Here is a 52903-nt window from a genome sequence, read left to right on the forward strand (position 1 = left end):
GAGCCGATGCGCTCGACCCACAGGCGGGTGCCGCCCGCGTTGGCGGGCGCTCGCGAGGGGATCGGCGCAGGCACGGGAGCGGCCGCGTCGGGGCTCGTCGTCTGGCTCGGCGTCTGGCTCGTCATGGGCCGATCCTCGCACGGGGCGCGGCTGCGCGCGGGGGGTGCGGGGGCGGTGCGATTGCGCAACGACTACGGATGGCCCGCGGTCGCGCGCTCGTCAGGCTCGCGACGGTTCGTCCGGTTCGGGTGGGCCGTGAGGGGGTCGCGGGTGGTCGTCGGGGTGCGCGTCGGGGCGCGGGGCGCAGCGGTGCTGCGGTGCGCGGCCGCCGCCGGGCTGGTCGTCGCGGTGTGCGCGGGGTGCTCGTTGTTCGACCGTGAGGAGGAGGTCGACCAGGGGCGCAGCCCCGCGCGCGAGGGGGCCGCACGTGGGGCGTGGCAGGCTGGTGCCGTGAAGCTCTGGGGCCGCAAGGAACGCGTGACGCTCGAGGTCGACGACGGCTTCCACGTGGCCGAGGCGCCCGCGCTGCAGCGCGCGATCGTGCAGGTCCTCGGCGCGGACAAGACCGGCGGCGTGCCGGTCCCCGCGGAGCTCCAGCTCGAGCCGGGACGCGGCGACGCGCTCGTCGTGGTGTGGCGCAACATGATCGTCGGCTTCGTGCCGCCGGAGCGCGCCGGCGGTCTCGCCGCCCGGCTCCCCCGCGGGCGCGCCGTGGGCGTGGTGCCCGGCTGCGTGCACCCCGAGGTGCACGACGTCCCGCGCGACGGCGACGACCGCCACGGCGTCCTGTGGCGCATCTGGGCCGGACCGGTCCCGGAGGTGTTCCCCGAGGTCCCCGAGGGCCTGGACCGCCTCGCGGTCCCGGAACGCACGATCCTCGGCATCCCGCTCAGCCGGATCCACACCCCACCCCCTCACTGACCCCACCCCCGCCACCCACCACCCGCCCCCAAACCGCCCGCACCACCCGCACCGCCCACCCACCGACGCCGAGTGCGCACGTCGCGGTTCGAGTGCGCACGTCGGGCGTGCGCGCTCGCGCAGGAACGTGCGCACTCGGCCGGGGGATGGGGTCGGGTGGGGGGTCGGGTGGGTGGGGTGAGGGTGGGGTGAGGGCGGTGGGGTGGGGTGGGTCAGGGGTGGCGGACTCCACGCACGCCGCGACCGGCGCGTCCCTGCTGCGGTCGCCTACAGCGAGCGGTACCGCTGGGGGGTCGGCGAGATCGCGACGATCGACGCGCTCATCCGCCTGTGGTCGGGGGACCTGCGCCCGCTGGCCATGGCGGAGGACCCCGAGGGCGGGGCGCCGCTGGACCGGGTCGCGGCGCAGGTCGCCCGCGGCATCACCGGCATCGCGTTCGGCGTGTGGTCGCAGGCCGCGACGGACCTGCGCGCCGCGAACGCGCGCCTGCGCGTCGACGACTCGCGCGCCCTCACCGCGTACACCACGGCGGCCGAGGCGCTCGCGGTCGCTGCGAGCGGCACCCCGCGCGCGGCCCACCATCTGCTCGACCAGCTCGGGGCCGTCCCGCTGCGCGCCGCCGCCGCGCTCGAGCCGGAGATCCGGCTCACGCGCCTGGACGCCCTGACGTGGCTGCACGACGGCGACCCCGCCGCGGAGCCCGCGGCCCTCGCGTCGTGAGCTCGCGAGCGCGGTGCGCGGCGCGTCGAGCTCGAGGCCCTGCACCGCTGCGTCCGCGCCGGCGACCCCCCGCCGGGCGTCATCGAACGCGTCGACGAGCTCGCGACCCTCGTCGAAGGCCCGCGCGCCGTCGCCGTGGCGGCGCACGTCGCCGCGCTCGTCGCGCAGGACGCGGACCTCGCGCGCATCGCCGAGCGCGAGCTCAACCGGTGCGGCCTGTGGCTGCCGCCCGTCGAGCCGCCCGTCGCCCTCAACCCGCGCGAGCGGGAGATCGCCGCGCTCGCCGCCGGCGGCATGACGAGCCGCGCGATCGCCGCCCGCCTGACCCTGTCCGTGCGGACCGTGGACTCGCACCTGGCCCGCGTGTTCACCAAGACGGGCGTGCACTCCCGCGAGGGTCTGATCGCCGTCCTGCGCTGACACAGGCAGGGGCGGGACCGCTCGTGCGGCCCCGCCCCGTGCTTTATGCGTCCGTGCGTCAGCAGAACGCGCTGGGCGTCCAGTTCACGTTGTTCGGACCCTTGTAGTAGGTCACGCCGAACGTGTTCCCCGAGCCGTTCGGGGTGAACGTGTTCCCGTTGCGGTTCGCGTTCCAGTGGTTCTGGATCGACTGGCCGTTCGACGGGTACACCGTCACCGTCCAGCTGTTCGAGCCGGAGACCGTGTAGGTGACGTTGAACCGGTCACCCCACTCCTGCGTCTTCGTCGCCGAGACGGTGCACGACCCGCCGCCGCCGGTGTTGCCACCGCCGCCGCCGCCCGTGTTGCCGCCGCCGCCCGAGCCCTCGGACACCGTGATGTTCGACGAGCCCGAGGACTGGTACCCCTCGGTCGCGAGGATCTGGTAGTTGTGCGACCCCAGGTTCATGCCCTTGGAGGCCCACGCGTTGAAGTGGTTCGCGGCCGTGATCGTGCCGCCGGTGCGCTTCTGCTGACGCACCGACCAGTACTGGTAGAACGTCGCCGTGCCCTGGATCGAGGGCTGGTTCACGCGCTGCGTGCGGTAGATGTCGTACGTCCCACCGTCGGAGTTCACCGTGCCCATGTACGTGCCCGTCGGGCGGTACGTGCCCCAGTTGTCGACGATGTAGTACTCGATCAGCGGACCCGTGGTCCACCCGTACAGCGTCAGGTACGCGTTGCCCGACGGGTTGAACTGCCCCGAGTAGGACACCGCACGGCCCGACCCCGTCTGCCAGCCCTTGCCGGCGACGAAGTTGCCCGTGTTGCGCCACGACGTCGAGTAGTTGCCGCCGGAGCCGAGCTCCATCGACACCGTGCCCTGCGAGTCCGTCCAGAACGAGTAGTAGTACCCGCCGCTGTTGCCGGTCTGGTTGGACGTCACCGCCGCCGACGCCGGCAGCGCGATCGCCAGGCCCGTCCCGACGAGACCGGCGACGGCCACGCCTGCGACGAGCTGCTTCACGGACCGGCGACGATGCTTCGGACGCCGGAGGGTTGCGAAACTTGCGGTCATTCTGCACTCCTTCGTGCGGAATCGTGGATCGGGGAGACGCGGCGGACTGTTGCCACCTGCTGAGCCGCTGACCTGCGGCTTCAGTGATCGATCCACACCGATGACCTGCCCGAGGACCTTCCCCTGCAGGGCCTTGCCTGCCGAGTGTGTGCCCGATGGTCCGGGATGGTCAAGATGCCGGACATGCACTTTCGTGCGCTGAACCGGTTATCTTTCGAAGAGTAGGCCTCCGGGGCGCGTCGGTGCTTCTCCTGCCGCGCGGCCACCAGATCGGGCATCAGGCCGCTCGCGCTCTGCCGCGGCCTTGTCGAATGCGCGGGGCCCGGTTCAGCCGCACCCCATGTCAACCAATGGTTGACATCCTTTGTCAACCATTGGTTGACTGCCCGCCATGGACATCCGGACGGCGCACCAGGCGCTCAAGGAAGCCCGTCGCAACCTCGACGCGGCGGTGCAGGCGGCACGAGCCCAGGGGCGTACCTGGGCGCAGATCGGTGAGGAGCTCGGCATGACCAGGCAGGCAGCGTTCAAGCGATTCGGCCGACCCGTCGACCCGAGCACCGGTGACGAGATCACGCCGCGCTCAGTGCGCGACGTCGTCGATCTCACCGAGCGCGTCTTCGCACTCATCGCCGCAGGCGACTACGACCAGCTCACCCCGCTCATGCACCCGCAGACGCTCCAGGAGATCCCGCCGGCACTCATCGCGGACACGTGGCGCAAGGTCCTCACCGAGGTCGGCGCGCTCGAGCGTTGCGAGGGCACGCACGTCGAGCTCCCCGGCGGCACGGCCATCGAGTCCGACGAGCAGGTCGTCGGCACCGTCGTCGGCGCCACCACGCTCGAGTGCGAAGCCGGCTCCCTGCACGGCCGCGTCGCCGTCTCCGACGACTCGCGCGTCGTCGGCATCCTGCTGGTCCCCACCGACCACGGCCCGCTCCCGTTCTGACCGCGCCGCTCCGGTAGGCTTCCTGCGTCCTTGCGGTCGCCTACCGGCGCTGCGGGGGCTCGCAAGGATCGCCACGGCAGTCACGCGGCCCGAGCCGAACGCGGCTCCGCTCGCATACTCTGCGGGATCCCGCGCCTGTAGCTCAGGGGATAGAGCACCGCTCTCCTAAAGCGGGTGTCGGCAGTTCGAATCTGCCCAGGCGCACAGAGGTGTTGTTGCAGGTCAGGGGCTGGATCGGCGCCGCGACGGCGGCCAAGTGAGTGTCCGATTTGTCGGGCACTGGTCAGCGTGTGGTCAGCGACTTGTCTCAGGACGTGGACAGCCCGGTCAAGAACGTGGACGGACGCCAGCGGACGACCGTGGACTCACAGCGACGATGTGCCCGGTCGAGTCTGCACCCGTCTGCAGAACTGGCCGCTAAGCGCCTTCGGGCGTGGTTGGCTCGTACCTCGTGACCGATGGAGACGAACGAGGGGGCGCGTTGGATCATCACGAGGCTGTTGCGGCGCTGAGGCAGATTGACGAGCGCGAGACCAGCCAGACCAACGGTAGTGGTCCCTGGACCGTGGTTTACGACAGTTGGCACCACTCCCGGGATCGAAACGGAGGTCGCTTCGCTGCCTTCGCGAGGCCGAGCTACCGCGAGCGGGCAATGCAGAGCGCCACATGGGACCTGAGAGTTGGGGGCGGCTCGCCGGGGTTCTCGCAGCATAGCGAGGACGGCGAGTGGGTGAGCACGTACCACCGTAACGTCGACGGACCGGATCTTGAACCACTGGTTCTCATTCAAGAGATGTATGGCGTAGTTCCCGATGCATACCTCATTTCTGAGGAGTTTCGGCTACTGATGCGCCTGTGGGAGGACAAGGCAACCGGAAACTTCTACACCGTCGGCGGTGACGGATCCAAGGAACTTGCGATCGAGTTCGACGGCCAACGAATCAGAGTTCGTACCCCTCTCCTGCGTCGCTATCAGGCTGCGCGTCAACTAGACCTTCTGCTCTTCTCGGACACTCGCATCTTCGTGGACACCGACGAGAGCCCTGAGGCTTTCGACGAACTGCGTGAAGAAGACCATGTCGAGAACGACTCCGTGGTATTCATGGGAATCGGCGACATTGACTTCCGTCGGGCGCAGGTATTCTCGCGATTGCTGGTCAAGCGGGTGTTGCCGCCGCCTCCGCAAGAGAAGAGCGGTATCTGGCCGTGGGATGGCGACGACGAGGAGTATCCGGAGTTCATCATTGGCGAGGACGACCATGGGCGTCCCATCAAGTTCACGTGCGAGAAGGACAAGCTTGCGAACTACTTCGGCAAGAATCCGGATGCGCCGCACTACCTGACACCCGTGTTCTTTAGGCCCGAGGTTCTAAAGCGCTACTACGACGACCCGAAGCTGTACTCGGTTACAGATGGGCGGCTGTCGTGCGGATCGCTGTGGGGTGTCCAGATTGACAACGGCAACCCATCGGCCGTGATGGTGTTCCTGGGTGACATCGGTCGTGACATTCCGAGCAGCCATCGGGATCACTGGCGCGCCTACAACATCCCGCCAGTGTCGAGGATGAGCGAGTCCACGTTCCGTCGATCGTTCCTCGCACAGTCTGCTGAGACAGAGAACGCCGAGCATCTCTTCAAGAATGCATATCTTGCGACCCAGTTGGCCTGGACCGAGAAATGGGGATGGGGACTCTACCGCGATGCTGAAGGGAGTGACGCGGAACTGATCCGACGCGTTCGTATCCCTCTCAACAACACCGACACCGAGTTCGAAGCGCAACTCCTCGGCCTCGCCAAACTGCTCGTGGATCTCCTGAATGAGGCGGAGATTGCAGCGGGGTTGCCGCCTGTCAAGAACGAGAAGGGCATCTCGAAGCTCGAGCGATTCCTGGAAGCCGCTGATTATGAGTATGTCGATCGTGACATTGCGCTTCTGCGGACCATCCAGAATCTGAGGTCGCGCATTGCTGCCCACACGTCAGGATCGAGCGGTCAGGCGTTCCTGGCCGAGGAGCTAGACGGGCTGAGCAAGCCCGAGTTCATCGAGAAGCTCATGCGGGCCGCTACCAAGATGTTCGCTGACCTTTCGGAGCTCGCACCCCAGCGACCGGAATCATGACCTCGCCACGCCGCCGCGACGAAGGACTCGTCTGACCTCGGCGAAGGTCTGAAGGGCGCCGGCCTCAGTCCGCGGTGTCGGCGGTTGAGTCACGTGGCGGCTCGATCGCCCGCGGCGCCTGCATCAGCGGGATCACCGGCAGCCGCTCCATCGCCTGCCAGGTGGCCTCGCTGAACAGGTGCCCGTACAGGTCCATCGTCATCGTCGCGGTGGAGTGTCCGAGGATCACCTGCACGGCCTTCACGTCCGCCCCCGCCGCGATGAGCAGCGATGCGGCGGTGTGCCGCAGGTCGTGGATGGTCGTCCCCTCCACCCCGGCCCGCCGCGTGGCCTCCATCCAGCCCGACCGCGCCCGGAAGTTGGTGTTGGTCCACACGCCGCCGGTCGGGCTCGGGAAGAGGTACCCGCCCGGGGCGGTGAAGGCGACCCGCGTCCGCACGTACTCGTCCAACGCCGCGGGCACGGGCACCGTCCGGGTCTGGTGCGTCTTGGTCGGCCCGAACACCGCCCCGCTGGTCCGCTTCGACTGCGTCGCCGCGCGGTGAACCCGGACCCCGAGCCCGTGCGGGGTCTGCACGACGTCGTCGACCCGCAGTGCCGCCATCTCTGAGAACCGGCACCCCGTGGTCCCGAGGAACAGCACGACTGGCTGGCACAGCGGCTGCACCGCCATGACCAGCCGGCCGAGCTGGTCGGGCCGCAGCCAGTGCGGCTCGCGCTTGGTGCCCCCGCGCGGCAGCGCCACCATCCGCGCGACGTTCACGGACAGCCGCCGGTCGCGGATCGCGTAGTCGAACACCAGCCGCATCATCGACAGCGCCCGACGCCGCGTCGCCGTCGCCAGCCCGCGCGCCGTCAGCGCCGACATGACCCGCTCGACGTCGGCCGCCGAGATCCCGGAGATCGGGTACGCCCCGATCTCCGGGATCACGTACTTGTCCAGCAGGAACCGCGTGGTCTCCTGGCTGCGCATCGCCAGGTGACCGCGCGAGGCCTGCCACTCCTCGGCCAGCGCCGCGAACGTCATCCGACCGCGCGCCGGGTCGATCCACGAGCCGGCGTCCAGCTTCGCGAGCTGGTCGGCCTCCCAGCGCTTGGCATCGACCCGGCGCCCGAACGACCGCTGCGCGATGACCCGACCCTCGAAGAACACCTTCGCGCGCCAGGTCACGCTGCCCGTCGGGTGCGCCCGCCTGGTGACGGACATCAGCGCCGCTTCACCGGCATCGTCGGCTCGCGCTCGACCCACGCCGCAGGGAGCAGGATCACCGTGCCGAGCCGCCGGAACGGGATCTGCTCGTGCTCGACCAGGTGGTACAGCGTCCGGGGCGGCACCCCGAGCACCCGCGCCGCGTCCTTCACGCGGTAGTACTGACGGGCCGGGGCGGCCGGGACGGTGTGCTGTGCGGTGGTGGTCATGACCTTCTCCTTCTGTTGGGTTGGGTGTGGCGGTGGTCAGCGACCGAGCACCGGTCCATCGGCGGACGGCGGCGGCGGCGCGGTCAAGGGATGCGGCGCGGGCTGTGGAGGCCAGGGGTTCCGCGGTTGCTGTGGATGCACGGGCGGCACGAGGGGCGCGGCGCGGCCGGGGTGGTAGGTGTCCCAGGTTTCGGTGGCGCTGGGCTCGGTGTGACTCGTGGCGAGGATCTGCTCGAGGACCTCGCGGCCCGACGACGGCGCCTGGCCGGGCAGGCAGTCCGGGTCGCCTTGGTCGACGACGACGTAGGCCCGGTTGATGTGGCGGCCGCGGCTCATCGCGACGTACAGATCCTCGCGACCCATGCCGGGGGTGGCGATGGTGTGGGTCTCGTCGACGGTGATGCCCTGGGTGCGGGCGACGGTCGTGGCGTAGCCGAGCTCGACGTGCTCGGCGACGTACTCGGCGGGCAGGCGGACCGGGGCCGCGTTGGCGTGGCCGGCGGGCCGGACGCGGAGGGACCCGTCGGGCAGGACGGCAGTGACGTCCCAGAGGGCGCCGTTGCGCACGAACCCGTCGGCGGTGGTCAGGCGTCGGTGGTTGCGGCGGGTGACGATCCGGTCGCCGAGGCCGGCCGCCAGCCCGTCGTGCAGGCTCGCCCCGGAAGGTGCGACGTGGCCGGTGGTGAGCCGGTCGGCGCGGATCCGGGCGTTGAGCTCGCGGACGGTCCGGTTGTCGACCGCCTGCAGCACCGCAACCCTGCCGTGCTCCGCCGCGGAGGTGACGGCGTCAATCGCGGCGTCGAGCATGGCGTCGTGGTCGCCGGAGGTGATGGCGCCGTGGGCCTCGTAGGCGTCGAGCGCAGTCGGGTGGGCACGGCGGAGCTCGAGGCTGGCCCGCGCCTCCCACGGGTTCGCGAACCGCCAGAGGCTGGTGAGCTCGGCGGTGGGTCCGCGGCGGGCGAGCATCCCGAACGCGCCGCCGGCGTCCACCGAGCCGCGTTGCAGGTGGTCCCCGACGAGCAGCACCTTCGCCGTCGCCGCCCGTGCCTGCTCGACGATCGCGGCTAGCGTGCGGGTATCGGCGAGGGAGGCCTCGTCGACGATGACGAGCTGGCCCGGGGAGAACCGCCACTGGTCTTGCTCGGCGCGCAGCCGCCAGTGCTCCTCGTTGGCCGCACGCTGCTCCCGGTAGTCGCGGCTGGCCTTGCGGGCGACGGCGTCGGCGTAGTGCAGGGCGCGAATGGTGGCTCCATCACCGGTGGACTCGTGCAGCCACTTCGCCGTCGTCTCGCACGGCACCCCGAGCGACTCCGCCAGCGCTCGCGCCGCGGTGGCCGACGGCGCCAGCCCGGCCACCGACCCGATGCCGTGCCGCCAGAACGAACTCAGCGCGGCGAGCGTGGTGGTCTTGCCCGACCCGGCCGGCCCGACCAGCACGTCGAGCAGCCGCCCGGAGGTGATGACGGCTTCGGCGGCCGCACGCTGGTCAGGGGCGAGGGCGCCGAGGTGGTGCTCGGTGCGCAGGGGGATGGCGCCGAGCATCTCCGCCGGCCGGTGCGGTGCGCCGGTGGTCTCCGCGGCGTCGATGAGGACCTTCTCCGCGCCGAGCAGCTCAGTCGAGGTGAACAGCGACTCCCCGACCCGCCGCGTCATCGGGTCGCGGCTGCCGTCCAGGTGCACGCACGCCGCCCCGGCCTCGGTGGTGATCGCGTTGAGCAGCGCCCGCCGCTCCGCGGGTGAAGCCATCCGCAGCAGCTTCGATGACGCGCTCGGCCGGCCCTATAGCCGGTTCGATGACGGGAAGCGTCACGCGGTCGTCGGGTTCGACCTCACGTTCACCGCGCCGAAGTCCGTCTCGGTTCTCTGGGTGCTGGCGGATGACGCGACCCGCGTCATTGTCTATGACGCGCACCGGGCGGCACTGGCGTCATCGCTGGAGTTCGTCGAGCAGCGCGTCATCCGCACCCGCATCGGCGAGGTGGGCCGTCATCAGGTCCGCACCCGCGGCATGGTCGCCGCGGCCTTCGACCACTGGGACACCCGAGCCGGTGACCCGAACCTGCACACCCACGTCGTCATCGCCAACAAGGCCCAAGGGCCCGACGGCGCCTGGCGGAGCCTGGACGGGCGGACCGTGCACGCCGCGGTCGTCACCGTGTCCGAGCTCTATGACGCGCTGCTGGCGGACGAGCTGGCGCGGCGGCTGCCGGTGGAGTGGTCGATGCGCGACCGTGGGCCGCGGCGGAACCCGGCGTTCGAGGTGGACGGGATCGGCGAGGATCTGCTCGCGCACTTCTCGACCCGCGCGGAGGCGATCCACTGCGCCGGGCAGGAGTGGCTCGCTCAGTTCGAGACCACCCACGGCCGGGCGCCGACCCGGGTGGAAACGACCCGGGCCCGCCAGCACCTCACCCGCGCGACGCGGCCGCCGAAGACGGTCCGTCCGCTGGCGGACCTGCTGGCGGACTGGGCGAACCGCGCCCGCGCGCTGACGGGGCTCCAGCCGCACGACCTCGCGGCCCGCGCCCTGGCCGGCGCCTACGGGCGGGCGTTGCACGCGCACGACGTCGGCCCGGAGGTGCGCGCGGCGATGGTCGCGCAGGTGCTCGATGACGTGTCGACGCGCCGGTCGGTGTGGACGACGTGGAACCTTGGCGCCGGGGCCGTGCGCGCGTCGCGGTGAGCGGGTCGACGCCGTCGCGGAACAGCGCCGTCATCGCCGCCTCCGTCACCACGGCGCCTGGGCGAAGTCGGCCTGACCCGTCACCCAGCCCTGCGAGGCCTTGCCCGTACCAGCGGCCGGCCGGGTTGCCCGTCTGCTCGTAGTAGGCGGTCAGTGACGCGCCAGCGTCGAGGCCGGCGTCGCCCACGGCGACGTGCCGGGTGAGGTACGCGTACCCGTCCCCAGCCGTCAGCTTGTGCATCGACATCACCGGCCCCACCTCCCCTCGCATCACCGTCGCTACCTGCAGGTGTGCGGCAGCGGGGAGAAGATGCGCACCTGCTGCCGCGGCGGCGTTCAGGAAGAGGTGTGCCAGCGGACCGACCAACCTGAGGCGGCCGGGGTAGGGCACGACCAGCGACGATTGCGGACAGCGCCATGCCAGCGGCGACTGGGCGGCGCATGGAACCATCGGGCACGTGAGCACCAGTGCGGCGCAGGCGGCGGCCTTCTACGACGAGGCGCTACGCGAGGGGTCCGTGTGGACGATCCGCGACGGCGCGGGCTACCCCGCCCCGCAGAACCCGGAGGGCGAGCGTGCTCAGCCCTTCTGGTCCCTTCGGAGCCGCGCAGAGCGAGTGGTGGCGGAGGTGCCCGCCTACGCGGGCTTCGTTGTCGAAGAACTGCCGTTGGCGCGCTTCCGGGAGCGCTGGCTTGCTGGGCTTGAGCGAGACGGGATCCGCGTCGGCCTCAACTGGTCCGGCACCCGAGCGACCGGCTACGACGTTCCCGCCGCCGACGTTGAGCGGAACCTGGCCGCCGCCTCGAACCGGCGCGCGCCCAGCTGAACTCGCTCCCTCGGACCGGCGCTGGAGCCGCGACAGAGCTCGATGACGGGCCGCGACTCCTCTTGCATCGAAGATGCATGCCGGGTTCTGACGGCCAGCCGAGCGCAACGTCGCGGTCGATCTGCCCCCTCCCGGGCCCTACCATCAAGATCCCAGTTGCCCAGAGGGCAACACTGCCGTAGAGTTCGCGGGTGGAGCGCCAGACGACAGCCGGCGAGGTCCTGCGACGCGCTCGGGAGGCCCGCCGTGAAAGCCTTCGTCAAGCGGCCGCGCAACTCGAGGTAGCGCCGTCTCACCTCTCTAGGCTTGAGCGCGGCGAGAAGAGTGCCTCGAAGGAACTGCTGTGGCGGGCCGCCCGCTACTACGACTTGAGACCGGAGGACGTCGGCGCGCAGGACGTTCCCGAGGACATCAGGGAGATTCTGCGCGCCCATCCAGAAATCGTCTGGGAGCTTAGGCAACGCTATGGGCAGTGAGGCTGACCTCTTCGTTGGGCGGACCCTGTCCGGTCGCTGGCACGTCGTCAAGGAGATAGGCGGCGGCGGGTTCGGGATGGTCTTCGCGGCCCAGGATCTAGTTGATGGGCGCGAAGTTGCAGTGAAGATGCTTCGCCTGACGTCCAGCTCTGATCCAGCTGCACGAACGGAGTTCGATGATGAGGCTCGCTTCCTGGAGCGACTGCGGGAGTGCAACTGTGTCGTCGACCTGCTGGATAAGGGTGAAGATATCCAGATCCTGAGCGCGGAGGGCCCCTCCGGCAAGGTCGACATTCCGTGGAACTTCCGCTTCATGGTGCTCGAGCTGGCGGATGGCTGCCTGACCCAACTGCTTCTCCTTGATGAGGCGACCTTCGCCTGGCGGGAGCGGCTCGGTGTCTTCCGAGACGTTGTCAAGGGGGTTCACCAAATGCACCTGAAGCAAGTCGTGGACCGAGACCTGAAGTCCGAGAACGTTCTTGTGTTCGCCACTTCGGGTTCCGCCGTGGCGGCAAAAGTCGCGGACCTTGGCCGCGCGAGGCTTATGACCGAACCGCCGCGCTTTCAGTCGGGCGAGTACCTTGTAGGCCGGGGGGACTTGCGATTCGCGGCACCAGAACTGCTTTGGCATCAAGGGCACGATTCAGACTTTGACTGGCGTGCAGTTGATCTTTATCATCTCGGGAGCGTTCTGTTTGAACTAGGAACGGGTGTAGGTATTACTTCTTCGGTGCTACCGGACAGCCTTGCCATCCTGCAGACGATGTATACTCGGCCAGACGCTGAGCGGGCTGCGTCGTTCCGCAGGAGCCTGCCAGAGCTCGCGGACCGGTACGAACTCGCTGCAGATCTCTTCGTTGCGGCAGCCCCGGCCGCAATTCGCCCGCAGTTGGCCTCGCTGCTGCGTCAACTTGTAAACCCCTCACCGCCCCAGCGCTTTCCAAAGGTCCAGGGCGTCTCCGACACGCGTCCCGGCCTTGGTTGGCTGCTTCGTCGCATCGACGTCCTCGTCCTTACCCTCGTTAACGCGGACCGCGAGGCCCGCCGGCAGTTGCTCAGGAAGGCGACGTCGTGACGCTCACTCTTGGTGCGACTACCGAGGTCAGGCGCCTCCCGGACATCGCGTTGGTCGAGCCGCAGGCCGCGGACGGCATCACGCCGATGTCAGAAGTGCTTGGGCTCCCAGAATCCGATGAGCCCCCTTTTCTCGTACAAGCCCGCATGTTGGTTGAAGACCATCCGCAGTCAGGCGTTGCGTGGGCGCGGCTCGCCCAGGCGGAGCAGGCTGTAGGTAATCATGAGCGTGCGATTGAGGGAGCGCAGCGCGGTCTCGCGCTTTCACCCAAGACCAGTGCCGCTGCACTTGCTTCGGTTAGCATCCTCGCGTCATACGGACAAGAAGGCGTTGACGAGATGCTCGCGTCGAGCAGCCACCCGATGGCTGCAATCCGATGGGCCCGTAGTGCGATAGAGGCTGGCAATGTTCCGCTCGCGTTCGAGCGCCTGGAGGGTGTGGAAACCTCGGCCGCACGAGCGCTTAGGGCGTACTGCCTCGTCGAGATGGGGGAGTGCGCTCGAGCCGTTCGAGAGTACCGTTTCCTGCTGCGACGCGGTCGGCGGACGCTCGATGTCCTAATCAACATGGGTGTTGCGCTCGCTCGCCTCGGCTCGTTGGAGAAGGCGATGAGCGTGACGCGGCAGGCCACGCTCCTAAGCCCGGCGAACACCGTCGCCAGTCACAACCTGGCTCGATACCTCCTATCGACGGGAGATCGGGGCGGGGCGGTCCGCGAGCTGGCGCGGGTGTCTAGCGCGGTACCCGGCGACTACAAGTCCGCTCTGTACAGCGCTTGGGCTCGAGCGAACTTCCTTCACGACCACCGAGGTGCGCTCGCAGCGCTTCTCGACGCTCGGGCGAGGTTCGCGAGGTCGGGAGATGATGCTGCGCGAGCGGAGATCGCTGGCTCGATCGCTTTCTTGCAGTTCCTACTGGGCGAAATCGATCGACCCAGGGCGCGCCGGTCGCTGGTCGCGGCACTCGAGCTGGCCGAGTTCGCATCGGGAGACCTGGCGCGAATGTATGCGACTTTCCTGGAGCGAACCTCTGACCTGCCTGCCCTCGACGACCTGCTGGCGCGGGCCGGCAACTCCGTCGACGATCTCGACCGCGCACTGTTGGAGACGCGTCGTGCCCTGCTCGCAAGAGACCCCGAGACCGCGACCGCCCGGGCGCTGGACGCCGCTTCGCTCGACTCGGAGGCCGGTACGGAGGCCGCGGCGACGGCCGCGTACTTGGTTGGGGAGGTAACTGGCGACTACCTGCAGGGGGCGGCTATTGCGGAGCGTGCCTTCAGGCGTAGCCCGGACGTCCCCCTCGCCAACAACTTCGCCTTCAGCCTCGCCCTGGCCGGCGAGCCACGGCGGGCGATGCGAGTGCTGGACCAGTTCGCGATCGAGGAACTCCCGTTCCACGGTGCGACGGTTGCCCTGACCCTCCTCTGCCTAGGTGCCATCGACGAGGGCATGGCCCTCTATGGTCGGGCGATTGAGATGACGCTTGCTGACGGTGATCCCACTACCGCCGGGTACATGCGCCTCCGTGCCCGCATCGCTCTCCGGCAAGTCGGGGCCGGTCACCCTGACGCATCTCCGGCGAGCATCCTCGAGGCTTGGCCGCGGGACGCCGGTGACCCTCGCTGGGAAGTGATGCGGCGCGTCGCTCAGCGCACCGGAGTCGTTGTCCCGGACGCCGGAGCCCTGAGCCGCTGAGGACCCGAGTTCGGGCTGCCGGCCGGTGACTCCGGTCTCGCCGCGTGCCCTGTGGTCAGCGTGTGGTCAGCGACTCCCCCGGAACGGGGTCACGCCACGAACTACCCGCATGTATTTCCGCAGGTCAGCGCGCTATCCGGCTCTTCGCCGTTGCGGTGGGGGTGACGGGTTCGGCGCGGTGGGTGTCGGGTAGAGGTCGAGGTCCCCGAGGATCAGAAGCGCCAACCACTGATCCGGACCTGAGGACCTCGACGTGTCAGACGCTACGGGGTGCGCCGGCGCGCGCCCAACCACCGATCCCTGCTCGCGCTGTGACCTGTTGCTTGGCCTGGACGACGTCAGTGTCGAGTCCGTCGAGCGCGGTGCGGTCGTGATGCGCGTGACGGTCTCGGCTGCGTGGCAGCTGATGGGATGCCCGGACTGCGGGGTCGTCGCGGTCAGCCGGGGCCGGCGCGTGCGGGTGCTGCGCGACGTTCCGCACGGTGACGTGCGAGTGCAGCTCGTGTGGCGGCAACGACGCTGGTGTTGCCTCGAAGCGAGATGCTCGCGCGGGACGTTCGCCGAGCAGGTCCCGGCCCTGGCCGCACCGCGCGCGGTGCTGACCCGTCGGGCGGTGACCTGGGCCGTCGGGCAGCTGTGCCGCGAGCACGCCACGATCGCCGGGCTCGCCCGCCGGCTCGGGGGTCGGGTGGGCGACGCTGTGGCGGGCGGTCAAGCCCGAGCTGCAACGACTTGCGGCCGACCCGTCCCGGTTCGCGGGCGTCACGTCGTTGGGGGTCGATGAGCACATCTGGCACCACGGTGACGTGCGCGAGCGTGGCCCCAAGGAACTGACCGGGATGGTCGACCTGACCCGTGACCAGCAAGGACGCGTCCATGCCCGGCTGCTGGACCTGGTCCCGGGCCGCTCGAAGAAGGCCTACGCCGACTGGCTCACCGAGCGAGGAGCCTCGTTCCGCGACCGGGTCAAGGTCGCGGCCCTGGACCCGTTCGGTGGCTACAAGGCGGCGATCGACGCCGAACTCGCCGACGCCACCGCGGTCCTGGACGCGTTCCACGTCGTCAAGCTCGGCACCGGCGTCGTCGACGAGGTCCGCCGCCGCGTCCAGCAGGACACCTGCGGGCACCGCGGCCGCAAGGGCGACCCCTTGTTCGGGATCCAGACCATCTTGCGCGCCGGCGCTGAGAACCTCACCGACCGCCAGCTCGCCAGACTCGAACGGGCGATCACCGCGCACGAGGCCCACCAGGAGGTCTACGTCGCCTGGCGCTGCGCCCAGGACCTGCGAGCCGCCTACCGCACCAAGAACACCAGCGAGGGCAGGCGCCGGGCCGAGAAGATCCTCGACTCGTTCCACACCTGCCCGATCCCCGAGGTCGCCCGCCTGGGCCGGACCCTGCGCCGCTGGCGCGAGGCGTTCCTGGCCTACTTCACCACCGACCGCGCCAACAACGGCGGCACCGAGGCCGTCAACGGCATCATCGAGTTACACCGACGCCTCGCCCGCGGCTACCGCAACCGCGACAACTACCGCCTCCGCATGCTCCTCGCCGCCGGCGCACTGACCACGTAGTCCCCACCGCAACGGCGAAGAGCCCCTTATGCGAACTTGTTGTGCACGTGAGCCCACGGGGAGCCCACAGGATGCGGTCGCCGGATCAGGTACTCGCCGCGGCGCGAGCCATCGACCCGGCGCACAGCCTGGGCGTGCCGGCCGACGTCATCGCGATCATGCTCCCGGCACGGGCGGCGTGGCGGGGGAGCACGCCGTGGCCTCCCGCCGAGGACCTCGCGCGGGTCGTCGCCACACCTCACGCACGGGACGTGGATGAGGTGCTGTGGCGGGCGATCAGGCGGCGTCTCAAGCCCTGACGACGTCGTCGGCGTCGAGCCACACCCACCGGATCCGTAGGCGTGGGTCGTCGACCTCGACGAGCACGTCCCGCCCAGCCCACGCCACGGCCTCCACGTCGCGGAGCTCCGTGCCGTCGTGCTCCCAGTGGAGCGTCACTCGGACGGGGACGGGCTGCGGGAGGTCGCGTTGGTGAGTGCGCTTCGGGATGGGGCGTGCGTTCGTGATGGCTTGCCAGCGGTCGCGGTGACGCCTCATCCCAGTCGAGGCGCTTGCCGATGCACTGGTGTGGTCACAGGGCCCGCAAGCCATCTGCGAGGCGCTCTGGGTCGACCCAGACACGCTCGAGGTGCGGATAGCGCACCTTCACCCCGCCGAACGCAGGTACATCACTCAACGGCTCGCCGCCCGGGAGGACGGGGCATGAAGACACCAGCACGACTCGCCGCAACTGCAGTGGCATTCATCGCGTGCGCTGCGTGCAGCAACACACCAGTGTCAGTGCATGACGCCACGCTCCGCTCCGCGCTGTCGTCCTGGGAGACGCACATCGAGAAGATCACCGGCGGGTCGGAGTTCCGCGCCACCATCGACACGGACCTCACCACGTCCGACCTTGGCCTCGGGACCGCGCTGGGGATGTGCCGGCAGATCGAGGCAACCGCCATCGAAGACCTCATGGTCGTGGTCATCAAGTCGACCGGAGGCAACGAGCTCGCGACGTGCAGCCCTGCCGAACAGTGAAGGAGTGGACGTGAGGACGCGCGTGCGACCCGCAGCATCAGCGAGCTCGACCTGCAGGTCTGGGAGGCGTGGAACGGCCAGCCCGAGGGCGACGACCGCTCCCAGTACCGGGACCTGAACGACCCGACCGTCGCGGACCGGATCTCGCGCGGTGAGTTCGACTACTGGGTCGGCAAGATCACCAACCGGGCCGAGCTCGAGAAGATCCAGGCGCAGCGGTTCGCCGAGTACTTCGCGGTCTACAAGAAGTACTCGCAGGACATCGACCGCGTGACGTTCTGGGGTCTGACCGACCAGCTAAGCTGGCGGTCGACGCACATCCCGCTGATCTTCAACAGCGACTTCTCCGAGAAGCTCGGTGCCGCGGCGGTCGCCAACCCCGAGAAGTGGCTCGGCGTGCGCAAGCCGATCACCGACACCTCGCGTCTCGAGGCGATCGTCGAGCAGGCCGAGGACCTCGACCAGCGGGCGTACACCGCCAAGAGCGCCGCCAAGGTCAAGGCCGCGCTCCACAGGCCGAGCACGTCCTGGCCAAGTCCGCGCCGCAGCGCGCGGTGAACGACGCGACCACGGCCCTCACCGCCGCGATCGCCCAGCTCCAGCGCCGCTGACAAGCCGGTCCGAGGTCCCACGGCCCAGGAGGAGTTCTGGGCCGTGGGGCCCGCCGGCCTGGCGCTGGGTGGTGCCGTCGCCCTGATCCGATACGCCTACCGGAACGTTGTCGCAATCGGCTCGATCATGAACAGACATCCGCGGTTCGCGTCGTACGTACCGACCTCGGCGACGATGTGAAGGTTGTCGCCGATCCCGACCGTGCTGGTGGGGCTGTCGTTCGTCCAGTGGAGGTCGCCCACCGTGTTGACGTCGCGGAACTGGAAGGCAGGCCCCGGTTGAGAGTTCTCGCTGAAGTCGCCCGCGGCGATGAGGATGTCGTACCGGGTGTTGTAGCTACCGTGGTTGTTCATGGCGACGATGCTGCCGTCGAACTCGATCGTCCTTCCCGCGTACTTGTCGGCGAAGTCGGCGATTCTGTCGCTGCAGTAGTCGGGATCAGCGAAGACCGCGGCCAGATCTGAGTTCGTCGCGGCGGTGAGAACGCCGGGCTCTGATGTCGTTGGATCCGGGTCCGGCGCGCTCTCGGCGGGCGGCGTAGTCTGCAAGGTCGGCTCGGCCGACCCGGGCGACTCCTCGGGATCGCCGCCGCACGTGCGATCCACGGTGAGTCGTGGCGTCGTCGTCATCTTCTCGCCGCGTGCGGGGGACTGCTCGCATACCTGCCAGTTCGACTCGACGACGACTCCGAACAGACCACCGCCCGTCACGTCGACGTCGTCCATGAACCCCGCGCTCTCGATCACCGCAAGTGCCTTGTCGAGCCGTAGACCCGTGACGTCCGGCATCTGGCCGGCGTCCTTCTCGGCTCCGCAGCCCGCGATACCGAGGATCACCGCGCACAGCGCCAATAGCCGAACCCGTTGCATTCCGATCCTCGATTCACGATGAGACTTGCTCCTCCATCGGTCGTCGCGCGCCGGTTGATGAGCGGCCGCGCCTGCCGCGGCGCCGAGAGTGTGATGCCGGCCTTGCGCCTGCGCATTCGCGGGTCGACCGTGAACTCATGACGAGGATCGAGGAGCTCGAGCGGATGATCGACGCCCTGCGGCGCCAACGGAACGACTGTGTGCCGAAGTCCAATCAGAATCCGCGGTACCTGCGGTACTCGAATGCGGTGTCGGCACTCCTGTGGCTCATCGACGACCTGCGGGCCGAGGAGTCGGTGTAGTTGACGGCGGATGCGAGCCGCGGTCTTTGAGAGGACTGCCGACCTCGACCCCGAGATCGCGTCCCGAGCTTCGCTCGTACGGCCCCGGGACTGGTCGCGCGGGCTAAGGCAGCAGGTCGAGGTACTTCCTGCGAGCGGGCATCGCGTGGATGACGAGCTCGTCGCCGCCCTCGAGAGCGAGCACCACGGTCTCGAGCAGCGTTGCTCGGGTGTCAAAACCCAGCCGCAGCTCACGGTACGGCGGACCGTCGTCATCGAGTGGCTCGACCCAGAGCGGCCACTCGGCGGCCTGGACTGCGTCCTCCGGCAACACTCCGTGCTTCAGCGCGCTGCGATGGATCCTCACGCGGCGAAGTGGGCGAGGGCGGCCCTGATCGCCTCGGAACGGGTCAGGTCGTGCTTCGCCGCCGCTGCGTCCAGGGCGGAGAGCTCCCCGGCCGTCAGGCGGACTGCGACGACCTGCATCGGTTCCGCGCCGCGACCGGGGCGACCTCGCCCGCGGCGCTTCAGTGCCTCGACGTCGTAACCCTGCTCGGCTTCGTCGGCCCAGGCCTGGATCTGCTCCTCGCTCACCATCCGCATATCGTATGACGAAAAAACTCCAATGACACCTCCCCGAGGACGGAACCTTGCGCCTCGCCGCCCCCACGCCCAACGATGGCGGGCGGGAGGGGTGATGGCGGAGGCGTACGGGGTCGTCGTGAGCGCGGGGAGCCTGCGCTCGTCGTCGGACGAGGCGTGGCGGCTGCCGCACCGGTGGACCGACGAGGGGGTCGCCGTCGAGGCGGCGTTCACGGGCGCGCACCTGCTGCACCTGGCCGCGGCGGGCTGCGTGCTCAACGACGTCTACCGTGAGGCGACGCGGCTCGGGACGGCGCTCGCGGGCGTGCGCGTCAGTGCGCAGGGCGGGTTCGACGACGAGTGGGCGTCCACGGGCGTCACGTACGTGGTCGAGGTGGACACGGGCGCGTCGTCCGACGAGGTGGCGCGGTTGCTGGCGGTCGTCGACCAGGTCGCCGAGATTCCGCGCGCCATCCGCGCGGGCGCGCCGGTGACGCGGACCGCGGAGCCCGGCGCCCAGGGGTAGCGCCACCGCGACGGGGCCAGATCGACCGGGTGAGATCGGGCTCGTCGTCGGCGGCCCGAGGGACCCGGCGGTACGATCATCCCGCCGGTGGGCGGAGCACGGCCCGGCCGTGCCGCAGATCGTCGCGGACTCGCCCCGGCACGGACACGACCACGGCGCCCGCGCACGCCCCACGCGGCGCCGACGCAGCTGCGCGATCGTGCGGCGGCGCTGATCGCAGCGCCGACGTCCCGCCCTCCCGGCGGCGCGCGGTTGGTCGGCCGGGCCCTCGTCGGGCTCGGCGACGCGCGTCCCCACGTGGACGCTGAAGGAGGAGACGTGGCAGGAGCAGGCCGAGGTCGGTCGGGTCGCGGAGGCGGTCAGGCCGGCGGCCAGCGCGGTGGTCAGACCGGCGGTCAGGCCGGTGGCCAGCGACGCCGTCCGGCGCGTCCCGACGACGAGGGCCTCATCCCGGTGCTCGCCGGGATCGCGCGTGACGTCGACAACGCGGTCAAGCGCCCGCCGACGCGCCCGGCGGTCCGCACGAAGTTCCAGGTCGTCGCGCTCCTCGTGCGGGAGGAACGCGCCCGCGTGACGGCCGACGAGACGCTCGGCCAGGCGAAGCGCACGCAGGAGCTCAAGCGCCTGGACGGCGTCGCGACGCAGCTCGCCAAGACCGCCGCGCGCGACACGTCCCTGCTGGAGCTGCTGCGCGAGGACGCGCGCGTCTCCGACGCGGCCCGGGAGTACCGGGCGTCGGTGCTGCGCGCCGGCGGCATCGAGCCGCCCGACGAGCCCGAGCCCGCACCGCAGGCCCCGCCGACGGCCGCCGAGGAGAAGCGCGTCATCCCGCAGTCGGTGATCTCGCGCCGCCTCGCCAACCCGTTCCTCGCCCCCGACTTCGAGGCGGCCGCCGAGCGCGCCGCGGCCCGCCCGCGCCGCCTCGCGGGCTGGGAGCTGCTCGAGCCGCTGTTCTGGTCGTTCGAGAAGGCCGCGACGGGCTCGCCCGCATGCATGGCACTCCCCGAGCCGACGCCCGGCTTCGTGCCGCGCGGCAAGGAGCTCATGCGCCACCAGGCGCAGGTCGTCGCGGCCGCCGCACGCGGTCACCGCACGTTCCTGCTGGCCGACGAGCCGGGACTCGGCAAGACCGCGCAGGCGCTGCTCGCGGCGCAGGCGGCCGACGCGTACCCGCTGCTCGTCGTCGTCCCGAACGTCGTCAAGACCAACTGGGCGCACGAGGTGAAGCTGTGGACCCCGCAGCGCCGCTCGACCGTGCTGCACGGCGACGGTGAGGACGTCGACGCGTTCGCCGACGTCGTGATCGTCAACTACGAGATCCTCGACCGGCACGTCGGGTGGCTCGGCGAGCTCGGGTTCCGCGGGATGGTCGTCGACGAGGCGCACTTCATCAAGAACAAGGGCTCGCAGCGCTCACGCAACGTGCTGGCGCTCTCCGAGCAGATCCAGCTGCGCACCGCGCGTCCGCTGCTCATGGCCCTCACCGGGACGCCCCTCATCAACGACATCGAGGACTTCCAGGCGATCTGGGAGTTCCTCGGGTGGATCGACGACGAGAAGCCGCTCGGTGCGCTCATGAACGCGCTGGAGGAGACCGGCCTGACCCCGGCCGACCGCGGCTTCTCCGCCGCCGCGCGCGCCGCGGTGATCGACATGGGCATCGTGCGCCGCCGCAAGATCGACGTCGTCGCGGACATCCCGGCCCGCCGCGTCGCGGACCTGCCCGTCGAGCTGGACGGTGCCGTCGGGCGCTCGATCCGCGCGTCGGAGGAGGCGCTCGCCCGCCGCCTCGTCAGCCGCTACCGCGCGGCGCTCGAGGCGCGCGGCGACACGTCGATCGGCGGGGCGGTCGACCACGACCTGGCGCGCCGCGTCGCGGCCGGCGAGCTCAAGGACTCGTCGTCCAAGAAGACCGGCGACAACGTGTTCACCATGGTCCGGCGCATCGGCCAGGCCAAGGCCGGGCTCGCCGCCGACTACGCCGCGCAGCTCGCGCGCAACGTCGGCAAGGTCGTGTTCTTCGCCAAGCACGTCGACGTCCTGGACGCCGCCGAGCAGACCTTCGCCGACCGCGGCATCCGGTCCGTGTCGATCCGCGGCGACCAGACGACGAAGGCGCGCGACAAGGCCATCGCGGCGTTCACCGACGAGCCCGACGTGCAGATCGCCGTGTGCTCGCTGCTCGCCGCGGGCGTCGGGCTGAACCTGCAGGTCGCGTCCAACCTGGTGCTCGCCGAGCTGTCGTGGACCGACGCCGAGCAGACCCAGGCGATCGACCGCATCCACCGCATCGGCCAGTCCGAGCCCGTCACCGCGTGGCGCATCATCGCGGCGCAGACCATCGACGCGAAGATCGCCGAGCTCATCGACGCGAAGTCCGGCCTCGCGGCCCGCGCGCTCGACGGCGCGGACCTCGACGACGCCGAGACCTCCACCGACGTGCAGCTCGAGGCCCTGGTCAGCCTGCTGACCGACGCCCTCGAGTCGGGAGTCCTCGCCTGACCGGCACGCTCGTCGCCCGGGTGATCCGCACGGGGTGAACGCGGGCGCGGTCGTGGGGTTGTGCGACTGCAGGTGGACGTGCCCGCGCGGCGGTCCATCCCGGGGCAGGACGACGAGCGGGCGCGCGCCGCGTGATGCTCCGGTGTGCCCTTCACGCTCTCGCATGCTGCTGCCGCCCTCCCGCTCGCGCGTGGGCCGCTGGTGCCCGCCGCGCTCGTCGTCGGGACCGTGGCGCCCGACGTGCCGTACTTCGTCAAGGTCCCGCGCTACGCGGGCGCCTGGTACGAGCCGTTCGTCAACGCGACGACGACGCACCACTGGCCCGGTGCGCTGACCGTCGCGGTGCCGACCGCGGCGGCGCTGCTCGCGGTGTGGTGGGTGGTGCGCGCGCCGCTCGCCGCGCTCGTGACGCACGGGCGCACGCCACGTCCCGACGACGGTGCGGGACGGCTCGAGCGCGCGGCGTGGGTGCTCGTGTCGCTCGTTCTCGGGGTCGCGACGCACGTGCTGTGGGACTCGTTCACGCACGGCGACGGGTTCCTGGTCGAGAGCGTCGACGCGCTGCGCCGGCCCGCGTTCGCGGGGATGGACGTGGCCCGCGTGCTGCAGCACCTGAGCACGGTCGTCGGGCTCGTGGTGCTCGCGGTGTGGCTGGGCCGGTGGGCCGCCCGGTGGCGGGGGCGCGGTGGGCGGCTCGAGGTGACCGGCACGAGCGCGGCGGTGCTCGGCGGCCTCGTCGTGCTCGGTCTCACGGCGGCGGGCGTGGCGCTCGCCGCCAGCATCGCGCAGCGCGAGCCCGTCGAGGCGACGCTCGCGCGGCTCGTCACGACCTCCGGCGCCGCCGTCGCGGCGGCCGTCGTCGCGTACGCGGCGGTGTGGTGGGCCGTCGGCCGGACGACGACCGTTCGTCGTCCCGTCCGCCTCGACGAGACCGCCTGATCGCACCCCGTCCGGGGTGTGTGAGCGGGGCGACAGTGGGTTCTCGCTGGTCATGAGGCACACTGGGGGTGGCTCTGGCGCGGTGGAAGGTTCTGCGCGGGCCCGCGTCCTGGGTGCTGTGGCTGCCTGGCGGGCGCCCCACTCGACGCCTGAAGGGCGACTCTCTCTTGACTTCTTTCTCCAGCCTCGGCGTGCCCGAGGTCCTCGCCGGTGCGCTCACGAAGGCCGGCATGACGTCCGCGTTCCCCATCCAGGAGACGACTCTCCCGGACACGCTGCGCGGGCGTGACGTGCTCGGCCGCGGCCGCACCGGCTCCGGCAAGACCCTCGCGTTCAGCCTCCCGCTCGTCGCCCGCCTCGCGGGCCTCGTGCCCGGTACGACGATGGTGCGCCACGTCCCGAGCCGCCCCACGGGTCTGGTGCTCGCGCCGACCCGTGAGCTCGCGACGCAGATCGCCGCGACGCTCGAGCCGCTCGCGAAGGCCGCGCGCCTGAGCGTCACGACGATCTTCGGGGGCGTCTCGCAGCGCCCGCAGGAGTCCGTGCTCAAGGGCGGCGTCGACATCGTCGTCGCGTGCCCCGGGCGCCTCGAGGACCTCATGAAGCAGGGTGTCATCTCGCTCGCGGACGTGCAGATCACCGTGCTCGACGAGGCCGACCACATGGCCGACCTGGGCTTCCTGCCCGGCGTGAAGCGGATCATGGCGGCGACGGACAAGCGCGGTCAGCGCATGCTGTTCTCCGCGACGCTCGACAACGGCGTGGACAAGCTCGTCGCGGCGTTCCTCAAGGACCCGCTGCGCCACTCCGTCGACACCGACCGTTCGCCCGTCTCGCAGATGACGCACCACGTGCTCACCGTCGCCGACGCGGACGCGAAGAAGCACGTCGTCCAGCACCTCGCGTCCGGCACCGGCCGGCGCGTGCTGTTCACGCGCACCAAGCACGGCGCCAAGAAGCTCGCGAAGCAGCTCACCGCGTCGGGCGTCCCCGCGGTGGACCTGCACGGCAACCTCGGTCAGGGCGCGCGGGAGCGCAACCTCGAGGCGTTCTCGACCGGTGCCGTGAAGGTGCTCGTCGCGACCGACATCGCCGCGCGCGGCATCCATGTCGACGAGGTCGAGCTCGTCGTGCACGTGGACCCGCCGGCCGAGCACAAGGCGTACCTGCACCGCTCGGGCCGCACCGCGCGTGCCGGGTCCGCGGGGGACGTCGTGACGATCGTGCTGCCCGAGCAGGTCGGCGAGGTCCGTGCGATGACCCGCCAGGCCGGCATCACCGCGAAGCCGCAGCCCGTCGCGCCGGGCGCGTCTGTCCTCGAGCAGCTCGTCGGTGAGACCGCGCCGTTCGTGCAGCCCGCGCGTCCCGCGCAGCCGCAGCCCCAGCAGCGTCGCTCGGCCGGGTCCGGGGACGCCGCGCGTCCGGCCGGTCGCTCGCGTCGTCGTGGCGGCCGTGGCGGCGAGCAGAGCGCCACCGCTCGTCCGACGAGCGGCGGTCAGGGCGGTCGTCGGCAGCAGGCCGGGGCGGCCGCGGCGCCCGCGCGTCAGCCGCGCACCTACACCACCTCGACGCCGGGGTCGACGCCGGGGTCGGCGCAGGGTTCCGCGGCACGCACGTCCGCGGCCGCGGGGACGACGAGCGGCGCCCGCCGTTCCGGTCCGCGCCGCGCGGCCCGCACCGCCGGCGCCCCGACCTCGCGCACCGACCGCTCCTGACCTCCGCGGGCCCGGTCCGTCAGCGGGTCGGGCCCGTGGAGTCGCGCACGACGAGGAGCGGCTCGAACTCGACGTGCTCGCCCGGCTCGCGCTCGTCGGCCCGCAGGAGCAGCTGTGCGGCCGCGGCACCCACCTGAACCTGGGCTACCCGACGAGCCTGCCGTGGACGCTGGACGTCGCACGGGGGGTGGCGCGCGAGACCGTCCTGTACTGCCGCCGACGGCGCTCGGGTGCCGCGTGAACGGTTCGGTGGGCGGGTCCGGGCGGAACTGCGGCCTTTGGTCCCAGGCGCGGGCCGGGCGCGGGGCGATAGGCCTTGATCCGTCACAAGGAGGTGATGCCGGTGTTCTCCATCGGGGCGAAGCCGGGCAAGGGGAAGTTCCTGGATGCCTGTGGTCACACGGTCCAGCTCGAGGACGACGAAGCGCTCCCAGCGTGCCCGCAGTGCGCGCACGAGGTGAGGTGGTGGCGGCTCGTCTGAGCGCGACGAGGCGGGGCCGCGGTCAGCCGATCGCTGCCACCGCGGCCATCGCCTCGTCGAACAGCACGTCCAGGGCCCGCGCGCCGTCGGAGCGGGCCCACGTCTCGCGCGCGGCGTCGAAGCAGCCGACCGCGGCGCCGACGACCGTCAGGGCGACGAACGGGTCGAGCTGCGGCTCGCGGGCGAGGAGCGCCTCGGTCAGGTCCGCCCGCCAGTCGAACTGCCGCGCCATGTGCCGGCCGTGCAGCGCGGGTGTCTTGTAGATCACACGCATGACGGGCAGGGACTGCCCGGTCGCGGCGGTCTCGGCGATGTAGTCGTCGAACGCCCGGCGCAGCGCGGTCCACACGGGCTCGTCGGCCGGGCGCTCGGCGAACGCGAGCACGACCCGGCGCCGCCAGCGGTCCGACACATGGTCGATGACGTCGTCCTTCGTCGCGAAGTACCGGAAGAACGTGCGCTCCGACATGCCGACCTTGGCGGCGATCTGACCGACCGGGGTCTCGTCGAAACCCTGGGTGAGGAAGAGGTCGATCGCCGCCTGGGACACCTCGTCCTGGATGGCGCGGCGCTTGCGCTCGCGGAGGGACACATCGGGGGCCATGGGCACACAGTAGGACACAAGGGGTGGACTTTTCGTCGAAACGTGTCAAACTTGTCATGCACTGACACGAACGTGTGACGACTGACCGAGCAGACGGCAGTTGTCACGAGGGAGAAGACATGACCGACACCCAGACCGCCCAGGAGCTCCTCACCCCCCAGGAGGTCGCGATGCTCTTCGGCGTCGACCCCAAGACCGTCACCCGCTGGGCGCGGGCCGGCCGCCTCAACGCCATCCGCACCCTCGGTGGCCACCGCCGGTACCTCGGCTCCGAGGTCCGCGCGCTCATCACGCCGAGCATCCCCACGCAGGCGTCCTCGCGCGACTGACACCCGCACCACCCGGCGTCGCCGCCCGCTCGACGACGACGCCACCCGCAGCCCCAGCGCCGGGGCGGTCAGGCCCCGGTCCGCACAGCTCCTGTCGCCCCGGAGCTCGCACCGATCCGGCACGCCCCTGCGCCGCCCAGCGCGCGCGGTGGGAACAAGAGACCCTGTCGAATCGTTCCTAGAGACGCCATGAAGAAGCGATACGAAGAGCTCGAGACCGACGACGGCACGACCGTCCGCTACCGCCGGCACGACAACGGCGGCGGACTCGTGGCGGTGGCCGCGACCGTCGATCCCACCACGTACGTCGCCGAGACCGCCTGGGTCGACCCGGGCGCGACGATCGGCGGCGGAGTTCACATCGGCGCCCACGTCTGGGTCGAGCCCGATGCGGTCGTCGGACCGCACTCCCAGCTCGGCACGCACGTGCACGTCGGGCGCGGCGCCGTCATCGGCTCGCGCACCCGCCTCGCGACGCGCGTCTCGGTCGGCGCCGGCGCGCACGTCGCGGACGACACACGTGTCCCCGCGGAGGCGGTCGTCCCCGCACGGACACAGGTCACCCCCGCGACCAGCCACACGCTCGCCGCCTGAGGCGCCGTGGCGCGGCCCGACCGGCCGTTCGCGGCGCGTGCGCGTCACAGGTCGGCGAGGGACCCCGGCGGTGCCGGGCGACCTCCGGCCACCCACGCCACGGCTGCGACGAGCGCGACCGCGGCGACCGCAGGCAGCACCGCGGCGCCGACGACCGCGGGGTCGAGCATGTCGGCCGTGCCCGCGTAGGCGACGGCGGTCCAGCCGCCGAGGACCCCGACGCCCACGCCGACCGCCGTGGTGACCAGCACGGGCGCGGCCATCTGCGTGACCGCGACGACGCGCATGGCCCGCCGCGGCGTGCCGATCGCACCCAGTGCGGCGGTGGTGCGCCGCCGGGACCACCAGACCTCGAGCAGGCACACGACCAACGCGGCGCTCACCAGGCCCGTGCCGACGGCCAGCCCCGCCCGGACCACACCCGTCTGCTCGTCCGCGTAGGCCACCAGGTCGGCGTCGTCCGCGCCCGCCCGCAGCGCGAGCTCCGGCAGCAGGCGGTGGATCCGGGACGTGACGACAGCCGCGGTCTCGTCGGACACCGCGAAGGTCACCCACCCGGCGTCGAGGCCCGTCCACGGTCCGTCGCTCGTGTCCGCGGCCGTGCGCTCGACCGTCGCGACGGTCAGGCCGAGGCCCGCGAGCGCGTCCCGTTGGGCCGCGGTGGTCGTGGACAGGTCGACCTCGATGCCCGCCGAGGGTCCGTGCGCGTCGCGGTCGAGCGCGACCAGCAGCCCCGTGCCGTACGCGCTCGTCATCACGAGCACCGCCGCGAGCGCGGCGCACCGTCCGGTCGCGTGCGCGTGCCAGCCCGCGCCGCGCAGCCCGAGCCGGACGTCGGGCCGGGTGGCGCGCGCAGCGAGCCGGTCGGCGAGCCACGTGGTCACCGTGTGTACCGCGTGCGGTGCGGCGACCACGACCGCGAGGGCCGCGGCGCAGCTCGCGACCATCGAGGCCACGACCGCGGAGTCCGGGGCGCCCTGGTCGCCCGGGTGCGACGCGAGTCGGACGCACAGCCACGCCAGGCACGCCGCGGCGGGCACGCCGAGGACGTAGCCGAGCAGCGCGACGCGCGGGCTCGGCAGGCGGTGCTGCCGGGTCCCGCCGGCCTGGGAGCGCATGGTGCGCCGCGCGATGACGAGCACGACGAGCGCGACCGTGACGGTCAGCAGCACCTCGAGGAGCACCGGCACGGCGCCCTGCTCGGGGAACCAGCGCCGGCCGAGCAACCCGCAGGACCCGAGCCAGGGGTGCACGACGCGCGCGGCGGCGACGCCCGCGCACGCGCCCACGACGGCGACGGCCGCCATCTCCCACCCGAAGACCCGCGCGCACCGGCGCGGGCTCATCCCCGCGAGCACGAGCGCACGCGTGCGGGCCGCCCGGGCGCCCGCGCAGGCCCGCACCCCGAGCGCGAGGAGCAGCGCCGCGGGGCCCCCGACGAGCACGGTGATCTCGGTCGCCCGCACCCTCGCCGGGGTCGAGGACGTGACCACGGGCCCGCCGAACGCGATGACGGGCTCGGCCGGCAGCGGCGGCGAGCCCGCGGGCAGCACCGTCCAGGACACGAGCTCGTCAGGGCCGGTCAGGCCTGCCGCGCCGATGTGCTCGGGTACGACGCCCGGCACGCTCACGTCCGGGTGCTCCAGCAGGGCGCGGCTCAGGGCGGGCGACACGATCGTCTCGCCCGGGCGCGGCCAGCGCACGAGCCCCGGAGGCAGCGGGGCGTCGTCGCGGGTGCCCGTCACGACGGCGTGCGTCCACGGCCGACGCCCGAGACGGTCGTCACTGACGAGGACCCGCAGCTCGGACGTCGTGGGTGCACCGGGCCCCGCCACGACGCGCGTGCGCGCCGCGGCGGCCGAGGCCGCGTCCGCGCTCACGCGCGGCACCGTCGTCCCGACGAGCACCCCGAGGACCGCGAGCGCGACCCCGACGGCGAGCACGGTGAGCCGCACGGCCTCCGTGCGACCGCCCCCGCGCACGAGCCGCAGCGCGAGCCGCAGGTCACCCACCTGCTGCTCCGACACCCGCCGCGACCCGGCCGTCGACGATGCGCACCTGCCGCGCGCAGCGCGCTGCGACCTGCGGGTCGTGCGTGACGAGCACGAGCAGCGAGCCGCACCGCTCGACCTGCTCCAGGAGAAGGTCGAGCACGATCTCGCGGTTGGTGGAGTCGAGCGCACCCGTGGGCTCGTCCGCCAGCACGACCGACGGTCGGGCGGCGACGGCGCGGGCGACGGCGGCGCGCTGCGCCTGCCCACCGGAGACCTCGCTGGGCCTGCGGCGAGCGCACGTCGTGAGCCCGAGCTGCGCGACGACCTCCGCGACCCGGTCCCGCACACCGCGCCTGCGCATCCCGGCGAGCTCGAGCGGCAGTGCGATGTTCTCCTGGAGGCTGAGCTCCGGCACGAGGCCCGAGGACTGCAGGACGAACCCGACCTCGCGCAGCCGGAGCTCCGCGCGCTCGTCGTCGGACAGGCGGTTCAGGTCGCGACCCGCGACGACGACCCGTCCGCGCGCAGCGGGCTGCAGGCCGCCGAGCGCGTTGAGCAGGGTCGACTTGCCCGCACCGGACGGCCCGGTCACGGCGACCGTGGTGGCAGCCGGCAGCGTGAGGTTCACGGACGACAGCACGGGCTGCCCCCCGAGGTTGACGCACAGGCCCTCGACGACGAGCGCGTACGCGCCCTGGGGGTCCACGGACGCCCGCCCGCTCGAGATCTCCACTCGTCCCCGGGTCCTTCCGTGGCGACGGCGCCGGGCTCGGCCCGCGGGTCGCGGCGGCCGAGAGAACGGGAGGAACGTAGCAGTCCGGACGTGGCGCTACAGGCGGATCCAGCCCGTGAACAGCGCGACGAGGCCTGCGGCCGCGCCCAGGAGGGAGACGGCGAGCACGACGCGCTCCCGGGGGGAGAACCAGCGGCGGCCCTGCTCGCGGCGCGTGAGGATGAACAGCACGGACGCGGGCGCGTAGACGACGAACACGACGAGCAGGTGGTCGATCCCGGCCGCGAACAGCAGCCACGCGGTGTAGAGCGTCGCGAGCGCCGCGACGACGAGCGGGCCGCGCGGGCCGCGGTCGCGCCGGAACAGCCGCACGCCGTACGCGGCGGCGAGCAGGTAGGGGACGAGCACCAGGGCGCCGGTGAGCTCGAGCGCGAAGTCGAACGCGCGCTCCGAGGCGAGCGTGAGCAGCAGCACGGCCTGGGCGAGCGCGGTGGACATCAGGAGTGCGGGCACGGGCGCGTCGTGCTCGTTCGTCGTGCGCAGGAACCGGGGCATGTCCCCGCCGCGTGCGGCGACGAACAGCACCTCGGCGGCCATGAGCGTCCACGCGAGGTACGCGCCGAGCACGGAGACGACGAGGCCTGCGGAGACGAACGTGGTGCCCCACGGGCCGTACGCGGCCTCGAGCACGCCGCCCATCGACGGCTCCTCGAGCCCGGCGATCTCGTCGGCGGGCAGGATGCCGTAGGACACGATCGTGACGGACGCGAACAGCGCGAACACGGACCCGAAGCCCAGGAGGGTGGCGCGGCCGACGTCCCTGCGGCGGCGCGCGTGGCGGGAGAACGTGCTCGCGCCCTCGACGCCGAGGAACACGAAGACGGTGGCGAGCATGGTGCCGCGCACCTGGTCGAGCAGCGTGCCGGAGCCGGGGGAGCCGCCCCAGTTGTCGGCGAGCACCGCGGGGTCGAACGCGACGACGGCGAGCACGACGAACACGACGATGGGCACGAGCTTGGCGACGGTGACGACCCGGTTCACCGCGGTGGCCTCACGGATGCCGCGCCGCACGAGCAGGAAGAACACCCACAGCCCCGCGCTGCCGACCGCGACCGCGAGCAGCGTGTCGCCCGAGCCGAGCGCGGGGAACACCGCGCCGAGCGTCGAGGTGATGAGGACCCAGTACGTGACGTTGCCGACGCACGCCGAGGCCCAGTACCCGAACGCGGAGAAGAACCCGAGGTACTCGCCGAACCCGGCCTGCGCGTACGCGTAGACCCCCGCGTCGAGGTCGGGGCGTCGCAGTGCGAGGGTCTGGAAGACGAGCGCGAGCATGAGCGTGCCGGCGCCGGCGACCCCCCAGGCGACCAGTGCGCCCGCCGCGCCGGTCGACTCGGCGAACTGGCGGGGGAGGGAGAACACGCCGGCGCCGACCATCGAGCCGACGACGAGCATCGCCATCGTCGGGACGCCGAGGTGCGTGGTGCGCGGTGCGTCCGGCCCGGGTGCGGGCGTTGTCATGGGGTCCTGCCGGCGTGCCGCACGGCCTCCGACGATGGTTCGAGCGGCTCGGAGGCGCGCCGCGCACCCGACTCTGCCGCATCGTGGACACCTTCGCGTGACAGGGCACGCAGCCGTGTTGGGCGCCTGACCTGGACGGTCGCGGCGGACGGGTGGCGTGTGAGCCGCGTCACGCGCGAATAATCTGCAAAGTCATGGACTGGACGGTTGACCAACAGGGTGGGGGTGGAGCACACTGTTCCCCGACGGTGCGCATCGCCTGCCCCCTGCGCGGTGCGCACCGTTTCTACGTCCGAGAGGCGGCCGCGATCATCCGCGGCCGCCTCTCGCGTTTCCTGACGTGTCCTGCGCCACCCCGCGATCCGCAGGATCACGCCGATCCGCCGACCGGGCAGAACTCGGACGCCCTCGGCGCGTCACCTCCGGGCGCGTCGCGGCCGCGGTTACCGTCGCAGGGTGACCGTCCCCGCGCGCGCGCCAGGCTCGGGAGCCGGCTCGGACCTCGGGCCTGCCCCCGGCACGGCCGACCCCACGTCCACCACGCCCACCGCTCGCCCCGGTGCGGCGACGGGTGCCCAGCCCGCCGTCCCCGGCGAGGCCGCCGGTCCCGTCGCGCTCGTCGAGCCGCCGTCCGACGCCGAGCTCGTCGAGGGCGCGCTCGCCACGTGGCGCGGCGCGCTCGTCGAGGCCGCCGGTGGCTCCACGCTCGCGGACATCGACCTGCTCGGCGAGGCGGCGCTCGACCTGTCGGCGGCGCACCCGTCCGGCATGGCCCAGCTGTTCGCGGGCCGCGAGACGCGCCTGTCGAACCTCGTGCGCGAAGGGGCCGCGCTGTCCACCGCGCGCCGGCGGGCACGCGCCGTGGGCTCCCGCGCCGCCGCCTACGAGCAGCGCTACGGCATCGCGCCCACGTCGCTCGCGATCGGCGTCGCCACCTGGACCGAGCGCACCACCGCGGACGTCGCGCAGGACGACGTCGCCGCGCTCGCGACCGTGCTCGCCACCTCGACCCGCAGCGGCACCCCCGCGGACGACGAGCCGGCCGCCGCACCCCGGCGGCTGCGCGCGCCCGTGCTGCTGCGGCCCGTGGCGCTGCGCGCCCGCGGCACGGGGGAGAGCGACTACGAGCTCGCGCTCGAGCCGTCGCTCGAGGTCAACCCCGTCCTCGCCCGCGCGCTGCGCTCCCGCGGCGCGCTGCTCGACCCGGCGGCCGTCGCGCGCGGTGCGTTCACCGGCGGCGGGTTCGACCCGCGCGCCGCCCTCCAGCGCCTCGCGTCGCTCGGCGAGGCGGTCCTCGAGGACTTCGAGCTGAGCGAGCGCGTCGTCGTCGGCACGTTCGTCCACCCCGGCCAGGTGCTCGTCGACGACCTCGACACGCTCGCCGCCGGCGTCGCGCACCACGAGGTCCTCACGGCGCTCGCGGGCGTCGAGGCGGACCGTGAGCGCCTGCGCGCCCACCCGCTGCCCGCGCCCGCCGCGGGCGACCGCGACCCCGCGCACGAGCGCGGCGTCGGCGACCTGGACCCCGCGCAGCAGCACGTGCTCGACGTCGTCGCGACCGGCGCGCACCTGTTCGTCGACAGCCCCACGGGCGCCGACGACTCCGGCACCGTCGCCGCGATCGTCGCCGACGCCGCCGCCGCGGGGCGCACCGTCCTGTACGTGCCGGGGCACCGCCGTGCCGCCGTCGCGCTCACCGAGCGGCTCGCCGCGCACGGCCTGCACGACCTGCTGCTCGACATCGCCCCCGAGGCGAGCTGGCGCAGCGCCGCGGCCCGCCGGATGCTCGGCGCGATGACCGTGGAGCCGCCCGTCGTCGACCCGAGCGGCGTGCAGGCGCTGCGCTCGGACCTCGTCGGGCACCGTGAGGCGCTGCGCGGCTACGTCGCCGGCCTGCACACCCCGCGCGAGCCGTTCGGCGTGTCCGCGTACGACGCGCTGCAGCACCTCGCGCGGCTCACGTCCACCCGGCCCGCACCCCGCACGACCGTCCGGCTGGCACCCGAGGTCGCCCGCGCCCTCGACGGCGACCAGCGCACGCGGCTCGCCGCCGACCTGCGCCGCGCGGGCGAGCTCGGGGCGTTCTCCGTCCGGCCCGGCGACACCCCCTGGTACGGCGCCGACCTGCGCACGCACGCCGACGCGGACGTCGCGCGCCGTCGCCTCGAGCGTCTGCTCGACGACGCGCTGCCGCGCCTCGCCCAGCGCTCCGCGCAGGTGGACGCCGAGACGGGCCTGCTGCCCGCCGAGACCGTCGACGCGTGGGGCGAGCAGCTGCGCATGCTCGACGGCGTGCGCGCCTCGCTCGACGTGTTCCTGCCGATCGTGTTCGAGCGCACCGCCGCCGACCTGGTCGCCGCCACCGCGACCAAGCAGTGGCGCGCCGAGCGCGAGCTCCCGATGGGCTACTGGCTGCGGCGACGCCTGCGCCGCCAGGCGAAGGACATGGTGCGCCCCGGCCGCCCCGTCGCGGACCTGCACTCCGCGCTCGTCGAGGTGCAGGCGCGCCGCGAGACGTGGCAGGCGCACTGCCCGAGCGGCGGCTGGCCGCGACTGCCCGAGGGCCTCGAGACGCTCGAGGAGGAGTACCGCGCCGTGCGCGAGGACCTCGAGGCGCTCGACGAGGTGCTCGCACCCACCCCCGGCGGCGCCGGGCTGTGCGCGCTCCCGCTGCCCGCGCTCACCGAACGGCTCGAGCGGCTGCGCGGGGCGCAGGACGCGCTCGAGACCCTGCCCGACCGCACCGGCCTGCTGCACCGGCTGCGCGCGGCGGGCCTCGGCGCGCTCGTCGACGACCTCGCCGAGCGGCGCGTCGCCGCCGCCCAGGCACCGGCCGAGCTCGAGCTCGCGTGGTGGAGCACCGTGATCGAGCAGATCCTCGCCGAGGACCCGGCGCTCGCCGGGTACGACGGCGAGGCGCTCGGCGCCATGGCGCAGCGGTACGCCGAGCTGGACCGCGCGCACGTCGCGAGCCTCGCGCCCCCCGTGCGCACCGCCGTCGCCGCGCAGGTCGCGGCCGTCCTGCGTCGTCACCGCGAGCAGGCCGAGGAGCTCTTCGCCGAGCTCGTCGAGGAGCGCCTGACGTCGCTGCGCGACACGTTCGCGCGGTACCCCGACGTCGCGCGCCGCCTGCGCCCCGTGCTCGTCGCGAGCCCCATGCTCGTGCCGCAGGTGCTGCCCGCGTCCCGCACCGTCGACCTCGTCGTGCTCGGCGCCGCAGCGCACCTGCCCACCGAGGTCGCGCTCGCCGCGGTCGCCCGCGGCCGGCAGGTCGTCGTCGTCGGGGACGCCCGGTGCGCGTCCGGCAGCGCGGTGCGTGACCTCGCCGAGGTGCTGCCGCGCGCCACGCTGCGCGCCGACACCGTCGCGCGCGACCCCTACCTCACGACGTTCCTGTCCGAGCACGGGTACGGCGACGCGCTGGTCGCGACCCCGCTGCCCACGAGCCGCCCGCTCGTGCGGCTCGACGTCGTCGACGGCACGGGGATGCCCGGCCCCGGCGGCATCGTCGAGACCACCCCGGCCGAGGTCGCGCAGGCCGTCGACCTCGTGCTCGAGCACGCGCTGTCCCGCCCCGAGGAGTCGCTCGCGGTCGTCACCGTGACGCCCGCGCACGCCGAGGCCGTGCGCGAGGCCGTGCTCGACGAGGTGCGGACCAACCCCGCGCTCGCCGCGTTCTTCGACCCCGTGCGGCCCGAGCCGTTCGTCGTGACCGACCTCACCGGAGTCGCCGGGCTGCACCGCGACGCGGTGGTCCTCACGCTCGGGCTCGGCCGTACGCCGCACCGGCGCGTGCTGCACACCTTCGGCGTGCTTTCCGGGCCGGGCGGCGACGCCCTGCTGCTCGACGCGCTCGGCTCGACCCGCCACCGGCTGTCCGTGGTGTCCTGCTTCGGCGCCGACGACCTCGACCCCGAGCGGCTGCGCGGCGACGGCCCGCGCCTGCTGCGCGACCTGCTGGCGTTCGCCGCGGAGCGCGGCGCCGGCCGGACCGCACCCGCGTCGCACGCCGTGGACCCCGACCGCCTGCTCGTCGACCTCGCCGAGCGCCTGTGGCGGCACGGGCTCGTCGTCGAGCTCGACTACGGCGTCCCCGGCGGGCAGCGCATCCCCATGGTCGTCGGGCACCCGTCGTTGCCGGGGCGCATGCTCGTCGCGGTCCTGACCGACGACGACGCCTACGTGAGCGAGCCGTCCGTGCGCGTGCGCGAGCGCCTCACCGCCGACCGGCTCGAGCGCCTCGGCTGGACGGTCGTGCGCGTGTGGTCCGCCGCGGCGTTCCTCGACCCCGAGGCCGAGGTCGACCGGATCCGCCGCTACGTGCACCGCGCCGTGCCCGCACCCGTCGAGCCGCGCACCGGTACGGCCGTCATCGGCCTGCCGCAGTCCTGGACCGACGACGAGCGCGCACCGGGCGAGGCCGCGGGGGCGGGTGCCGAGGCGGGTGCCGAGGCGGGTGCCGCGGTCGAGGTGGCCGAGGCGGGCACCCACGACGAGCCGGAGCGTGCGCAGGGGACCGACGACCATGAGGTCGCGTCGGCCGGCGCGTTCGCGCCCGCGCGGCCGACCGCCCCGAGCGCGGGCGACGCCGGCCCCGCCGACGACTCGCCGGACGGCCGGGCGAGCGGACGTGCGCTGCGCCGCAAGGGTCGCCAGCGCAAGGGCCGCGGCTCGGACGAGCGCGCCGGCACGGGGCCGACCGCCGCCAAGGCCTCGGGACCGACCGGACCCACCGGCACGGCCCCGACGCCCGAGGTGCCCGCACCGCGTGAGGCCGCGCAGGAGCCCGCGCGGCCCGCGGCGACGCCCCCGGAGCCGCCCGCCGTGACGGGGAGCATGGTGCTGCAGGGCGCGTCGCGCTCCGGCGTGGCGCCGGTCGCCATGGACGGGGTCGTCGTCGACGACACGCGGCACCGCCCGCTGTCGGTCGTGCGTCCCGAGCAGCCCGCGCTGCCGGTGCGCACGCTGCCGCGGCCCGACGTGCGCCGCGGCCTGCCGATCGCCGCCTACAGCGACGACCAGCTCGACGACCTGGTCGGCTGGCTGGAGTCCGACGGCGTGCAGCGCTCGCGTGACGAGCTCGCGGAGGCGCTGCGCGACGAGCTGGGCGTCACCCGCCGGTCGTACCGGATCGACACCGCCGTGCGCGGGGCGATCGAGCGCGCGCTGTCCTGAGCGCCCGGTGCGGTCGGCGCACGGGTCACCCGGCTCGGACCGGTTCCGCCGCGGTGCGATGATCGAGCGATGAGCAGCCAGGACCCGCGCCCGCGACGGCCGCGCCGCGCGGTGCGCCCGCCCGGGACGGTCGGCACGGACGAGTCGGTGCTGCGCTCGACGCTGCCCGCGGCCCCCGCGGTGACGACCGCACCCACGGTGTCGCCCGCGGCGTCCCCCGGGGAGGGACCGCGGTCGGGCGGCGCGGGGGACAGGTCCGGTGACGCGCTGCTCGCGCTGCGCAGCGCGGACGACTCCGACGTCGGGTGGGGCGAGGGGGCGGACGCGAACGACGAGCGCCTGCGCCGCGACAAGCCGCCGCACTGGTGACCTGACCGCGCGCGGGCGCCCGGTCCGTCGCGACCCGACCCCAGCCCCGCGCGGACGCGCACCCGTCCACAGGTGACCGAACCGGGGGCCCCGCGTGGTGCGTTGCGCTCTAGCGTGCGGGCGTGCCGTCGACCAGGTTCCCCGTCCCGCCGCTCGAGCGGCGACGCCGCCCCGTGCGGGTTGCGTGGCGCGCGGTGCTGTGGCGGTGCCGGTTCGTCGTCGCGGCGCTCGGGGTGGGCCTCGCGGCGACGTCGACGCTGCAGGTGCTGAGGCCGCCCGCGCCCGAGGTCCGGGCGGTCGTGGTCGCGGCGCGTGACCTGCCCGCGGGCACGACGATCGGCTCGGGCGACCTGCGTGTCGCCCGGCTCCCGGCGGCCCTCGCGCTGCACACGACGCGCACGAGCCCCGCCGGTCTGCTCGGCCGCGCGACGGCCGTGCCGGTCCCCGCGGGCCTGCCCGTGGTGCCCGACCTCCTGACCTCGGGCGAGCTCGTCGGTCCGCCGGGCACGGTGGTCGCGGCCGTGCGGCTCGCGGACCCCGCGGTCGCGGCGCTGCTGACACCCGGCACGCGGGTCGACGTGCTCGCGGCGGCGGCCGAGACCGGCACGCAGGGTGTCGTCGTCGCGCGGCGCGCGCTCGTCCTGCCGGTCGCCCCGGGCGGCGACGAGGGGGGCTGGGCGGTCGGCGGCGAGGCGCAGACGCCGCCCGTGCTGCTCGCCGTGACGCCCGAGGAGGCCGCAGCGCTGGCGGGAGCCGCGGTGACGGCCTTGCTCAGCGCCGTCGTCGTGCCATGATCGAACGTCCAGCCTGGTTGTCCCGTGCTCATCGGAGGTACTCGTGTCGCAGTCCACATTCGGTTCGACCGCGGGATCCGCCGCGAACGCCCTCGGCTCCGGCGCCAAGGGCATGGGGAAGGTCTTCGAGGGGTTCAAGGACTTCATCTCGCGTGGCAACGCCGTCGACCTCGCGGTCGGCGTCGTCATCGGTGCGGCGTTCGGCGTGCTCGTCCAGTCGATCGTCGACGGGTTCATCAACCCGCTCATCGGGTGGATCTTCGGACAGCCGAACCTCGACGAGGTGCTGGCGTTCGGCCCGGATGGCAAGGACCCGATCAGCTTCGGCCACATCCTCAGCGCCGCCATCACGTTCCTCATCACGGCTGCGGCCGTGTACTTCGTGGTCGTGCTGCCCCTCAACAAGCTCGCCGCGCGGCGCAAGCGCGGTGAGGAGGCCGAGCCGGCCGCGCCGGCCGAGGACATCCTGCTGCTGCAGGAGATCCGCGACCTGCTCGCGCAGCGCCCCACGCCCGCGCTGCAGTCCGACCTCACCACCCCGCCGACGATCCGCCCCGAGGACGGCCCGACGCCGCCCGCGCCGACCGTCTGACGCTCCGCGTGACGAGGGCGCCCGACTTCTCGGCCGGGCGCCCTCGTCGCGCGCTGGGCACCCGGCACCGCGCCCACCGGCGGTCCGGGAATCGACGGGTTGCGCGGGTCGTTACCATTGGCACTCGGAACGTGTGAGTGCCAGGCCGCGCCACCCCGGCGCCCGGGCTCGCAGCATCACGGACGGACCTCAGGGAGAACCGGTGCCCACCTACTCGTACGCGTGCACGGCGTGCGGCCACGCCTTCGACATCCACCAGTCGTTCTCGGACGCCTCGCTCACGGTCTGCCCGGAGTGCGAGGGCAGGCTGCGCAAGGTCTTCTCGTCGGTCGGCGTCGTGTTCAAGGGCTCGGGCTTCTACCGCAACGACGCGCGCTCGGGCGCGAAGTCGTCGTCGGTCCCCGCGGTCTCGTCCGACAAGGGCACGTCCGGCTCCGCCTCGACGCCCGCGTCGTCGGACTCGTCGTCGTCCTCCACGGCCTCGTCGCCCGCGCCCTCGGCCGCCCCGGCCGCTGCGCCGGCCGCCTCCTGACGGCAGCCGCGCCGGGCCCGCACTACCCTCGCAGACGTGCTCCGTAGCCGTGCCGCCCGTCTGACCGTCCTGTCGGTCGCCATCGTCCTCGTCGTCGCGCTGGTGGCGACGGTCGTCGCCGCGTTCGTCGTCGTGCGCCGGCCGCTGCCCCAGGTGAGCGGCACCCTCGAGGTCGCGGGCCTGCACGACGAGGTGACCGTGACACGCGACGCGCGCGGCGTCCCCACCATCACCGCGCAGGACCCGCACGACCTGTTCCTCGCGCAGGGCTACGTCGCGGCGCAGGACCGGTTCTTCGAGATGGACTACCGCCGCCACGTCGTCGCGGGGCGGCTCTCGGAGCTCGTCGGGCAGAACGAGGACGCGCTCGACGCGGACAAGGTGATCCGCACGTTCGGCTGGCGCCGGGTTGCGGAGGCCGAGCTCGCGATCATCGACCCCTCGACGCGTGACGCGCTCGAGGCGTACGCCGCCGGCGTCAACGCCTACCTGGACGGCAAGGCGCCCTCGCAGATCGCCGTCGAGTACACCGTGCTCGGGCTGCAGGTCCACGTCGAGGCGCCCGAGCCGTGGGACGCCGTGGACTCGCTCGCGTGGCTCAAGGCGATGGCGTGGGACCTGCGCGGCAACTACGACGCCGAGCTGTCGCGGGCACGCGTGTACGCGTCCGTGCGGGACGTCGCGAAGGTCGACGAGCTGTTCCCGGCCTACCCGTACGACCTCAACGCCCCGATCGTCGCGGCCGAGGACCTCACGAGCGCGACGCCGGCGAGCGCGGCCGGCGAGCTCGACCTGGACGACTCGGGCCTGCAGGCGGCGATCGACAGCGCGAACAAGGCGCTCGACGCCGTCCCGCACCTCGTCGGTGAGGGTGAGGGTGTCGGGTCGAACTCGTGGGTGGTCTCGGGCGAGCACACCGCGAGCGGCGCGCCGATCCTCGCGAACGACCCGCACCTGGGCATCTCCGCGCCGGGGATCTGGATGCAGGTGGGTCTGCGCTGCGCGCAGGTCGACGAGGCGTGCCCGTACGACGTGTCGGGCTTCGGCTTCGCGGGCTTCCCGGGCGTGGTGATCGGCCACAACGCGGACCTCGCGTGGGGTCTGACGAACCTGGGCGCGGACGTGACGGACTTCTTCGTCGAGCGGGTCGAGGGGAACGCGACCGTGCGCGGCGACGGCACGGCGCGGATCCGGGCCCGTACGGAGGTCATCAAGGTCAACGGCGGTGACGACGTGACCATCGTCGTGCGCCAGTCGGTGCACGGGCCGATCGTCTCGGACGTGCTGGACGTCGACCAGGTCGGTGACGCGCCCATGCCGGACGGCACGTCGGACCGCGGGTACGAGGTGGCGCTCGCGTGGACGGCGCTCGCGCCGGGGCACACGGCCGACGCGGTGCTCGCGACGGCGACCGCGAAGGACGCGAGCGACATCGCGCGCGTGGGCCGGCTGCTCGACGTGCCGTCGCAGAACATCGTGTTCGCGACGACCGACGGGCACATCGGGTACCAGGCGCCGGGTCGGATCCCGGTGCGGCAGACGGTCAGGGGAGCGGTGCCGTCCGACGGCACGTGGCCGCGCCCCGGCTGGGACCCCGCCTACGACTGGCAGGGCTACGTCGACCCGGAGGAGATGCCGCGCGCGCTCGACCCGGCCGAGGGCTTCGTCGTCGCGGCGAACCAGGCGGTCACGCCCCAGGGCGTCGGGCCGTTCCTCACCGACGACTGGGACTACGGCTACCGGGCCCAGCGCATCCGCACGGTGCTGTCGACCGCGATCGCGCGCGGCGACAGGATCGACGTCGCCGACTTGAACACGCTCCAGAACGACCAGCGCAGCCCGTACGCGGACGTGCTCGTGCCGTGGCTGCTGCGCATCGACATCGACGACGCGTTCGCGGACGACGGTCAGCAGCTGCTGCGCACGTGGGACCACGTGGCGAGCGCCGACTCCGCGGCCGCGGCGTACTTCGCGGCGGTCTGGAAGACGCTGCTCGAGCTCACGTTCGCCGACGACCTGCCCGACGGCGAGCTGCCGAACGGCGGCTCGCGCTGGCTCGAGGTGGTCCGCGGGCTGCTCGACGAGCCCGACTCGCCCTGGTGGGACGACCGCACGACCCCGGGCCTGCTCGAGGGCCGTGACGAGGTGCTCTACCAGGCGATGGTCACGGCCCGCCTGACGCTCACGCAGCAGCTCGGGCGGGACGCCGACGAGTGGCGCTGGGGCCGGCTGCACACCGCCGCACCCGAGCACCCGGTCCTGGGCGGCTCGTCGGTCCCGGGCCTGGTGCGCTCGTTCGTGAACCCCGACCCGGTCGAGGTGGGCGGCGGCTCGTCGATCGTCGACGCGACCGCGTGGGACGCGTCGCAGGGGTACGGGGTGACCGCGGCGCCCTCGATGCGGATGGTCGTCGACCTGGGCGACCTGGACTCCTCGACCTGGGTGACCCTGACCGGGACGTCGGGGCACCCGGCGAGCCCGCACTACGCCGACCAGCTGGGCGCGTGGGCGCAGGGGACGACGTTCCCGTGGCCGTTCTCGACCGCCGCGACGCAGGCGGACGCGGTCGACCGGCTGACGTTGCGCCCCTGACGCCGGGTCGGGACCGCGACTCGTCGGGGCCACGGCCGGTCATGAGCACGGCCGGTGGGGACCGCGGCCGGGTCAGGAGCGCAGCGGGACCCAGCCCTCGGGCGTCGCGTACGCGTCGACGCGCCGGTCGTGCGGCTCGCGGGGCAGCGGGTCGACGCTCGCGTCCCGCACCTCGTCGGGGAACACGAGCGCGACGACGAGCGCGTCGGGCCGGGCGTGCTCGAGCGCCCGGTCGTACCAGCCGCCGCCCTGACCGAGGCGGCTGCCGGCGGTGTCGACCGCGAGCGCGGGGGCGACGATCACGTCGGCGTCGGCGAGCGCCTGCGGCCCGAGCGTCGGGCCACCGGGCTCGGGCGGCCGGCCGGGTGCGCGCTCGCGCAGGTCCTCGACACCGCGGTACTCGGCCCAGTCGCGCTGCAGCCCCGAGCCGAGCACGGGCAGCAGGATGCGCACCCCGCGTGCCGCGAGCCGCTCGAGCAGCACCCCGGTCGCCGGCTCGGTCGGACGCGCGGCGTAGACCGAGACGCAGCGCGCGTCGCGCACCGCGGGGATGGCCGCGACGACGTCCGCGATCGCCGTGGCGGCCTCGTCGCGCAGCCGGGCCGACCGGTGGGAGCGCGCCTTGCGGACCGCCGAGCGGAGGAGCTCCTTCGCCTCCTCGGGCTCGGGAGGGGACGTGCGGAGCGACGGTTCGGCGGCGCTGCTCATGCGCCCAGTGTCGCAAACGTTCCGCGGGCGGTCGTACCCGGGCCCGGGCCGTGTCCCACGCCTCGGACACACCCTCGGGGTCACCCGCGCGGGTGAACAGATGACGACCTGCGGAATCGCCCATGTCGCCCGGATGACGACGTATCGACATGACCCACGCCACACCGGCGTCCCCTGGGCGAGGCCGGACGCGCGCGGCTAGCGTTCCGGCATGACGATCCACAAGGCAGTCATCCCCGCCGCGGGACTGGGTACCCGGTTCCTGCCCGCCACGAAGTCGACGCCCAAGGAGATGCTCCCGGTCGTCGACAAGCCCGCCATCCAGTACGTCGTCGAGGAGGCCGTCGCGGCCGGTCTCGACGACGTCCTGCTCATCACGGGGCGCTCCAAGCGCACGCTCGCCGACCACTTCGACGCGGTGCCCGAGCTCGAGGCCGTGCTGGAGGCGAAGGGGGACGCCGAGCGTCTCGCCAAGGTTCGCGAGTCCACCGAGCTCGCCAACGTGCACTTCGTGCGGCAGGGCCAGCCCAAGGGTCTCGGCCACGCCGTGCTGCAGGCCAAGCGCCACGTGGGCGACGAGCCGTTCGCGGTCCTGCTGGGCGACGACCTGATCGACGAGCGCGACGACCTGCTCGCGCCGATGCTCGCGCTCCAGGAGCGCCTGGGCGGGTCCGTCATCGCGCTGCTCGAGGTCCCGCGCGAGCAGATCTCGTCGTACGGCTGCGCCGCGGTCGAGGCGCTGGACGGCGAGGACGCGGACACCGTGCGCATCACGGGCCTCGTCGAGAAGCCCCCGGTCGACGAGGCGCCGTCGAACCTCGCGATCATCGGCCGCTACGTGCTGCACCCCGCGGTGTTCGAGGTGCTCGAGAACACCGCGCCGGGCCGCGGGGGCGAGATCCAGCTGACCGACGCGCTCGCGACGCTCATGGACCTGCCGGCCGAGCAGGGCGGCGGCGTCACCGGCGTCGTGTTCCGCGGCCGCCGCTACGACACGGGTGACCGGCTGGACTACCTCAAGGCCGTCGTCCGGATCGCGGTGGATCGCCCCGACCTGGGCCCCGACTTCAAGGAGTGGCTCGAGAAGTACGTGGCCGGCACCACCGCCTGACGCGCGGTGCCGGGCCGGATGCGCGGCACAATGCCGCCATGAGATCGGTCCAGGACCACCTGGCGGCCGTGCTCGCTGCCGTCGGGCCGGTCGCCCCGCTCGACGTGGCGCTGCACGACGCAGTGGGATGCATCCTCGCGCGTGACCTCGTCGCGACCCGGGACGTGCCCGCGACCGCGCTGGCCGCGCGTGACGGCTACGCGGTCGCGGCGCACGAGACCGCGGCGGCGGGGCTCGACACGCCGCTGACGCTGCCCGTCGCGCACGACGTGCTGCCCGGTGCGCCCGCGGGCGTGCGGCTCGCGCCCGGTCAGGCGGTGCGCATCGCCTCGGGCGGCGCGCTCCCGCTCGGTGCGGACGCGGTCGTCCCGCTCGAGGAGACCGACCGCGGTGCGGTGCGGTTCGCGCTGCAGCGCCCGGCGGTCGCGGGCCAGCACGTGCGGCCCGTGGGCGCCGACGTGCGCACCGGTGAGGTGGTGCTCGCCGCGGGCACGCGCCTGGGGGCGCGCCAGCTCGCGCTCGCGGCCACGCTCGGGCACGGTCGGCTGCACGTGCACCCGACGCCGCGCGTCGTGCTGCTGTCGGTGGGCGACGAGCTCGTCGAGCCCGGTACGTCGCGCCAGCGCGAGGGTGCGGTGTTCGAGACCGACGGGCACGCGCTCGAGGCGGCGGTCCGCGATGCGGGGGCGACGCCCGTGCGCGTCGGGATCCTGCCCGACGACCGCGGCACGCTGCGCGAGGCGCTCGACGACCAGCTGGTGCGCGCGGACCTCGTCGTGATCACGGGCGGTCTGTCCGAGCTCGTCGGCGACACCGTGAAGGACGTGCTCGCGACCCTCGGGACCGTGCGGCTCGACCACGTCGCGATGACCCCCGGCCTGCGGCACGGGTTCGGGACGGTCGGCAGCGACCTCGGGGCCGACCGGACGGTGCCGATCTTCGCGCTGCAGGGCGACCCCGTGGCCGCGCAGGTGTCGTTCGAGGTGTTCGTGCGGCCCGCGCTGCGCGCGATGGGCGGCCACGCCGAGCTGTACCGGCCGAGCGTCACCGCCCGTGCGACGCACGGCTGGACGTCGCCCGCGGGGCTGCGGCAGTTCGTGCCCGCGACCGTGCTCGGCTCGCCCGAGGAGGGCTACCGCGCGACGCCGCTCGGGGACCCGACCGCACCCACCGTCAGCGCGCTCGCGCACGCCAACGCGCTCGCGGTCGTCGGCGAGCACGACACGGGCGTGCAGCCCGGGCAGGTCGTGCACTGCCTGGTCCTGGAGGGCTGATGGCGCGCGGCTGGCCCGCCGTCCTCGAGGACGGCCCGGTGCGTCTGCGGCCCCTGCGGCGTCGGGACGCGACCGCGTGGCTCGCGCTGCGCGCCCGCAACGTCGCGTGGCTCGAACCCTGGGACGCGACGTCACCGGTGCCCGTGGAGGGGCCGCGGCCCACGTTCGCGCAGTTCGTGCGCACGCTGTCCGCGCAGGCCCGCGCGGGGGTGAGCCTGCCGTTCGCGATCGATCACGAGGGCGAGCTCGTCGGTCAGGTCACGGTCTCGTCGATCACGTACGGCTCGCTGCGCTCGGGGGCGATCGGCTACTGGATCTCGGAGCACGTGGCGGGCCGCGGCATCATGCCGGTCGCGGTCGCGCTCGCCACCGACCACTGCTTCACCGAGCTGGGGCTGCACCGCATCGAGGTGAACATCCGGCCGGAGAACGGCCCGTCGCTGCGCGTCGTCGAGAAGCTGGGGCTGCGCGACGAGGGCGTGCGCGAACGGTTCCTGCACATCGGCGACGAGTGGTGCGACCACCGCACGTTCGCGCTCACCGTCGAGGAGGTCCCGCACGGGCTCCTCGCGCGCTACCGGGCGCAGCACCCGGCCCCCTGAGCGCGATTCGGCTCGACACGCCGGACAGTTGCCCCGAGAGGGGGACGTCGCGCCCTACCGTCGGTCCGTGAAGGATCTCACCGGCTGGCTCGCGCTCGCGCTGGTCGGCCTGTGGGTGGGTTACCTGGTGCCGCACAAGCTGCGGTACCGGCAGCAGCTGGTGGAGTCCCGCGTCGACGACCGGTTCTCCGACGCGCTGCGCGTGGTCGCGGTGAGCGACCGACCGGCTCGCGACCGGGCGCAGGCGGCGGTGAACCCCGGCGACTGCAGGCCTGCCGGCACGTCGGGGTTGCTGACCCCCGGCAGAGGGGTGCTCGTGGCAGCGACGAGCTCCGCGACAGGAGGCAGGACCATGGACCGACCGACGGCGCAGCACGACCGACTGACCGCCGAGGTGGCACGCCGGACCGCGCAGGCGCGGGCCCAGCACGCCGCCGCGGTCGCACGCCGCGGTGCGGCTGCGCGTCGGCGGGGGCTGCTCGCGTCCGGCCTCGCGGTGCTCACCGTCGTGGGCGCGGTCGTCGCGCTCGCCGCGCCCGCCGTCACGTGGGTCGCGGGCGCCGTCCCCGGTGCCCTGCTCGCCGCGGTCGTGGTGCTCGGCCGTCGGGCCGTGGTCGCCGGCCGTGCCGCCGACGCCGCGTTCGCCGCGCGCATGGAGCAGGCGGCGCGCGACGCGCACGAGGCCCGTGCCCGCGCCGCGCGCGCCGTGACCGGTGCGCAGCGCGTCGTCCAGCCGACCGTCACCGGCCATGCCGTGCGCCCGTCGGACACCCCCACGCAGATGATCGCGCGCGTCACCGCGGCCGGCGACGAGTCCTGGTCGCCCGTGCCGCTGCCGCGCCCGACGTACGCGCTCAAGGCCGAGGCGCCGCGCCGGGAGCCCGTCCCGCTGACGAACCTCGAGGGCTCGACGTCGGCCTCCGCGGTGCGTGCCCCGCAGGAGACAGCCGACGAGCAGGCGGAGGCGGTGCCCGCCGCGACCGTGCCGGCCGCGGTCACCACGCCGACGACGACCGGCTCGATCGACCTCGACGCGATCCTGGCCCGCCGCCGCGCGTCGGGGCAGTGATCCGGCGCCGCGGCGTCGTGCAGGTCACGCGGCCTCGGTTTTTCTCGACCGGCCTGCAGGGTGCTAGTCTGTAGCCCGCTTCAAGGGGCTGTGGCGCAGTTGGTAGCGCGTCTCGTTCGCAATGAGAAGGTCAGGGGTTCGAATCCCCTCAGCTCCACCGATGTGATGCCGCGGGACATCGTTCATAGATGTCCCGCGGCATCGTTCATAGCGCAGAGCCCGGCCGTCGGCCGGGCTCTCGTTCGTCGTGGCGCCAGTGGGCGCGGTCGGGGTCGACGGTGCAGGTGGCCAGGGTCTCGCTGCCGCGGGCTGGGCCGAACGGGTGAGTTGCCTGGGGCAGTTAACTTCGTCGGAACCTGAGCGGCACCCGCGTGACCTGCGGGAAACGCGACCGGAACCGGAGCGCGTACGGCGATTCGTAGCGTCGGCACCGCCTCGTCACCCCCCGGGCGAGGACCCCGAACGCAAAGGACACTCGTGCGCATCCCGAACCGCTCGAGTCGGCTCACGGCGGTAGCACTCGCCGTCGCGCTGACCGCAGGCACCCTCGCCACCGCCACGTCCGCGGCGGCCGCCCCCACCTCCTCGACCGACTCCACCGTCGCGTCCGGTGACGGCTGGACCGTCACCGACCTCGGTGGCATGTACCAGGTGACGCTCGACCTCGACCGCCCCCTCGAGGTCCGCAGCGACGCCCCGACGATCGTCGTCGACGGCAAGGCCGTCGGGCTCGCCACGGAGTCGGCGACCGGGCGCACGCTCACGGCCCTCACCGACGACCCGTCCGTCCTCGACGCCAAGGACGTGGCGGCCGGCTGGTTCAGCGACGCCGGCACCACGTCGGCCGCGCCGGCGGACGTCGCGCCCGCGCCCGAGCCCGGCGACATCGAGGACGCGCCCGAGGGCACGCCCGACCCGTCGGTGCCGGGGGAGTACTCGTACACCAAGGCGCTCTACTCGTTCGGCAACCAGGCGATCGAGCTCGCCGGCATCGGCGGCATCCGCGGTGAGGTCGAGGGCAAGGTCTACCTGCCCGACACCGACGGCGAGGCGCCCGTCGTGCTGTTCCTGCACGGCCGGCACACCTCGTGCAACGGCGCCGGCAGCAACCCCGCCCGCTGGCCCTGCCTCCCGACGCAGACCAACATCCCGAGCTACGCGGGCTACGACGGCGCCGCCGAGGCGCTCGCGAGCCACGGCTACGCGGTCATCTCCATCGGCGCCAACGCGATCAACTCGAACGACAACCAGCTCGCGCTCGACTACGGCGCCCAGGCGCGCGGCCAGCTGATCCTCGACACGCTCTCGATCTTCGAGGACGCGAACGAGGGCGTCTCGACCACGCTCTACGACGCGCAGACGGACACCGAGGTCACCCTCGCCGACGCGCTGTCCGGCAACGCGGGCCTGCCCGCCGCCGGTCTGGACGACGAGATCACCGAGATCACGCCGGCGGACCTCGTCGGCCGTCTGGACTTCTCGCGCATCGGCCTCATGGGCCACTCGCGCGGTGGTGAGGGCGTCACGTCCGCGGCGACGCTCAACGCGGCGCTCGACGACCCGTTCGACATCGTGTCGATCCTCCCGCTCGCCCCGGTCGACTTCGGCCGCATGACGACGCCGGACATCCCGACGATGCTGCTGCTGCCCTACTGCGACGGTGACGTCTCGAGCCAGCAGGGCCAGCACATGAACGACGACTCGCGCTACGCGTTCGACGACGACGTGCTCCGCACGGACGTGTGGGTCATGGGTGCGAACCACAACTTCTTCAACACGGTCTGGACGCCGTCGAAGTACGCCCTGTCGACGTCCGACGACTGGTCGGGCACCAACGCCACCTCGGCCCGCTCGACCGACTCGGTCTGCGGCACGACGGGCGCGGCGGTCGACACGACCATCCGCCTCACCGACGACGAGCAGTACGACACGGGCACGACGCTCATGGCCGGCTGGTTCCGCCTGACGGTCGGTGGCGAGGACGAGTTCCTGCCGATGTTCGACGGCTCGGGTGCGAAGGTCGACTCGATCGCCGACTTCGACGTCCGCGTCTCGGCGACGCAGCCCGCGTCCGCCCGTGCGGACATCGCGCGGTTCACGACGACGGGCGCGGCCCGCACCTACGGCACGGCCACGGCCACGCTGTGCGCGTCGATGTCCGGCCGCACGGTCCCGCAGGTCCTGCCGTACTGCTCGACGACCCTGGCCTCGGCGCAGCTGCCGCACTGGACCTCGGTCCGCTTCGGCGGTGACGTCCCCGCGAGCCCGATGACCCGCGTGCAGTGGACGAGCGGCACCGGTCAGGTCCGCGTGTCGGTCCCGCGCTCGGCGCGTGACGCCTCGTCGTACGAGTTCCTGACGGTCAAGGCGTCGCCGGACGAGTCGGTCGCCTACGGCGCCGGCACGGACCTGACGGTCACGCTCGTCGACGGCCACGGTGCGACGTTCGCGACCAAGGTCTCCGACCTCAACCCGAACGCCCTGGTCCGCCTGCCGCAGAGCACGCAGAACTCCACGACGCTCGGCAAGATCGTCCTGCACGAGGTCCGGCTCCCGCTGGAGTCGGTCACGGGCATCGACCTCACCGACGTCCGCGAGGTGCGGTTCACGGCCGCGGTCGGCCTCGGCGGCGCGGTCAGCGGCGGCGTCTACCTCACGGACCTCGCGTTCGCGTCGTCCGCGCTCGGCACGGCCGCGCCCACCACGACCGTCTCGGTCGGCACGGCGCCGGTGCGCGTCGAGGAGGGCTCCGGCCCCGACGAGGTGCTCGTCCCGGTCCGTCTGTCGCAGCCCGCGACGACGCCCGTCACCGCGTACCTCTCGGTGATCGGCGGCACGACGGCCACCGCCAAGGCCGGCATGCAGATGCGCAAGGTCGTCTTCGCCCCGGGTCAGGTCTGCACCACGGTGCCGGTCGCGACCTACGGCGACGGCGACGCCAGCGCGGCCGCGACGACGTCGTACACCATCTCGGTGACGAACACGAGCAACGCCGTGATGGGCAGCGACGCGTTCGCCCCGCTCGTCGTCCGTGAGGACGACGGCGTGACCAGCGGCACCCCCGCCGCCGCGTTCGGCGTGCAGGGTGACCCGTGCGCCGAGCTGACCGCGCAGGGCGTCGTGACGCCGGGTGCGGCCACGGTGGCCCCGGGCGGCACGCTCGAGGTCGCGGCGAGCGGCTTCCGCTCCGGTGAGTCGGTGCTCTGGTCGCTCGGCGGCTCGGTGCTCGGCTCGGCCGACGCGGCCGCGGACGGCACGACCGCCACGGCCTTCGAGATCCCCGCGGACGCCACGCTCGGCGCGGCGGACCTCGTCGCGGTCGGTGCGGGCTCCGGCATCGCCGGGACCGCGTCGGTCAAGGTGCTGGCCCCGACGGTCACGTCGCTCACGGTCCAGCCCGAGGCCCCGACGGCCCTCGAGACGGTGACCCTCACGGCCACGGTCGAGGGCGTCGACACCGCGGGTGAGGTCACGTTCACCGACGGCACGACGGTGCTCGGCACCACCGAGGTCGTCGAGAACCGTGCGGTGCTCGAGGTGCCGGGCCTGACCGCCGGCGCGCACTCGGTCACGGCGGCGTTCGGCGAGACGGCCACGGCCGCGGGCTCGTCGTCGGAGCCGGTGTCCGTCACGGTCGCCAAGCGCGGCACGACCGCCGTCGTCACGGCGCCGGCCCGGGTCACGGTGGGCGGCAAGGTCACGGGCAAGGTCACCGTCAAGGGCGGCTCCGCCACGGTGCGGGCGACCGGCAAGGTCACCGTCCAGACCAAGCGCGGCTCGGGCGCGTGGACCACGGTCACCTCGGCGACCGTGAGCAACGGGACGGCGAGCTGGTCGTTCACCGCCCCGGCCACCGCGACGACCCTGTCGGTGCGTGCGGTCTACGCCGGTGACGCCGTCTACACGGGCTCGACGTCCGCGTCGGCCACGGTCACCGTCGCCAAGAAGGCGACGACGACCACCGTCTCGGCGCCCGCCACGGGCAAGGTCGGCACCCCGGTGGCCTTCACCGCGAAGGTCGCCCCGGGCGACGCGACCGGCAAGGCCCAGGTGTGGACCAAGGTCGGCACGGCGGACTGGAAGCTCGTGCGCACCGTCGCGGTGGGCGCGAACGGCACGGTGTCGTCCTCGGTCACGCCGACGTCGACGGCCACGCTCCACGTCAAGGTCGTCTACACGGGCAGCGGCTCGCACGCCACGAGCACCGGCACCGACACGGTGACGGTCTCCCGATGACGACGAGGTGAGCACGGTGAGCACGAGGTGAGCCAGGCAGGCGCCTGACGCACCAGCACCACGACGAGGCCCCGGTTCCCCCGAGCCGGGGCCTCGTCGCGTGCGGACGCGGCCGCCCCCTGCTCAGCCGCGTCCCGATGTCCGCAGGGGGGCGGGGTCTCAGGCGCTCCGCTGCGACGGGCAGGACCCGCCGCACAGGAACGGGGCGACCGTGTACTGCGCGCCGACGTCGCCGCGCAGCAGCCAGGTCAGGACGAGCGCGGGCGCGGTGCGCGCGGTGTGCCGCCACTGCGCCCCGACGCGCAGCACGGGCGCGTGCCCGCAGCGTCGGGTGACGCGCGACAGCACCGTCACGGCGGCGGCAGGGTCGGGGCCGGCGCCCACCTGGTGCGTGCCCTGGTCGCCCGTGAGCTCGACGAGGAAGCACGCGCCGTCACCCTTGACGGCGCGCACGACCTGCGCGATGCGCGTGTCGGTGACCTCGAGCGTGACGACCAGGGCGTGACCGGCCTCGAGCTTGACGAGGTGCTCGCCGAGCGCGGCGGCCGGCAGGGGCGACCAGCGGTCGGGAGCGGAGGCGGACATGACGAGCAGCTCTCGAGCGGGCTCGCGGGAGGACCAGGCGGTCGGGACGGTGTCGGGCACGGTGGCCCGTGCGGTGGGGCGGTGCACGGGAGGCTCCTTCGGTCACGGCTGCGGTGCGGACGGTCCGACGGGCACCGCAGCCGGGTGCCGGTCGGTGTGGGCGGCGCTACGACGTCGAGCGCGCCGGTGTGCGGGTGCGCGTTCCTGCCCCGCGCAGGGCGAGGGTCACGCGTTGGTCGAGCGGGAGGCTCGCGAGGGCACGGCGTTGGAGGTAGGCGGCGCGGCGGACCGCGCGGAGGTCGGCGGCGTGCCGGGCCGCCTCAGCCCTGGTCGAGGGGCTCACTGTGCACCGGTCCCGGGGAGGGCTCGTCGTCGCCGCCCGTCGACAGCATCGCGAGGCTGAGGAGCGCGGCGACGAGCAGCGACGTGCCCGAGAGCACGACGGCCGACCACGCGAGTGCGCTGCTGCCGACGCTGCGCACGCGCAGGACCGCGACGACGAGCGCGACGAGCGCGACGGGGATCGCCAGCACCGGCACGAGCAGCACGAGCAGCAGCGCGAACGCACCGGCGACGAGCGCGACGACCGAGGCCGCGTCGGGTCCGGCGGGCCGTGCCGGCGCGGTGAGCGTCTCCTGCGCGGCGGCGAGCGCGACGACGGGCGTGTGGCCCGCGGGCGTGACGGTCCCGGCGATGACGTCCACCGACCCGAGGTCGGCGAGCACCTCGGTGACGTCGGCGGTCGAGGGGGCCGGGCCGAGCGCCTCGCGCAGGTGCTCGCGCACCGCGTCGAGGGTGTCCTCGCGCTCGCGCGGGTCGGCGGCGACGAGCGCGCGCTCGAGGTCGGCGAGGTAGGCCGCGACGAGCGGGTGCTCCGGGGCGGGGGGCCGGCTCATCGGGACTCCTCCAGCACGGTGTCGACGTCCTGGCGGAACGGTTCCCACGCACGGGTGAACAGGTCGAGCGCGGTGCGACCTTGCGGGGTGAGCTCGTAGTAGCGGCGTGGTGGGCCGCTCGTGGACTCCTGCCAGGACGTCTCCACCCAGCCCTGCCGGCGCATGCGCGACAGCAGCGGGTAGAGCGTTCCCTCGCTCGCGAACAGCACCTGGTAGCGGGACAGGCGGGTGGCCAGCTCGAGGCCGTACGCCCTGTCCTTGCGCAGGCACGCGAGCACGCAGTACTCGAGGACCCCCTTGCGCAGCTGCGTCAGCAGCGCGTCCGACTCTGCGGCCATGCGGGGGAACTTAGCAGTCTCTTGCGCCGCAAGGTAGTGACTGGTGCAAAGATCTCTGCTGTGGTTAGAGCGAGCGGCGACCGGTGCCGCCCGAGGACCGAGATGGGGGTTCAGTGCAGTACATGAGGAAGATCGCGACCGCGCTCGTCGTGGCCGCGCTCGTGCTGGGTGGGGGGACCGCCGCGCGCGCCGAGGACGACGCTCCGACGTCGGACGACACCGCCCTGCAGGAGTACCTCGACTCGCTGAGCCCTCAGGAGCGTGCCGAGTTCGTCGAGACGCAGCTGCCGGCCACCACCGACGTCGTCGTCGGGGGCCAGCAGCCCGCCGACATCACGGCCGTGCGCTCGCTGCTCGCCGCGCGCGCCTCGGGCCTGTCCGTGACCCCCTCGGCCACCGGGTGCTGGTCGCAGCGGTGGACCTGGGCACCCCGGGCCGCCGCCGGCAACACGCTGTACACCTACTACCACGTGGGCCACTGGTGCGCGTCGGGCAGCAGCGTCACCTCCGCGCGTATCGCGGACTCCGGTGGCGAGACGTCCACGCCCGGCTGGTCCTACGAGGGCGTGACGGGCAGCGGCAAGGGCGTCGTGTCCAACGAGGGCCGCTCCTACACGCGGCACAAGTTCGTGCTCAAGGTCGGGGGCATCACGCTCCAGTCCCCGACGCCGTGCGCCCGCGTCAAGGGCCGGGCGTCGGGCACCTCGAGCGCCGACTCGGTGTGCGGGATCTCCTGACGCGCACCTGAGGGACCACCGCGGTGACCGGTCGTTGGAGGGCGACCGGTCAC

At 73.1% G+C, this 52903-nt stretch carries 48 protein-coding genes, 2 tRNA genes and 2 pseudogenes; 35 read left to right on the forward strand and 17 right to left on the reverse strand.

Annotation, left to right across the window (positions count from 1 at the left end; all coding sequences use genetic code 11):
• Positions 1-255 precede the first annotated feature (255 nt).
• From CUD01_RS09045 to CUD01_RS09055, 3 genes are all read left to right on the forward strand, one after another.
• Positions 256-921: a hypothetical protein gene (locus CUD01_RS09045; protein ID WP_243861198.1), complete on the forward strand. Its 666-nt coding sequence runs from the start codon at positions 256-258 to the stop codon at positions 919-921.
• A gap of 202 nt (positions 922-1123) precedes the next feature.
• Positions 1124-1642, forward strand: coding sequence for a hypothetical protein (locus tag CUD01_RS09050; RefSeq protein WP_141320440.1), 519 nt, complete (start codon positions 1124-1126; stop codon positions 1640-1642).
• 135 nt (positions 1643-1777) lie between these two features.
• A complete protein-coding gene (locus tag CUD01_RS09055; RefSeq protein ID WP_166772154.1) occupies positions 1778-2062 on the forward strand; it encodes a helix-turn-helix domain-containing protein in 285 nt (94 codons plus the stop codon).
• A 58-nt stretch (positions 2063-2120) separates the two neighbouring features.
• On the opposite strand, the gene xynA is transcribed toward CUD01_RS09055, so the two are convergent.
• On the reverse strand, positions 2121-3068 hold the full coding sequence (xynA, locus tag CUD01_RS17245) for an endo-1,4-beta-xylanase XynA (protein WP_280525814.1): 948 nt from the start codon (positions 3066-3068) through the stop codon (positions 2121-2123).
• A 442-nt stretch (positions 3069-3510) separates the two neighbouring features.
• Between xynA and CUD01_RS09065 the strand changes: the two genes are divergently transcribed.
• The 3 genes from CUD01_RS09065 (at position 3511) to CUD01_RS09075 (ending at position 6187) form a co-directional block, all read left to right on the forward strand.
• Positions 3511-4068, forward strand: coding sequence for a hypothetical protein (locus tag CUD01_RS09065; RefSeq protein WP_141320445.1), 558 nt, complete (start codon positions 3511-3513; stop codon positions 4066-4068).
• Positions 4069-4199: 131 nt separating this feature from the next.
• Positions 4200-4272 (forward strand) — tRNA-Arg (locus CUD01_RS09070).
• A gap of 229 nt (positions 4273-4501) precedes the next feature.
• Complete coding sequence (locus tag CUD01_RS09075) at positions 4502-6187, forward strand: hypothetical protein (RefSeq protein WP_208405556.1); 1686 nt, start codon at positions 4502-4504, stop codon at positions 6185-6187.
• Between the two features lie 64 nt (positions 6188-6251).
• Here the strand turns inward: CUD01_RS09075 and CUD01_RS09080 are convergent, their stop codons facing one another.
• The 3 genes from CUD01_RS09080 to CUD01_RS17250 are packed head-to-tail and all read right to left on the reverse strand — an operon-like array spanning position 6252 to position 9352.
• Positions 6252-7394 carry a tyrosine-type recombinase/integrase gene (locus CUD01_RS09080; protein ID WP_141320447.1) on the reverse strand — a complete coding sequence of 381 codons (1143 nt, stop codon included), beginning with the start codon at positions 7392-7394 and terminating at the stop codon, positions 6252-6254.
• The gene (locus CUD01_RS09085) at positions 7394-7606 is read right to left on the reverse strand and encodes a helix-turn-helix domain-containing protein (protein ID WP_141320449.1); all 213 of its coding nucleotides are present in this window, start codon (positions 7604-7606) and stop codon (positions 7394-7396) included. Before CUD01_RS09085 ends, CUD01_RS09080 begins: the two co-directional genes overlap by 1 nt.
• 36 nt (positions 7607-7642) lie before the next feature.
• The gene (locus CUD01_RS17250; RefSeq protein WP_279589742.1) at positions 7643-9352 is read right to left on the reverse strand and encodes an ATP-dependent DNA helicase; all 1710 of its coding nucleotides are present in this window, start codon (positions 9350-9352) and stop codon (positions 7643-7645) included.
• Here CUD01_RS17250 and mobF point away from each other — a divergent pair.
• On the forward strand, positions 9318-10289 hold the full coding sequence (mobF, locus tag CUD01_RS09095) for a MobF family relaxase (RefSeq protein ID WP_243861197.1): 972 nt from the start codon (positions 9318-9320) through the stop codon (positions 10287-10289). The genes CUD01_RS17250 and mobF overlap by 35 nt on opposite strands.
• 25 nt (positions 10290-10314) lie before the next feature.
• On the opposite strand, the pseudogene CUD01_RS17380 reads toward mobF, so the two are convergent.
• Positions 10315-10740, reverse strand: a pseudogene (locus CUD01_RS17380) (relaxase domain-containing protein); the annotation flags it as partial.
• Between the two features lie 7 nt (positions 10741-10747).
• Between CUD01_RS17380 and CUD01_RS09105 the strand changes: the two are divergent.
• The 5 genes and pseudogenes from CUD01_RS09105 to CUD01_RS09125 all read left to right on the forward strand — a co-directional run bounded on the left by CUD01_RS09105 (position 10748) and on the right by CUD01_RS09125 (position 15935).
• Entirely contained in the window at positions 10748-11116 is a 369-nt protein-coding gene (locus tag CUD01_RS09105) for a DUF2750 domain-containing protein (RefSeq protein ID WP_141320451.1), read from the forward strand.
• A gap of 191 nt (positions 11117-11307) precedes the next feature.
• Entirely contained in the window at positions 11308-11592 is a 285-nt protein-coding gene (locus CUD01_RS09110; protein WP_141320453.1) for a helix-turn-helix domain-containing protein, read from the forward strand.
• A complete protein-coding gene (locus tag CUD01_RS09115; RefSeq protein WP_141320455.1) occupies positions 11582-12667 on the forward strand; it encodes a protein kinase domain-containing protein in 1086 nt (361 codons plus the stop codon). The genes CUD01_RS09110 and CUD01_RS09115 overlap by 11 nt, the downstream gene beginning before the upstream one ends.
• Complete coding sequence (locus CUD01_RS09120; RefSeq protein ID WP_141320457.1) at positions 12664-14361, forward strand: tetratricopeptide repeat protein; 1698 nt, start codon at positions 12664-12666, stop codon at positions 14359-14361. Before CUD01_RS09115 ends, CUD01_RS09120 begins: the two co-directional genes overlap by 4 nt.
• Positions 14362-14614: 253 nt before the next feature.
• Positions 14615-15935 (forward strand): annotated as a pseudogene (locus tag CUD01_RS09125) (ISL3 family transposase).
• 288 nt (positions 15936-16223) lie between these two features.
• On the opposite strand, the gene CUD01_RS16530 reads toward CUD01_RS09125, so the two are convergent.
• Entirely contained in the window at positions 16224-16373 is a 150-nt protein-coding gene (locus tag CUD01_RS16530; protein ID WP_166772153.1) for a hypothetical protein, read from the reverse strand.
• Positions 16374-16637: 264 nt separating this feature from the next.
• Between CUD01_RS16530 and CUD01_RS09130 the strand changes: the two genes are divergently transcribed.
• Both CUD01_RS09130 and CUD01_RS09135 read left to right on the forward strand, forming a co-directional pair.
• Entirely contained in the window at positions 16638-16958 is a 321-nt protein-coding gene (locus CUD01_RS09130) for a hypothetical protein (RefSeq protein WP_141320459.1), read from the forward strand.
• Positions 16959-17099: 141 nt separating this feature from the next.
• Positions 17100-17516, forward strand: a complete 417-nt coding sequence (locus tag CUD01_RS09135; RefSeq protein ID WP_280525815.1) for an endo-1,4-beta-xylanase — start codon at positions 17100-17102, stop codon at positions 17514-17516.
• Between the two features lie 149 nt (positions 17517-17665).
• On the opposite strand, the gene CUD01_RS09140 is transcribed toward CUD01_RS09135, so the two are convergent.
• Positions 17666-18406: a DUF4839 domain-containing protein gene (locus tag CUD01_RS09140; protein WP_166772152.1), complete on the reverse strand. Its 741-nt coding sequence runs from the start codon at positions 18404-18406 to the stop codon at positions 17666-17668.
• 170 nt (positions 18407-18576) lie between these two features.
• On the opposite strand from CUD01_RS09140, the gene CUD01_RS16535 reads away from it, so the two are divergent.
• Complete coding sequence (locus CUD01_RS16535) at positions 18577-18741, forward strand: hypothetical protein (protein WP_166772151.1); 165 nt, start codon at positions 18577-18579, stop codon at positions 18739-18741.
• A 103-nt stretch (positions 18742-18844) separates the two neighbouring features.
• On the opposite strand, the gene CUD01_RS09145 is transcribed toward CUD01_RS16535, so the two are convergent.
• Both CUD01_RS09145 and CUD01_RS09150 read right to left on the reverse strand, forming a co-directional pair.
• Positions 18845-19087, reverse strand: coding sequence for a toxin (locus tag CUD01_RS09145; protein ID WP_141320464.1), 243 nt, complete (start codon positions 19085-19087; stop codon positions 18845-18847).
• Positions 19084-19323, reverse strand: coding sequence for a ribbon-helix-helix protein, CopG family (locus tag CUD01_RS09150; protein ID WP_141320466.1), 240 nt, complete (start codon positions 19321-19323; stop codon positions 19084-19086). Before CUD01_RS09150 ends, CUD01_RS09145 begins: the two co-directional genes overlap by 4 nt.
• 94 nt (positions 19324-19417) lie before the next feature.
• On the opposite strand from CUD01_RS09150, the gene CUD01_RS09155 reads away from it, so the two are divergent.
• From CUD01_RS09155 to CUD01_RS16540, 5 genes are all read left to right on the forward strand, one after another.
• On the forward strand, positions 19418-19828 hold the full coding sequence (locus CUD01_RS09155) for an OsmC family protein (protein ID WP_141320467.1): 411 nt from the start codon (positions 19418-19420) through the stop codon (positions 19826-19828).
• A 318-nt stretch (positions 19829-20146) separates the two neighbouring features.
• A complete protein-coding gene (locus tag CUD01_RS09160; protein WP_371860776.1) occupies positions 20147-22330 on the forward strand; it encodes a DEAD/DEAH box helicase in 2184 nt (727 codons plus the stop codon).
• Positions 22331-22474: 144 nt separating this feature from the next.
• Positions 22475-23269 (forward strand): DUF4184 family protein, encoded by a 795-nt coding sequence (locus tag CUD01_RS09165; RefSeq protein WP_141320470.1) that lies wholly within the window; start codon positions 22475-22477, stop codon positions 23267-23269.
• Positions 23270-23436: 167 nt separating this feature from the next.
• Positions 23437-24984, forward strand: a complete 1548-nt coding sequence (locus CUD01_RS09170) for a DEAD/DEAH box helicase (protein WP_243861196.1) — start codon at positions 23437-23439, stop codon at positions 24982-24984.
• 73 nt (positions 24985-25057) lie between these two features.
• On the forward strand, positions 25058-25225 hold the full coding sequence (locus tag CUD01_RS16540; RefSeq protein ID WP_166772150.1) for a hypothetical protein: 168 nt from the start codon (positions 25058-25060) through the stop codon (positions 25223-25225).
• A 262-nt stretch (positions 25226-25487) separates the two neighbouring features.
• Here CUD01_RS16540 and CUD01_RS09175 read toward each other — a convergent pair whose 3' ends face one another.
• Complete coding sequence (locus CUD01_RS09175) at positions 25488-26069, reverse strand: TetR family transcriptional regulator (RefSeq protein WP_141320472.1); 582 nt, start codon at positions 26067-26069, stop codon at positions 25488-25490.
• A gap of 119 nt (positions 26070-26188) precedes the next feature.
• Between CUD01_RS09175 and CUD01_RS09180 the strand changes: the two genes are divergently transcribed.
• Both CUD01_RS09180 and CUD01_RS09185 read left to right on the forward strand, forming a co-directional pair.
• Positions 26189-26398, forward strand: a complete 210-nt coding sequence (locus CUD01_RS09180; RefSeq protein ID WP_094181932.1) for a BldC family transcriptional regulator — start codon at positions 26189-26191, stop codon at positions 26396-26398.
• Between the two features lie 189 nt (positions 26399-26587).
• On the forward strand, positions 26588-26992 hold the full coding sequence (locus tag CUD01_RS09185; protein WP_141320474.1) for a transferase: 405 nt from the start codon (positions 26588-26590) through the stop codon (positions 26990-26992).
• 44 nt (positions 26993-27036) lie between these two features.
• Here CUD01_RS09185 and CUD01_RS09190 read toward each other — a convergent pair whose 3' ends face one another.
• The 3 genes from CUD01_RS09190 to CUD01_RS09200 all read right to left on the reverse strand — a co-directional run bounded on the left by CUD01_RS09190 (position 27037) and on the right by CUD01_RS09200 (position 31240).
• Positions 27037-29019: a hypothetical protein gene (locus tag CUD01_RS09190; RefSeq protein ID WP_141320476.1), complete on the reverse strand. Its 1983-nt coding sequence runs from the start codon at positions 29017-29019 to the stop codon at positions 27037-27039.
• A complete protein-coding gene (locus CUD01_RS09195) occupies positions 28997-29719 on the reverse strand; it encodes an ABC transporter ATP-binding protein (RefSeq protein ID WP_218023850.1) in 723 nt (240 codons plus the stop codon). Before CUD01_RS09195 ends, CUD01_RS09190 begins: the two co-directional genes overlap by 23 nt.
• 96 nt (positions 29720-29815) lie before the next feature.
• The gene (locus tag CUD01_RS09200; RefSeq protein ID WP_141320478.1) at positions 29816-31240 is read right to left on the reverse strand and encodes a basic amino acid/polyamine antiporter; all 1425 of its coding nucleotides are present in this window, start codon (positions 31238-31240) and stop codon (positions 29816-29818) included.
• 456 nt (positions 31241-31696) lie between these two features.
• On the opposite strand from CUD01_RS09200, the gene CUD01_RS09205 reads away from it, so the two are divergent.
• The 6 genes from CUD01_RS09205 to CUD01_RS09235 all read left to right on the forward strand — a co-directional run bounded on the left by CUD01_RS09205 (position 31697) and on the right by CUD01_RS09235 (position 41294).
• Positions 31697-36415, forward strand: coding sequence for a PDDEXK-like endonuclease domain-containing protein (locus tag CUD01_RS09205; RefSeq protein ID WP_244937728.1), 4719 nt, complete (start codon positions 31697-31699; stop codon positions 36413-36415).
• Positions 36416-36484: 69 nt separating this feature from the next.
• Complete coding sequence (locus CUD01_RS09215) at positions 36485-36784, forward strand: hypothetical protein (protein WP_141320480.1); 300 nt, start codon at positions 36485-36487, stop codon at positions 36782-36784.
• Positions 36785-36906: 122 nt separating this feature from the next.
• On the forward strand, positions 36907-37578 hold the full coding sequence (locus CUD01_RS09220; RefSeq protein ID WP_141320482.1) for an SAF domain-containing protein: 672 nt from the start codon (positions 36907-36909) through the stop codon (positions 37576-37578).
• A gap of 43 nt (positions 37579-37621) precedes the next feature.
• Positions 37622-38170, forward strand: coding sequence for a large conductance mechanosensitive channel protein MscL (gene mscL / locus CUD01_RS09225; RefSeq protein WP_244937729.1), 549 nt, complete (start codon positions 37622-37624; stop codon positions 38168-38170).
• 202 nt (positions 38171-38372) lie between these two features.
• Positions 38373-38702: an FmdB family zinc ribbon protein gene (locus tag CUD01_RS09230; RefSeq protein ID WP_141320484.1), complete on the forward strand. Its 330-nt coding sequence runs from the start codon at positions 38373-38375 to the stop codon at positions 38700-38702.
• Positions 38703-38738: 36 nt separating this feature from the next.
• Complete coding sequence (locus tag CUD01_RS09235) at positions 38739-41294, forward strand: penicillin acylase family protein (RefSeq protein ID WP_141320486.1); 2556 nt, start codon at positions 38739-38741, stop codon at positions 41292-41294.
• 72 nt (positions 41295-41366) lie between these two features.
• Here CUD01_RS09235 and CUD01_RS09240 read toward each other — a convergent pair whose 3' ends face one another.
• Complete coding sequence (locus CUD01_RS09240) at positions 41367-42002, reverse strand: 5-formyltetrahydrofolate cyclo-ligase (protein WP_141320488.1); 636 nt, start codon at positions 42000-42002, stop codon at positions 41367-41369.
• A gap of 211 nt (positions 42003-42213) precedes the next feature.
• On the opposite strand from CUD01_RS09240, the gene galU reads away from it, so the two are divergent.
• From galU to CUD01_RS09270, 6 genes are all read left to right on the forward strand, one after another.
• Positions 42214-43113 carry a UTP--glucose-1-phosphate uridylyltransferase GalU gene (gene galU / locus CUD01_RS09245; protein WP_094181940.1) on the forward strand — a complete coding sequence of 300 codons (900 nt, stop codon included), beginning with the start codon at positions 42214-42216 and terminating at the stop codon, positions 43111-43113.
• A 38-nt stretch (positions 43114-43151) separates the two neighbouring features.
• Positions 43152-44387, forward strand: coding sequence for a molybdopterin molybdotransferase MoeA (locus tag CUD01_RS09250; RefSeq protein ID WP_141320490.1), 1236 nt, complete (start codon positions 43152-43154; stop codon positions 44385-44387).
• Positions 44387-44989, forward strand: a complete 603-nt coding sequence (locus tag CUD01_RS09255; protein WP_141320492.1) for a GNAT family N-acetyltransferase — start codon at positions 44387-44389, stop codon at positions 44987-44989. The genes CUD01_RS09250 and CUD01_RS09255 overlap by 1 nt, the downstream gene beginning before the upstream one ends.
• Positions 44990-45056: 67 nt before the next feature.
• The gene (locus CUD01_RS09260; RefSeq protein WP_141320494.1) at positions 45057-46058 is read left to right on the forward strand and encodes a hypothetical protein; all 1002 of its coding nucleotides are present in this window, start codon (positions 45057-45059) and stop codon (positions 46056-46058) included.
• Positions 46059-46142: 84 nt separating this feature from the next.
• Positions 46143-46215 (forward strand) — tRNA-Ala (locus CUD01_RS09265).
• Positions 46216-46535: 320 nt separating this feature from the next.
• Complete coding sequence (locus tag CUD01_RS09270; RefSeq protein ID WP_141320496.1) at positions 46536-50294, forward strand: Ig-like domain-containing protein; 3759 nt, start codon at positions 46536-46538, stop codon at positions 50292-50294.
• Between the two features lie 159 nt (positions 50295-50453).
• On the opposite strand, the gene CUD01_RS09275 is transcribed toward CUD01_RS09270, so the two are convergent.
• From CUD01_RS09275 to CUD01_RS09285, 3 genes are all read right to left on the reverse strand, one after another.
• Positions 50454-50966, reverse strand: a complete 513-nt coding sequence (locus tag CUD01_RS09275) for a hypothetical protein (RefSeq protein ID WP_094181945.1) — start codon at positions 50964-50966, stop codon at positions 50454-50456.
• Between the two features lie 233 nt (positions 50967-51199).
• Positions 51200-51775 (reverse strand): HAAS signaling domain-containing protein, encoded by a 576-nt coding sequence (locus CUD01_RS09280; protein WP_094181946.1) that lies wholly within the window; start codon positions 51773-51775, stop codon positions 51200-51202.
• Positions 51772-52113 (reverse strand): PadR family transcriptional regulator, encoded by a 342-nt coding sequence (locus CUD01_RS09285; RefSeq protein WP_094181947.1) that lies wholly within the window; start codon positions 52111-52113, stop codon positions 51772-51774. Before CUD01_RS09285 ends, CUD01_RS09280 begins: the two co-directional genes overlap by 4 nt.
• A gap of 122 nt (positions 52114-52235) precedes the next feature.
• On the opposite strand from CUD01_RS09285, the gene CUD01_RS09290 reads away from it, so the two are divergent.
• Entirely contained in the window at positions 52236-52850 is a 615-nt protein-coding gene (locus tag CUD01_RS09290; RefSeq protein WP_141320498.1) for a hypothetical protein, read from the forward strand.
• The last annotated feature ends 53 nt before the right edge of the window (positions 52851-52903 follow it).

The organism is Cellulomonas uda, from assembly GCF_006538705.1.
Classification (GTDB): domain Bacteria; phylum Actinomycetota; class Actinomycetes; order Actinomycetales; family Cellulomonadaceae; genus Cellulomonas; species Cellulomonas uda.

Bases quoted from the DNA above. Each gene is read 5' to 3' on its own strand.
- CUD01_RS09080 (WP_141320447.1), bottom strand. From the start codon at position 7,394: ATGTCCGTCACCAGGCGGGCGCACCCGACGGGCAGCGTGACCTGGCGC.
- CUD01_RS09150 (WP_141320466.1), bottom strand. From the start codon at position 19,323: ATGCGGATGGTGAGCGAGGAGCAGATCCAGGCCTGGGCCGACGAAGCC.
- CUD01_RS09115 (WP_141320455.1), top strand. From the start codon at position 11,582: ATGGGCAGTGAGGCTGACCTCTTCGTTGGGCGGACCCTGTCCGGTCGC.
- CUD01_RS09285 (WP_094181947.1), bottom strand. From the start codon at position 52,113: ATGGCCGCAGAGTCGGACGCGCTGCTGACGCAGCTGCGCAAGGGGGTC.
- CUD01_RS16535 (WP_166772151.1), top strand. From the start codon at position 18,577: ATGACGAGGATCGAGGAGCTCGAGCGGATGATCGACGCCCTGCGGCGC.
- galU (WP_094181940.1), top strand. From the start codon at position 42,214: ATGACGATCCACAAGGCAGTCATCCCCGCCGCGGGACTGGGTACCCGG.
- CUD01_RS09155 (WP_141320467.1), top strand. From the start codon at position 19,418: ATGGCGGAGGCGTACGGGGTCGTCGTGAGCGCGGGGAGCCTGCGCTCG.
- CUD01_RS09175 (WP_141320472.1), bottom strand. From the start codon at position 26,069: ATGGCCCCCGATGTGTCCCTCCGCGAGCGCAAGCGCCGCGCCATCCAG.
- CUD01_RS09240 (WP_141320488.1), bottom strand. From the start codon at position 42,002: ATGAGCAGCGCCGCCGAACCGTCGCTCCGCACGTCCCCTCCCGAGCCC.
- CUD01_RS09200 (WP_141320478.1), bottom strand. From the start codon at position 31,240: ATGACAACGCCCGCACCCGGGCCGGACGCACCGCGCACCACGCACCTC.
- CUD01_RS09180 (WP_094181932.1), top strand. From the start codon at position 26,189: ATGACCGACACCCAGACCGCCCAGGAGCTCCTCACCCCCCAGGAGGTC.
- CUD01_RS09250 (WP_141320490.1), top strand. From the start codon at position 43,152: ATGAGATCGGTCCAGGACCACCTGGCGGCCGTGCTCGCTGCCGTCGGG.
- CUD01_RS09215 (WP_141320480.1), top strand. From the start codon at position 36,485: ATGAGCAGCCAGGACCCGCGCCCGCGACGGCCGCGCCGCGCGGTGCGC.
- CUD01_RS09185 (WP_141320474.1), top strand. From the start codon at position 26,588: ATGAAGAAGCGATACGAAGAGCTCGAGACCGACGACGGCACGACCGTC.
- CUD01_RS09085 (WP_141320449.1), bottom strand. From the start codon at position 7,606: ATGACCACCACCGCACAGCACACCGTCCCGGCCGCCCCGGCCCGTCAG.
- CUD01_RS09130 (WP_141320459.1), top strand. From the start codon at position 16,638: ATGAAGACACCAGCACGACTCGCCGCAACTGCAGTGGCATTCATCGCG.
- CUD01_RS09255 (WP_141320492.1), top strand. From the start codon at position 44,387: ATGGCGCGCGGCTGGCCCGCCGTCCTCGAGGACGGCCCGGTGCGTCTG.
- CUD01_RS17250 (WP_279589742.1), bottom strand. From the start codon at position 9,352: ATGGCTTCACCCGCGGAGCGGCGGGCGCTGCTCAACGCGATCACCACC.
- CUD01_RS09280 (WP_094181946.1), bottom strand. From the start codon at position 51,775: ATGAGCCGGCCCCCCGCCCCGGAGCACCCGCTCGTCGCGGCCTACCTC.
- CUD01_RS09065 (WP_141320445.1), top strand. From the start codon at position 3,511: ATGGACATCCGGACGGCGCACCAGGCGCTCAAGGAAGCCCGTCGCAAC.
- CUD01_RS09290 (WP_141320498.1), top strand. From the start codon at position 52,236: ATGAGGAAGATCGCGACCGCGCTCGTCGTGGCCGCGCTCGTGCTGGGT.